Raw genomic sequence first — 43,872 nt, forward strand, 5'->3', positions numbered from 1 at the left:
ATCGCCGGGCTCGGCGGTGGTCACGACCAGGTTCCAGCGCACCGGGCCGCTGGCCAGGCGCTGCTGCAGTTCCTGGCTGAGGAAATCGACGCTGGCCTGCTTGCGGGTTTCCGCATCCATCTCGACCACCGGCGCCTGCGGCTGCCAGCGCCAGCGCACCGCGCGTTTCTGGCCCTGCGCGTTGGTGAACCAGAAGCTGTTGACGCTGTTGAAGGTGGTGTCAGCCCAGCTGCTGGTCCACGGCGCGGTCTTGGCCCACTGCTGGAACGCTTGTGCACTGGGGTATTTCGCCAGCACCGCGGCCATTTTCTGCGGGTCGGGCTTGCCGGTGGCCGGGTCCGGGATGGAGGCGCGCGTCTGCGCGTAGAACGCCTCGGCGTTGGGCACGGCGAAGAACGGGAAGCTGTTCATCGCCATCCGCCATTCCTGGCCGTCATCGCTGACCATCTGCACCGCGAGGCTGCGCACGCGTGCGGTGTTGTCGGCGCCGTACGGGTCGCCGCCGCCGATCGACAGGCGGCCCATCACCGGCACGCGGCGCTGCGAGAACACGCGGGCGCTGGACAGGGTGGGGGCCTGCGCACTGGGTTCGAACCAACCGCTTACACACACGCCCTTGCTGTGCGCACGGCGGAAGCCCGGATGGGCCGGGCCGGTGGCCTCGATGGTGTCGGTGAAGCGCTGCGCGGTCAGGCGGCCGCCAATCCAGCCGGCCAACCAGGCGAAGGCCAGCGCCACCGCACCCAGAATGAGTGCGATCAGTGCGATCCAGAGCAGGGGGGAATGCTTGCGCGGCGCGCCCGGTGTCTGGCCGGCGCGGGTGTAGCGGAAGAGCGACATGGTCGGAGTCCTGCCTTCACGGAGCGTGTGGGTGGTCGACCCACACATCCTCGCAGAACCCTTCCAGGCCCGGTATTCAATTTTTCGTCAAGTTTGCCGGGGACGGCGTGCCGACCAAGGTCGGCACTCACCCGATCAGCTGTAGCGCTGCTTCAGCATCGCCCACGCCGAACGCAGCGCCAGTGCTTCACCGCCAGCCGGCCGGCCCGGGCGTTCGCCGTCGTTCCAGGCATACACGTCCAGATGCGCCCAGCGCTGGCCGTCTTCCAGGAAGCGTTCCAGGTACAGCGCGGCGGTGACCGAGCCGGCCATGCGCGAACCGGCGTTGGCCAGGTCGGCGATGCCGCTGCTCAGGTAACGCAGGTAGGGGCGCCACAGCGGCATGCGCCAGACCGGGTCGCGGGTCGCGTCGCCGGCCTGCAGCCACTGCTGCGCCACGCTGTCGTCGTTGCTGAAGAGCGCCGGCAGGTCCGGGCCCAGCGCGATGCGCGCGGCGCCGGTGAGGGTGGCGAAGTCCAGCACCAGGTCCGGTTTCTGTTCGCTGGCGAAGGTCAGCGCATCGCACAGGATCACGCGGCCTTCGGCGTCGGTGTTGTCGATCTCCACGCTCAGGCCCTTGCGGGTGGCGATCACTTCGCCCGGGCGGAAGGCATCGGGGCCGATCGCGTTTTCCACCGCCGGCACCAGCAGGGTCAGGCGCACCGGCAGGCCGCGCGCCATCACCAGGCCTGCCAGGGCCAGTGCATGCGCGGCACCGCCCATGTCCTTCTTCATGTTGCGCATGCCGTCGGCCGGTTTGATGTCCAGGCCGCCGGTATCGAAGCACACGCCCTTGCCGACCAGCACCAGTGCCGGATCGGTGTCCTTGCCCCAGCGCAGCACGACCAGGCGCGGAGCGCGGTGCGAGGCGCGGCCGACGGCATGGATGGCCGGGAAGTTCTGCTTCAGCAGTTCATCGCCGGTGATCGCCTCGACCTGCGCACCGTGCGCATCGGCCAGCGCGCGCGCGGCGTCTTCCAGCTGCTGCGGACCCATGTCTTCGGTCGGGGTGTTGACCCAGTCGCGCACGCGCAGGCTGGCGGCGATCAGGTCGGCCACTTCGCCGGTCGGCTCAGCCACCAGGCGTGCCGGTGCACGGTGGCGCTTGCGGTAGCGATCGAAGCGGTAGCTGCCCAGGCCCCAGCCCAGCTGCAGCAGCGCCAGTTCGGCGGCCGGCAGTTCGCTGGACAGCTGCCACACGCTGCCTTCCGGCAGGGCATGCGGGGCATGCGAGTAGCTGTAGGCATCGCCACGATCACCCACGCCGATCACCGCACCGGCCAGGCCATCGGCGCCGGGCAGCAACGCCGTGGTGAAGGCACCGGCGGTGAAGCCCTGCGACGCCAGCCATGCCTGGGTGGCGGCCGGCTGGCCGTCCTTCCAGGACGCGAACTGCTCGCGGTCCAGCACGTACAGCGGCAGTGCTGCGGCGGTGTCGGCAGTGAAACCAGTGATCTCGCTCATGCGTCAGGTACTCCGGGGTGCGGCAGCGTCGAGGTTGGCATCCAACCAGTCGGCCAGGCCGGTGAGGGTGTCGAACTGCAGGTCCGGCTGCAGCTGCGGATGGGTCCAGGTGGCTGCTTCGCGGTTGATCCAGCAGCCGCGCAGGCCGGCGGCGATCGCCCCGGCCACGTCCATTTCGGCGTGGTCGCCGACGTGCAGTACCTGTGCCGGCGCAACACCCAGGCGGGTGCAGGCGGCGTGGAAGATGCTCGCCTCCGGCTTGGCCGCGCCGTGTTCGCGCGCGCCCAGCTGGAAGGCGAAATGATGGGCCAGGCCGATCCGCTCCAGATCGGCATTGCCGTTGCTCAGCGCCGCCACCGGCACTCGCGCGGCAATCCGCGCCAGTGCGTCGATCGCATCGGGGTAGCACTCGACCTGGTTGCGCGCGGCGAAGAACACGTCATACGCCGGCTCCAGCAGATCCAGGCTGGCACCACTGGTGTGCAGCGCTTCGTGCAGGGTCAGCCGGCGCAGTGCGCTCAGGTCGTGATGGAGGTGCGGATGGGCGTGGTACAGGCGCTCGCGCAGTTCGCGCATCGCCGCCACCGGATACATCTCGGCCGTGACGGGGCTGTGTTCACGCATCCACGCGTGCAGGACCAGGTCGATGCGGGCGCCGATCGGAGCGAACGGCCACAGCGTGTCGTCAAGGTCGAGGGTAATGGCTTGGACGGGGAAATTCACCCCGCCATTCTACCCCTGCCCGCGCGGGCTTTCATTCCAGCAGACGCGCCCAGCCCTGCATCCCGTCCAGCCGCGCCAGCACCAGCTTGATGCAGACCAGCAGCGGCACCGCCAGCAGCAGCCCGATCATGCCCCAGGCCCAGCCGAACACCATCAGCGCAAGGATCAGCACCAGTGGCGACAGTTTCATGCGACGGCCCAGCACGATCGGGGTCACCATCTGCCCTTCCAGGGTGTGCAGGCCCAGGTAGGCGGCGGCCGGCAGCAGGGCCTGCAGCGGGTCGCGGAATTCCACGAAGCCCATCAGCAGCATCAGCGCCACGCCGATCAACGGACCCACATACGGAGCGAAATTCAGCAGTGCGGCCACCGTGCCCCACAGCAACGCTTCCTGCAGGCCGATGCCGAGCAGCATCAGTACGCCGGCGAACACCAGCCCGACCAGGGTGTTGATCACGCTGATGGTCAGCACATAGCGCGACACCTCGCGCTCGATCGAACGCAGGATGTCACTGGTGAAGCGCTGCTGCTGACGGTTCGGGAACAAGGCGATCGCCGCGCGTTGCAGGCTCTGCCCGTAGATCATGAAGAACAGGGTCAGCAGCACCACCGCCAGCACCGAGGCGGCCAGCCGCGGCGCACGGGTCAACATGCGGTACGGGTCATCGAGCTGGGCGCGGATCACCTGCACCTTGCGGTTGCTGTCACCGCCGGCGACGCGGGCGAAGTTCTCCGCGGCCTGGTTGGCCTGCTGCACCGGCTTGGTCAGGTCCTGCACCTGGCGGGCGATCTTGCGCAGCTGCTGCGGTGCTTCCTGTGCCCATTCCATTGCCGGGCCGATCAACTGCACCGCCAGCGAACCGGTCACGCCCAGGCCCGCGCCGAGGATCAGCAGAGCGCCCAGCGCACGCGGAATCCACAGCTTCTGCAGCAGGCGCAGGATCGGATTGCCGACCAGTGCGAAGAACATCGCCAGCAGCACCGGCAGGATGATGTCCTGTGCCGCCCACAGTGTGTAGCCCACCGCCAGGGTCGCCAGCACCACCAGCGACATCGGTCCGCGCGGACGCGACGGTGGCGGCAACGGGGCGTCGGGCTGTTCGGGGCCGGCCGGTGACGGGGACAGGAGGGACTCGCTCATCGACGCACCAACCGGGAAGGGGAGCGCATTATCCGCCGGCCGCGATCGGCGCGGCGGATTCCATGGATCAACGTTCGGACAGCTCGGTAGCCGCTTCGGCCGGACGCGGTCCGCGCAGGTCCGGTTCCGGTTCTGGCTCCGGCACGGAACGTGGAGCCGGTGCCGGCCGTGGCTCGGCAGCGGAGGCCGCCGCCTGTGCCTGTTCGCTGGCTTCGTCGGCTTCCTCAGCCGCGTCGTCGGCAGTGGCTGCGGCCTGCGCCGCCATCGCCGTGGCGAACGCCGCCTGTGCACTGGCGAACAGGTTCGAGACCGAACCCACCATCTGCAGCCAGCGGGCACCGTTGACCTTGCCCGGCACTTCCAGCTTGCCGGCGATGAAGCCACCGGCCAGGCCGACCACCACGATGCGCAGCGGCGACCAGCCCTTTCGCCAGACGTCGCTGAGCGTGGACCAGTGGTCCTGGGTTTCGCCCAGGCGCACGGTCACCACCTGTTCGCAGCGTTTCACACGCCGTTGCAGCGCGCCGAACTTCATGGCTTGCCCTCGGGCAGCTGCACTTCGGCATCGGGATCGTCTTCGCTGGGTTCGTCGAACAGGCCCAGGCGTGACAGCTGGCGCCGGGTAGCGTGCATGCCAGTGTGGTGGAAGAAGTAGGACACCCGCCAGATCGCATAACCGGTGACGGCCAGGCTCAGCAGCGAGGTGATCAGCAGCGCCTGCAGCCAGCTCAGGCCCCAGCTCTGCAGCAGGGCGATGAGGGTGGCGGCCATCAGCAGCCAGGCCGAGGCACCGAACACGATCGCCACGCCGGCCCAGGCCAGCGCGCGACCGAATGCACTACGCGCCAGCGCGAAGTCGGCCGAGGCCAACCGGCGCAGCGAGCGCAGCGTGTGCTTGGCAGAATCGGCAGCGGCACGACCGGCCGCGCCGACCTGGCGGATGCTCTCATCCAGCGGCGGGGTAGCCGCCGGATCAGGCGCTTGCGCGTTGTCTTCGCTCACGCCGCGGCTTACTTGTCGCTGCTGCCGCGGGCCAGCTTGGCGATGATCCAGCCGGCAGCGAAGGCGACACCGAACGAGGCCAGCGGACGTTCACGGATCAGCTCAGCGGCGCTGTCGATCAGGTCCTTGCCCTTGTCCATCAGTGCGTCGACCTGTTCCTTGGCGGCTGCACCACCAAACTCGGCGGCGGCCAGGCCGGACAGCGCGCTGTCGGACAGTTCAGCCTTGACGTTGGCCTTGCCGATGCGCAGTTCGTCGCCGGCTGCGCCGGTTGCACCCTTGATCGCACCGCCGGCGGCCGACGCGGCCTGCTTCAGGTGGGAACCGGCTTCACCCAGGTGTTCCTTCAGGTTCTCGGTATTGGTGGGGCTCATCGAATCACTCCTGTTGCGATGGGGGAACGGGAGTCGGCGGTGCCGACCTGGACTGACAGCAATAGCATTGCCGGGGTATAGGGGGTGTTACGGCAGGGCGATCAGCGCATCACGAGCTGGCCCTGCTGCTGGCCATTGTTGCGCAGCACGCGTATCACCAGGGTCGGCGGGCGCTGCTGGAAGTTGGCGCGCCAGCTGGCCAGGTCGGCGAATTCGCCCACGGTGGCATCGGTGATGATGTCGCCCTGCTGCAGGCCGTTGGTGGCCGCGCGGCTGCCGCGCTTGACCTCGCTGACCAGCACGCCACCGACACCGGACTGGCGCAGCGACTCGGGCAGGTCGACGAAGGTGGCCCCGGTCAGGCGCGGGTCCAGGCTCTCGCCGGTGACCGCGCGCGCCTGTTCCTTCAAGGTTGCCTTGATCTGCAGCGGCTTGCCCTCGCGGCGCACGTCCAGCGTCAGCGTGCTGCCGACCGCCGCCAGGCCTTCCACGTTGTGCAGGGCTTCTGCGCTGTCCACGCGCTGGCCGTTGGCCGAAACCACCACGTCGCCCGGCTTCAGTCCGGCGGTCGCAGCGGCCGAACCGGCCAGCACGCGGGTGATCAGTGCGCCACGGGTTTCACCCAGGCCCAGGCCCTGCGCGATCTGCGCGGTCAGGTTCTGGCTCTCCACGCCCAGCGTGCCGCGCACCACTACGCCGTGCTTGACCAGCTGGTCGACCACGCTGCGCGCCAGGTTGGAGGGGATCGCCAGGCCCAGGCCGATGTTGCCGGCCATGCTGCCCTGCGGGTTGAAGCTGGCGGTATTGATGCCGACCAGCTGGCCCTGCAGGTCGACCAGCGCGCCACCGGAGTTGCCCGGGTTGATCGACGCATCGGTCTGGATGAAGTTCTGGTAGCCCAGCCCGCGGATGCCGCTGCGGCCCACCGCCGAGACGATGCCGGAGGTGACCGTCTGGCTGAAACCGAACGGGTTGCCGATGGCCACCACGAAGTCACCGACCCGAAGCTGGTCGCTGTTGCCGAGCTTGATGTCGGTCAGGTTCTGCGCCGGGATGCGGATCAGCGCGATGTCGGTATCGCGGTCCGAACCGAGGAACTCGGCCTTGACCGTGCGCCCGTCGGCCAGTGTCACCTGCACGTCATCGGCGTTGTCGATGACGTGGTGGTTGGTCAGCACCAGGCCCTCCTTGGCGTCGATGATCACGCCCGAGCCCAGCGATTCGTTGATGCGTTCCTGCGGGATGTCCGGGAACAGGCGGCGGAAGAACGGATCGTTGAAGAAGGGGTTGCGCACGCGCACCACCTGCTTGGTGTTGACGCTGACCACGGCCGGCATCGCCTTCTCCAGCATCGGTGCCAGCGACGGCACCGCCTGTCCGGCCACCGAGGCCGGCAATGCCGCCGTGGTCGGCAGTACCGCAGGCAGCGGCGCGGCGTCGGCGCGGTTGTCCAGGTGGGCATTGATGCCGGTGGCAACGAAGCCACCGAAGGCGGCGGCGATTGCGAGCGTGAGCAGGGTGGGAAGCGGTCGCATGGGAGTCGGTTCGCTGGCGTGGGTGGGGGCGGTTCGGCCCTACGGTAAAACAAGCTGAATGAGTGTGTCGCGATCTGGATAAATGCGCCATGAAAACCGGGCGCCCGGAACGCGGGTCGGCGTCGCCATCTGTGGGGCGGTGGCGACAACGTCGGGCGTGCTTCGCAATGTGCCGACGTCTGCCGAAGCGCGTGTGGATACAGGCTGATACTTGCGCAGTTCTGCGCATCCTGGTGCCGCGATGCGCCATATCGCATGCCTTTCGCAGCACTCTGGCAGGTGCGCGCAGGCAGCACCTGCCGCTACCCGCACCGTGCGGCGCAGCACTGAAAAAAAGGGGTTTCCTGTCAACCCACTGTGCTCGAGAGGGTGCTGGGCTACACCATTACCGTCGCAGCAGATGCGATTGCGGGCGCATGCCCCGTTCCACGATCGTCAATGTCGGTATAGCATCGCCCCGTTTTGATACTTAAGGCCCGCAGGAGGGCAACATGAGCAACGGTAATGGTGTGTCGGTCGTGACCGACGCCGTCGAGAACGTCAAAGAAACCGCCACCAACGTTGGCGAGACCATCGCCCACGCTGCCGAAGACGCAGTGAAGTCGGTCAAGAAGACCGTCAAGCGCGCCACCAAGGCTGCCGGCACCCGCGTTGCCAAGGCCAAGAAGGCCGTGGCGAAGGTCGAGAAGACCGTTGCCAAGAAGGCCGAGAAGGCTGCCAAGTCGGTCGGCAAGACTGTTGCCAACGCCAAGAAGAAGCTGGAAGCCGCCAAGAAGAACGCCAAGGCCGAAGCCGCTGCCCTGAAGAAGGAAGTGGCCAAGAAGAAGGCGGCTGCAGGCAAGGCCGTGACCAAGAAGGCCGCCGCTGCCAAGAAGACCACCAAGGCTGCCACCAAGGCTGCTGGCAAGAAGGTCGCTACCGTGAAGAAGACTGCCACCAAGAAGGCCGCCGTCGCGAAGAAGACCGTTGCCAAGAAGACCGCGGCCGCCAAGAAGGTTGTCGGCAAGAAGGTCGCCACCGCCAAGAAGGCCGTGGCCAAGAAGACCGTCGCCGCCAAGAAGGTCGCTGGCAAGAAGGCCGTGGCTGCGAAGAAGGTTGTCGGCAAGAAGGTTGCCGCTACCAAGAAGGTCGCCACCAGGAAGACCGCGGCCGCCAAGAAGGTTGTCGGCAAGAAGGCTGCTGTCGCCAAGAAGGCCGTCGGCAAGAAGACCGCTGCTGCCAAGAAGGTTGTCGGCAAGAAGACCGCCGTTGCCAAGAAGGCGGTGGGCAAGAAGGTTGCCGCCACCCGCAAGACGGTCGCCAAGAAGGCTGCGCCGCTGAAGAAGGTCGCCGCCAAGAAGGCTCCGGCCAAGAAGGCCGTGCGCAAGGTCGCCAAGCGCAAGTAATCGCGCCGTGACCGAAGGCCCTGCCACCCAACGGGTGGTGGGGCCTTTCGCGTTTCTGGGGCACGGTCTGGGGCAAGATGCAGGTTCTTCCTGCAGGAGCCCCGGGCATGCGTGGTATCGACTTCAGTTCCTGGCAGGGCGTGCTGTCCACGTTGGCCGGCCTGGTCCTGATCACCCTGCTGGGCGTGGGCATCCGCCTGCTGGTGATGCAGACCCTGCAACAGCGCCGCGAGCGCGAGAACCGGCAGATCAACGAACGGCTGCGCACGCTGATGGCGGCCTACAAGACCTTGGGCGGGTCGTTCACTGGCGAACTGGGTGTGGATCCCAGCCATCGCCGCGACCTGCGCCAGCGCGAAGATGCCGAAGGCATCGCCGAACCCCGCTCGGATCGCGCGCGCCGCATCCGCGATGCGGTTGAAGCGGCACTGTCGGACATCCTGTTGCTGGGCACCGACGAGCAGGTGCGGCTGGCCGCGCGTGCGGCCAACGAACTGGCACAGGGGCGGCCGGTGCACCTCCACGAACTGGTGGTCTCGCTGCGCGACTTCGTGCGCGAAGCGCTGGATCTGGCGCCGATTCCGACCGACCTGCAGATTCCACCGCAGGGCCCGACCCGGCCCGCTGCCAGTGGCGGTGGCAAGGGCCGCAACGATGGCGATGCCAAGGGCGGTCGTGCGGGTGGTGGCGGTGGCGGCGGTGGCGGAATGGGGGCCGGAATGGGCGGCATGGGCCTCGGCGCCGGCGCCGCACTGGGCGCCGGCCATGCCTCCGCCAGCGATGAGACGGACGCGCGCTGAGCACGTCCGCCCGGTTCAGCGCGTCAGCTCGTAGATCGGCACGAACCCACCGTAGATCATCCGCGCGCCGTCGAACGGCATCGGATTCGTCGCCGGATCAAACCGCGGGTCTTCCATCATCTTCTTCATGCCGGCGTCGCGGGTCGGCTTGTCTGGCCATTCGATCCAGGAAAACACGACCGTCTCATCCGGCGTGGCTTTCACCGCGCCGAAGAAGTCGGTGGTCTTGCCGTGCGGTACGTCGTCACCCCAGCACTCGACCACGCGCAGCGCGCCGTATTCGATGAAAACGGGATCCCCTGTGCGTGCATGGGCGAGGAACTTCTCCTTGTTGGCGGTGGGCACCGCCAGGACGAAACCATCGATGTAGCTCATTGCCTGCCTCCGGATGGACCGTGCCGCATGCACGGCCTTCAAGTACCCGACGAACCAGGGCGCCGTGGATCGACATCCTGTGTGCGCCCGTTCAGCCCGGGCCACCGGGCAGCGGCGCCAGCACCGTCTCCGGTGGCTGCTGGCCGGCCAGGTGGTGCACGAAGTAGTCCCACATGCGGTGCGTGTAGGTGGCGTCGTTGCGGAACAGTTCGTGGTCCTGCCGGGCCAGGTACAGCAGGTCGTAGCTGCGCTGGGCCTTGTTCAGGGCGGCGGCCAGCTGCAGGGTCAGCGCCGGCGGCGCGTTCTCGTCCAGTTCGCCATAGACCAGCATCAGATGCCCACGCAGGTTGCCGGCCAACGCTGCATTGTCGAGTCCGGCAAACGGCGCCGGCACGCCATCGGCCAGGGGTGTTGGTGGCAGCACGCCACCGAACAGCCGGTCCATGCCGTGCAATGCACCGCCGTACATGCCCTGGAAATTGTGGCTGCCGGCCGAGGCCACGCCCACCTTGTAGAACGCCGGATAGCGCAGCAGGGCGCGCGCTGCACTGTAACCACCGAACGAATGCCCGTAGATGCCGACCCGCTGCAGGTCGATGCCCCGGTAGCGTTCGCCCAGCTGGCGCAGCGCAGCCACATGGTCATCCAGCTGCACATCTGCCCCGTGCAGGAAGCTGCTGTCATGGAACGCCTTGTCGCGGCCACCGGTGCCGCGCGCGTCGATGCTGACCACCACGAAGCCCAGTTCGGCCAGGCTGGCGCGTGACACCGGATTCAAGGCGGACACCGCCTCGGCGTAGGTCACCGGCGCATTGCTGACGAAGGAGCCACCGTACATCGCGTCGATCACCGGAAAGCGGCCGTCATCGCGATAGTCGCGGGGCAGGTAGACGGTGGCGAAGATCGGCGTTCGCCCATCGGCGGCCAGCAGCCGCTCGCGCCGTGGGGGGCGCCAGCCGGCAGCAACGATCGCGCTGTTATCGGCTGTTTCCAGCACCATCACTTCACGGCCGTCATCGCTGGCCCGCAGCACGGTGCGTGGTGGCTGGTCGAGACGGGAAACGGTATCCACCAGATAGCCACCGCCAGGCGACAGCGCCTGGGGGGCGCGCCCGCCGAACAACGCGCCGGTGCCGGCATCGGCCAGATGGTCGTTGCCATCGGCGGCCAGGCGCTGGACCGGTCCACCCTGCAGCGATACACGGTACAGGCCGCGTACGTAGGGGTCGCCACCGTCGACGCCGCCGGCGCTGAAGTACGCCCAGCCACCCGCAGCGTCCACGCCCAGCAGGTCGCGCACCGCCCATTGGCCGCGGGTGAGCTGGCGCAGCACCTTGCCGTCGGACAGGCGGACCCGGTACAGATGGCCCCAGCCATCGCGCTGCGAGAACCACACCGCCGTGTCCTGGCCGGGCAGGATGGCCACCGCTGGCCGGTTGTAGGAATACACGTTGAGCTGCAGCCGGGTGTTGCTGGCTTCTTCAAGAACGGTGCGCACTGCACCGCTGTTGGCATCGATCTCCAGCAGGCGCAGCCTGCGCGGTGCGCCGAAGTGCGCGATCACGGCATACAACCGGTCGCCGTCCCAGCCGAGTACGCCGGCTTCGCTGAGGGTGTTCCAGCCTTCCGGCAAGGCGATGTCATGCTGCTGGCCGTTGCGGGTGTCGACCACATACAGGCTGTCGCGCACCTGCCGGGTGTCACCCAGCAGCCCCAGCTTCACCGTATGCACGCGCGGCCGCGCGCTGTTGGCCGGGCTGCTTTCCAGATAGGGGTAGTCCTGCAGCGCGCGTTCGTCGTAGCGGATGCCGGCCACGTAGCGGCCATCCGGTGACCAGCCGACCGCGAACGGCCGCGTCGGCATCCGGCCCTGGCGGCGTGGAATGCCGCGCAGGGTGAAGTCCGGCAGCACGCCATAGCCATGATTGGATTCACCGCCGCTGGTCAGCGCTCGTGCTGCCGTTCCGGGCGAGTGCAGCCACAGGTTGTGATCGCGTACCTGCAGCCAGGCATCACCGCCGGGCGATGGCAGTGCATCGGCCGCTGGCGCTGCATCCTGCGAAGGCACGCACTGCAGGCGTGGCCATTGACAGCTGATCGCCGCCTCGCCGTTGAACTGCAGGCGCAGGCCTCCATCCAGTACCTGCACGTTGTTCAAGCGCAGGCGTGGTCCGCTGGCTCCGAGAGGTGCAACCGCAGCGTCCAGCGCATCGGGTTCGAACAGGATCTGGCGTGTGGCCTGGACTGGATCGACCAGTACCGCTTGGCGCCGGCCCTGCGTGGTTTCGCGTTCGTACCAGAAGCGCCCATCGGCCAGCCAGTGGGGCAGCACCGAAGCATTGCGCAGCGCACCGCGAAGGTGACTGTCATGCACGCGTTCGGCGCGCTGGTAGTCAGCGGCCTGCAGTGCGTGCGCAGCGTGGGTCGGAAACAGGGCAGCGCATGCCAGGAGCGCGGCGCGAACAGGTACCAGCGGCGGATCGGAAACGTACAAGGCAACCTCCTGTTGCAATCGACGACGAATCACAAATGCACGCGCGCCGCGCGCGTATGCCAGAGACAGCCTGAATCAAGGCAAAAAATTCAGCAATGCGAAGACCGCTGTTTTCAGGGAGCGTTGTGGCGAATAACGGAGAATTTACATTCCCGATGCGATGGCGCCCTGGCGCTGCTGCACACCATAAGAAAGTAAAGGTGTACCCCCATGAAGAATTCGCTGATTGCTCTGGCCCTGGCCGCTGCCCTGCCGTTCACCGCCTCGGCTGCTGAGAACCTGTCGTACAACTACGCCGAAGCCGACTACGCCAAGACCGACATCGACGCGTTCAAGGCCGACGGCTGGGGCGTGAAGGGTTCGTACGGCTTCCTGCCGAACTTCCACGCTTTCGGTGAGTACAGCCGCCAGGAAATCGACCACACCAACATCAAGCTGGACCAGTGGAAGATCGGCGCCGGCTACAACGTTGAAATCGCCCCGACCACCGACTTCGTTGCCCGCGTTGCTTACCAGAAGCGCGACCAGAAGCACGGCCTGGACTTCAATGGCTACAGCGCTGAAGCCGGTATCCGCACCGCCTTCGGTGCCCACGCCGAAGTCTACGGCATGGTCGGCTACGAAGATTTCTCGAAGAAGCACGGCATCAATCCGGAAGGCCAGTGGTACGGCCGCCTGGGTGGTCAGGTCAAGCTGAACCAGAACTGGGGCCTGAATGGCGAGCTGAAGATGAACCGCGACGGCGACAAGGAATACACCGTCGGCCCGCGCTTCAGCTGGTAATTGCTTCCTCGGCGCGCCTGCGCGCCGAAGATGCCTCGACAGGCCCGGCCCATGCCGGGCCTGTTGCGTTTCCGGCTGGGCAAACGCTACCTGACCGTGTCGCGGCGGAAGGGCGGCATTGCAACGAATTGGATTCCGCAGGCGTCGGCTGCGCCCTAGGGTGAGTGGCCTGTTCTGCAGGAATGCAACGATGCCCACGTTTCCGTCGCCCCGCGATTCTCCCTGCCGCCTCTTGCTGCTGGATCCACACCCGCTGTTGCGGCATGGCGTGCAGGAAGTCCTGGCCCGGCAGGCGGGCCTGCAGGTCGATGGAAGCTACGGCCGCAGCGGTGATCTGCTGCAGCGCCTGCAGCAGCAGGCGGCCGCGATCGATCTGCTGCTGGTCGACGCCTTGCCGATCGGTGACAGCGGCGAAGGCCTGGAACTGCTGCGGCACCTATCACGCCACTGGCCGGCAGTGCCGATCCTGGTGCTGACCGCACACTGCAACGCGGGTGTCATGTCCTTGGCCTTGCAGGCCGGTGCGCGCGGATTCCTGTCCAAGGCCTGCGCGCCGCAGATGCTGCTGCGGGCAGTGAGCGTGGTTGCCCGTGGCGGGCGCTTCGTGCCGCCGGATCTGCGTGCACAGTTGAACCAGTCCCGTCGGCAGCGCCAGCAGTCCATGCGTTCACCACGGTTGAGTACCCGCGAGCGCACCGTCCTGCAGTGGGTGCTGCGTGGTTGCAGCACCGGCGAGATGGCACGCCGCAGTGGGCGTGCAGCCAGCACCATCAGCACGCAGAAGCGAGCGGCGTACCGCAAGCTGGGCATCCGCAACGATGGCGAGCTGTTCCGCTTCCGCCATCTGATCGACGCTGATTGAGGTGGCGTTACTCGCCCTGGTACTGCTTTTCTTCCACCAGGGCCGAACCGGCCACGCGGTTGATCTCGTTCTTCACCTGCACGCGCTCGCCATTGGTGCCATAGACACCACGCGCCAACTGGATGAAGGCATCGTCGAACACCTGGGCCGCTTCCTTGTCGCGCAGCTGGTCCTGGATGTCCCACATGCGCTCGTTGATCGCCTTCAGCTGCTGCTTCAGCACGGCCAGCGCCGGCTGAGCCTGCAGCTGCAGCTGCAGCAACGGCAGCAGGCCGTCCAGCTCGGTGCGCACGTTGCTCAGCTTGGCGGCATCGTCGATGCGCTCGGCCTTGATCTCGAGAATGGTGATCTTGTCGATCAGCTCGCCGATCGATACCGGAGTCAGGATGGCGTCCACGCGGTTGGTTCCTGGAAACAGGGCGCCATGATACCGCGCTGCTGGCATGTGGCCCCGGTCCGCGGGATTTACGCCGAATTTGCGCCACGGGCCCGGCAGCACCCTCGATCCGTTACGGCCACCGCCTCGACACTGCGGTCCCGGCGGCGTGACCGCCTTCGACGAGGAACACAGTGCAGTGAACAGCAAGGGGATGATGGCGGCAGTGGTGGCCGCCCTGGCAGGGCTGCTCGGCATCGGCACCGCCCAGGCGCAGGTGCAGGTGAGTGGCAGTGCCGCATTGACCAGCGATTACGTGTGGCGCGGCAGCTCGCAGAGCGACGGCGACCCGGCGGTGCAGGCCGGCGCGAAGGTCTCGATCCCATCGGGCTGGTACGCCAGCGTGTGGGGGTCCAACGTATCGTTCAAGCCGGACAACGGCGCGCGCAGCGAGTTCGACCTGGTGGCCGGTTGGAGTGGTGCACTGGCACCGGACTGGGCACTGGATGCCAACCTGACCCGCTACGTGTACCCGGGCACCGGCCGCGCGCTGGACTGGACCGAGCTCAACACCACCGTGACCTGGAAGCAGCGCGCCTGGCTGCAGCTGGCGCATTCCAACGACGCGCTGGCGGGCGGCCGTCGCGGCACCTACGCCCAGCTGGGTGTGCGGGTGCCGTTGCACGAACGGTTCCGCCTCGAAGCGGCGGTAGGCCAGTACTGGCTGGCCACCGCACAGGGGCCTGATTACCTGCATGGCCAGCTCAGTGCCATCGCCTCGCTGACCCCGGCATGGGAACTGCGCGCCACCGTGCATGACACCGACAACGCAGCGAAGCGGCTGTTTCCGGGCAATGCCGGCGGACGCTGGGAGCTGGCGCTGCAGGGCAGCTTCTAGTCAGTCACCGAAGCCTGGCGCGCGCGCAGCGCGCCGGGCAGCCACAGCAGCAGGGCGAGCATGGCCACCGCAGCACCGGCCACGCAGACGCCGGTCCAGCCGAAGCGCTGGTAGACCTGCGCCGACAGCAGCGAACCCAGCGAACCGCCGATGAAGTAGCCGGTCATGTAGCCGGCATTGAGGCGGTTGCGCGCTGCCGGTTGCAGTGCATAGATCAGGTTCTGGTTACTCACGTGCAGCAGCTGCGCGGCCAGGTCCAGCACCACCACGCCGACCAGCAGCGCCAGCAGCGAGTGTGCCGACAGCCCCAACGGCAGCCACGAGAGCAGCAACAGCATCAGTGCGATGGCAGTGGCACGTCCGGTCTGGCCACGATCGGACATGCGCCCGGCCAGGCCGGCCGCCAGCGTACCGGCGGCGCCGACCAGCCCGAACAGGCCGATGGTGGCATCGCTGTAGGCGTAGGGCGGTTGTGCCAGCAGGAACGCCAGCGGCGTCCAGAAGATCGCGAACATGGCGAAGCTGCAGGCGCCCAGCAGGGTGCGCTGGCGCAGCACCGGCTCCTGCACGAACAGCACGCCGATCGAGCGCAGCAATGCGAAATAGCCGAGGCCGGCGCTGTGGTGGAATCGCGGCAGGCCGCGCTGCAGCGCCAGTGCGGTCAGCACCAGGGTGCCGGCGGCGATCGCATACACCAGGCGCCAGTCGCCCAGGCTGGAAAGCAGGCCGGCCACGGTGCGTGCCAGCAGGATGCCCAGCAGCAGGCCACTCATCAATGTGCCGACCACGCGGCCACGATGTTCCGGCGCGGCCAGCGTGGCCGCAAACGGCACCAGTACCTGCGCCACCACCGAGAACAGGCCGGTGATCGCGGTGCCGACCAGCAACCAGGTCAGCGACGGTGCACAGGCACTGATCACCAGCCCGCCTGCCGACAGCAGGCTCATCACCACGATCAGGCGGCGGCGTTCGAACAGGTCTCCCAGCGGCACCAGCAGGATCAGTCCGGCGGCATAGCTCAGCTGTGCGGCAGTGACCACCATGCCGACCTGGCCGAACGGCACACCGAAGGCATCGGCAATGGTGTGCAGCAATGGCTGCGCATAGTAGTTGCTGGCCACGGCCACGCCGGTAGCCACCGACATCAGCAGCACCTGCCAGCGGTGCAGAGGGGGGAGGGACGGACTCACGCGGTATTCCACAAAGCGGGATGCACAGTGTCCGCCTGCTGCGGCCATGATGGAAATGAATCATCATCATCCATGCCATCTGTAAACGAGATAGTTGGATGAATCTCAAGCAGCTCGAGTTTGCCGTCGCCCTGGCCGAAGAGGGCAATTTCACCCGCGCCGCAGAACGCTGCCACGTGGTGCAGTCCGCGTTGAGCCACCAGATTGCCTACCTGGAGCAGGAACTGGGTACGCCCCTGTTCGAGCGCCTGCCGCGGCAGGTGCGGGCCACCGCCGCCGGCGAGGCGCTGCTGGTGCATGCACGCCAGGTGCTGGCCAGCCTGCGCCACCTGCGTGCCGACGTGGCCGCCGTCACTGGCGAGGTGCGTGGCCTGTTGGCGATCGGGCAGATCTCCTCGCTGACCGACATCGATGTGGTGGCGATGCTGGCGGCCTTCCAGCAGGCGCACCCGCAGGTGGAGTTCCAGCTGCGGGTCGACAAGAGCGAGGACCTGATCGCGCAGGTGCAGTCGCGAGAGCTGGACGTGGCACTGGTCGGATTGGCGCCGTCGGCGGGGCTGGACGGGGTCTGCCACCAGATGCTGCAGGAAGAAGACCTGGTGGCGGTGCTGGCGCCATCGCACCGCTTGGCCCGGCGCAAGCGGCTGCCATTGACCGAACTGCAGGACGAGGCGCTGGTCGACTTTCCGCGCGGCACCGGTGCGCGGCGGCAGACCGACGATGCCTTCGCTGCCGCTGGCCTGCCGCACACGGTGCGCTTCGAGGTCAATCTGATGGAACTGATCGAGCGCTTCGTCCGCCATGGGCTGGCGGTTGGCATCGTGCCAGCGTTGATCGCCGACGGGTTCCAGGGGGTGGTACAGATTCCGCTGCAGCCGACCCCGACCCGCCGCGTGCACCTGGTCTGGCAGCGACTGCCGACACCGGCGGCGCGGGCGTTCGTCGAGGCCGTGCTCAGCCGCGCAGGCGCAGGCTCAGGCCCTTGAGGAAATTGCGCAGCATCTGGTCCAGGCAGCGCCGGTAGTTGGTGTGCCCGGGCTGGCGGAACAATGCGCCCACTTCCGACTTGGAGACGTTGAAACCGGCGCTGGCGAAGATCTCCATCAGATCGACGTCGCGCAGCTGGAAGGCCACGCGCAGCTTCTTCAGCACCAGGTTGTTGTCGATGCGGGTTTCCACCGCACGCTGCGGCTGGCTTTCGTCGCGACCGCGCAGGTGCACGATCAGGCCGTCGAGGAAGTGCGCCAGCGCGCTGTCGCTCATCGCCTCGAAACCGGCTTCGTCCTCGCGGCGCAGCCAGGCCTTCACCTGTTCCGGATCCACGGCGAAGGCCGGGTCGGCCATCTGGCACAGGGTCACCACGTGGTGGTCGCCCAGGTCCAGGGAGTAGCGCACGCTGCGCAGGACATCGTTGTTGATCATGGCCCCAATTGTACCGGTCACCCCGACAGGTGGGGCCGGATCTGGCCGATCAGGCAACGCAACCCCCGGCCGACGGTGCCAGAATGGGGGTCTGGTTTTTCCCCCTGGAGTTGCCTGATGACCCGCACTGTCCTGATTACCGGCGCCACGTCCGGCTTCGGCGCCGCCGCCGTCCACCGCTTCGCCCAGGCGGGCTGGAAGGTGATCGCCACCGGCCGCCGCGGCGAACGCCTGCAGCCGCTGGTCGAGCGCTACGGCAAGGACGTGGTGCATGCCGCCGCCTTCGACATCCGCGATCCGGTGGCGATGGAAGCGGCGCTGCTGGCACTGCCGCCGGCCTTTGGCGAGATCGATCTGCTGGTCAACAACGCCGGCCTGGCGCAGGGCACTGCGCCGGCACAGAGCGCCAAGTTGTCGGACTGGACCACGATGATCGACACCAACATCACCGCGCTGGTGACCCTGACCCACCGCCTGCTGCCGCAGCTGGTGGAGCGCAAGGGCGCAATCATCAACATTTCGTCGGTGGCCGGCGTCTACCCGTACCCGGGCGGCAATGCCTACGGTGGCACCAAGGCTTTCGTCAGCCAGTTCTCGCTCGGCCTGCGTTCGGACCTGCACGGCACCGGCGTGCGCGTGACCACGATCGAGCCGGGCATGGCCGAAACCGAGTTCACCGTGGTGCGTACCCATGGCGACCAGGCGGCGTCGGACAAGCTCTATACCGGCGCCAACCCGATGACCGCCGAAGACATCGCCGAACAGATCTTCTGGGTGGCCAGCCTGCCGCCGCACCTGAACATCAATCGCCTGGAACTGATGCCGGTCAGCCAGTCCTTCGCCGGTTTCCAGGTCGCCCGCGAAGGCTGACGTTCATTTGTAGAGTCGAGCCATGCTCGACTGCTCTTCGCCCTTTGTAGAGTCGAGCTTGCTCGACTGCTTTGAACGGCAGTCGAGCAAGCTCGACTCTACACAGACAAAAAAAAGCCGGGCTGTGCCCGGCTTTTTCATTCACTTCGGCAGACTCACTGTGCCTTGATCGCCATCGCCTGCAGGCCGGTGCCATCCAGCTTCTGCTTGGCTTCAGACAGTTCACCTGCACTGCCATACGGTCCCATGCGCACGCGGTACACGGTCTTGCCGTTGATCTGCGCCGATTCGACGCGTGCCGCCAGGCCCATCATCGCCAGCTTGGCCTTGGTCGCTTCGGCATCGCCGGAGGCACCGAACGCACCCGCCTGCAGGATGTAGCGGGCATTGTCGGCGGCAGCCGGTGCCGCAGCGGCGGGGGTAGTGGCCGCGGTCGGCGCGGTTTCCGCACGCGCTGCCGGAGTGGCGGCGGCGGTGCTGGTCGACGCCGTCGGCGTGCTGGCCGGAGGCGTTGCCGCAGCCGGTCGTTCGCTCAGCGGTGCCGGCAGCGGACGGCTGGTGGCGGTCACCGGCGCGGTGCTGGCCACGCTGGCGGTTGCCGTCGGTGCCGGCGCGGTAGCCGCTGGCGGCGGAACCGGCTTGCCTTCCAGTGCCGCCTGCGCGCGCTGCGCTTCGGCCTTGGCCCGGCGCTGGTCCTCGGCACGCGCGCTGGCAGCCAGTTCGGCGTCGGACATTTCAACTTCCTTGCCCGGCAGCAGGGTGTAGAAGTCGTACTGGGTGGCGGCCGGCTTTTCCGGTTCGGCCGGCTTCGGCGTGGCCGGCTGCGCGGCCGGCTGGGTGCCGACATCGCTGTCGGCATCAGCGACCGGGGCAGGCTGCGCGTTCGGGTTCGGCTGCGGACCGGCGCGAAGGAAGCCATCGCCTTCGCCCTTGAACAGGTTCGGCGCCGCCAGGAACACCACGGCCGCAATCGCCACGCCAGCGACCAGCCACACCCATCCGGGTGTGCCCTGGCTGCTGCTGTTGCGTCGTGCCTGGTTTTTGCCGCGTCGTGCTGCCATGTGTACTGCGTCTCCTGATGCTTACATTTTTTCCGGGGCGCTGACGCCCAGGAGTTCGAGGCCGTTGGCCAGCACCTGGCGCGCGGCGCAGGCCAGGGTCAGCTTGGCGTTGCGATCCGCAGCGTCTTCCACCAGCACCGGCGTCCCGTGATACCACGTGTGGAACGCGTGCGCCAATTCACGCAGGTACTGCGCCACCAGATGCGGTTCCAGCGCCACGCCGGCCGCCTCCACCACTTCCGGGTACCGCGAGATCTCGTTCATCAGCAGCAGCGAGGCGTCGTCGGCCAGGCGGCCGAGGTTGGCCAGGCCATTGCCCTGTTCGTACACCAGGCCCTTCTCCTGTGCCTGGCGCAGCAGGCTGCAGACGCGGGCGTGCGCGTACTGCACGTAGAACACCGGGTTGTCGTTGCTCTGCTGGCGGGCCAGGTCGATGTCGAAGGTCAGCTGCGAATCGGGCTTGCGCGCGATCAGGAACCAGCGGGTGGCATCGCGGCCGGCCTCCTCGATCAGGTCGCGCAGGGTGAAGTAGCTGCCGGCACGCTTGGACAGCTTCACTTCCTCGCCGCCACGCATGACGGTGACCATCTGGTGCAGCACGTACTCCGGCCAGCCCTGCGGGATGCCCACTTCCATCGCCTGCAGACCGGCGCGCACGCGTGCCAGCGAACCATGGTGATCGGCGCCGAGCTCGGTGATCGCGCGCTCGTAGCCGCGCTGCCACTTGGACAGGTGGTAGGCCACGTCCGGCACGAAGTAGGTGAAGGTGCCGTCGGACTTGCGCATCACGCGGTCCTTGTCGTCACCGAAGTCGGTGCTGCGCAGCCACAGCGCGCCACCTTCTTCATAGGTATGACCCGACGCCTGCAGCTTGGCGACCGCTTCGGCCACCTTGCCATCGGCGTACAGCGAGCTTTCCAGGAAATAGATGTCGAAGTCGACGCCGAACGCGGCCAGGTCCAGATTCTGCTCGTTGCGCAGGTAGGCCACAGCGAAGCGGCGGATCGCCTGCATGTCGTCCGGGTCCTTGGCACCGACCACGGTGCTGCCTTCCAGATCGACGCTGGCGCCGGCCATGTAGGCGCGGGCGACGTCGGCGATGTATTCACCGCGGTAGCCACCTTCCGGCCAGCCATCCTGGTCCGGCGCGATGCCCTTGATCCGCGCCTGGGTGGACAGCGCCAGGTTCTCGATCTGCACGCCGGCGTCGTTGTAGTAGAACTCACGCTTGGCGTTCCAGCCGTTGGCGTCGAGCACGCGCGCCACGCAGTCGCCGATCGCCGCCGCGCGGCCATGGCCGACATGCAGCGGGCCGGTCGGGTTGGCCGACACGTACTCCACGCCCACCGTGCGGCCATTGCCGGACAGGTTGCGGCCGTAGTCGTGGGCTTCCTTGATGACCGACGCGGCTTCACGCTGGTACGCGGCCGGCGCCAGGTGGAAATTGATGAAGCCGGGGCCGGCGATCTCGACCTTGCTGACGTCCTCGCTGCGCGGCAGTGCCTCGACCAGCGCCTGTGCCAGTGCGCGCGGATTGCTGCGCGCGGCCTTGGCCAGCAGCATCGCGGCATTGGTGGCGAAGTCGCCGTGGTCACGGGTCTTCGGGCGCTCGACCACGAAGTCCGGCGGCAGGGAGTCGGCGGGCAGGGTGCCATTGGCGCGCAAGGCTTCGATGCCTTGGCTGATCAGGGCGCGGAGGAGATTTTTCACGAGGCCTGCTGTGAGAATGAGCGGCGGAATCGCCCATTTTAGCGCAGATACCAGCGGCCACGCTGACCGAAACCTGCCTGTGGGGGCGACCGATGGCGCCTGGAGGGCGGGCGCTCAGCCGAACAGGCGGGGCTGGGGCGGCGACAGCAGGCCTCGTTCAGCAAACGAAACGGGGCGGCCCTCACCGACCACGAAGTGGTCCAGCAGGCGCACGTCCACCATCGCCAGTGCCTGCTGCAGTTCGTCGGTGATGCGGGTATCGGCGCTGGAGGGTTCCGGGTCGCCGGAAGGGTGGTTGTGGCTGAGGATCACCGCCGCCGCGTTGTGCAGCAGGGCGCGCCGCACCACTTCGCGTGGGTAGACCGGTGCGGCGTTGATGGTGCCGTGGAACAGTTCCTCGCAGGCGATCAGGCGGTGCCGGTTGTCCAGGAACAGGGCCATGAAGATCTCCCGGGCCTGCCCCCGCAGGCGGTGCTGCAGATAGCGGCCGACCGCGGCCGGGTTGTTGCCGACCGCTTCGCCGTGTTCCAGCTCGGCAGCCAGGTAGCGGTGGGCCAGTTCCAGCCCGGCAGCCAGCGTACAGCTGCGCGCCGGGCCGAGCCCGGGCAGGCGGGCCAGGTCACGCGCGGGGCGGTCCAGCAGCACCCGCAACGGGCCGTGCGCCTGCAGCAGGTCGCGCGCGGTCTGCACGGCATCGCGGCCACCGAACCCGGAGCCGAGAAACAGGGCCAGCAGTTCGGCGTCGGAAAGTGCCGTGGGCCCGCGCGCGATCAGCTTCTCGCGGGGGCGTTCCTGTTCGGGCCAGTCATGGATGGGCATGCCTGCATCATCGCCAGCCCGGGTGGCGGCTCCCATCGGTGCACACCGCAGCACCGGGTCGGGCGATGCCTCACCCGCGCCGGGTCTGCAGATAGTCGAACAGTTCCTGGTTGTTCTGCAGGCCCAGCTTGCGCTTGGCTTCGGCCTTCTGCCGGCTGATGGTCTTCGGGCTGCGCCCGCAGCGTTCGGCGACGGCATTCACGCTGAGCCCGGCCGCCAGCAGATCCAGCACTTCCTGTTCCCGCGCCGACAGCGGCGCCGGTTCGCGCGGGAACAGCAGGTCGCGCGCCTGCAGGTGGTGGCGCAGTTGTTGGGAAACGAACACCTGGCCGGCCAGTGCGGCGTTCAGTGCCTGCGGCAGTTCGGCGAAATCGGCGCATTTGTCGACCAGCCCACTGATGCCCTCGCGCAGCAGTCCGTCCAGCAGCCCGGGATGGCGGGCGCCGGTCAGCACCACCACCGGCAGCCTGGGGTGACGCACGCGCAGCGCGTCGATCAGCTCTGGACCGTCCGGGCCGTCACCCGGCATCGACAGGTCGGTCAGCACCGCATCGCAGTCGTGGTGGTCCACCAGCTCCAGCAGCTGGGCGCCGTCACGTGCACTGCCGACGATGTCCATCAGGTGGGTCTGCAGCACGATACGGATGCCATGCAGGACCACAGGATGGTCGTCGGCAATGATGATGCGTGGATGCACGAGGCTCCTCGAAGGTCGAACAGGCCACGGCAGACGGCAGCCAATGCCTGATTCTGCAAAAGCGCAGACCCGCAGAGGTATAGGAAAGGTCCGAAACCGATGCCCGGCAAACCCCGGGTCAAGCGCAACGTGCTCCATCTGCTGATAGCTGTCCGCTATGTGCACCCTGCACCGGGACATTACCGACCATCGGGTAAGCTAGCGCCCTCGTTTGCACAGGAATTCCAGGTGGCTGACTCCCCCAACGCTTCCCCCGCGCCGGCCCGCGCGCTGGAAGGTCAGAAACTGCTGTTGTGCGTCGGAGGCGGGATCGCGGCCTACAAGGCCCTGGAACTGGTGCGGCGCCTGCGCGACGCCGGTGCCCAGGTGCAGGTGGCGATGACCGCCGGTGCCCAGCAGTTCGTCACTCCGCTCAGTTTCCAGGCCCTGTCCGGGCAGCCCACCCGCACCACGCTGTGGGACAGCGCCGCCGAACAGGCCATGGGCCACATCGAGCTGGCGCGCTGGGCCGACCGCATCGTGGTTGCCCCGGGAACCGCCGATCTGCTGGCCCGGCTGGCCCAGGGCCATGCCGATGACCTGGTCAGCACGCTGTGCCTGGCCAGTACCGCGCCGTTGACGATCTGCCCGGCGATGAACCATCGCATGTGGCTGCACCCGGCCACCCAGGCCAACATCGCCCTGCTGCGCCAGCGCGGCGCGCAGGTGATCGGCCCGGTCGATGGCCCGCTGGCCGAAGGCGAGTCCGGTCCGGGGCGTCTGGCCGAACCGGACGACATCGTGGCCGCGCTGGCCGCCAATGGCAGCAGCGCGGCGTCCGTTGCCGCGCCGGAAACCCGCGCGCTGCAGGGCCTGCGCCTGCTGATCAGCGCCGGCCCGACCTATGAAGACATCGATCCGGTGCGCTATGTCGGCAACCGCAGCAGCGGCAAGATGGGCTTTGCCCTGGCCGCGACCGCCGCCGCGATGGGTGCTCAGGTGGTGCTGGTCAGCGGCCCGGTACAGCTGCCGACGCCGCCCGGCGTGCAGCGTGTGGACGTGCGCTCGGCTGCGCAGATGCGCGATGCCGTGCTGAAGTCGCTGCCGGCCGACATCTATATCGGTGCCGCTGCAGTGTCCGACTACACGCCGCGCCAGGTCGCGCCGCAGAAGCTGAAGAAGACCGCCGACAGCCAGTCGCTGGTGATCGAGCTGGTGCGCACGCCGGACATCCTTGCCGAGGTGGCTGCGCAGACGCAGTCGCTGAAGCTGGTGGTCGGCTTTGCCGCCGAAACCCACGACGTGGAGAAATACGCGCGTGGCAAGCTGGTCGACAAGCGCCTGGACCTGGTGATCGCCAACCAGGTCGGCATCAGCGGCGGCGGTTTCGAGAGCGACAACAATGCCGCCACGGCCTTCTGGCAGGACGGTGAACAGGTATTCCCGGCCACCTCCAAGCGCGAGCTGGCCGAACAACTGCTGGCGCTGATCGCGCGGAGACTCCAGGCATGACCCAGGCATCCACTTCCCAACCGCTGCAGGTCAAGCTGCTCGATCCGCGCTTCGGCGACAGCTGGCCGCTGCCGGCCTACGCCACCGAGGCCAGCGCCGGCATGGACCTGCGCGCGGCGCTGGATACCGCGCTGACCCTGCAGCCGGGCGACACCGCGCTGGTTCCCAGCGGCCTGGCCATCCACATCGCCGATCCGAACCTGTGCGCGGTGATCCTGCCGCGCTCGGGGCTGGGCCATCGCCACGGCATCGTGCTCGGCAATGGCACCGGCCTGATCGACGCCGATTACCAGGGCCCGCTGCTGATCAGCGTCTGGAACCGTGGCCGCGAGGCCTTCACCATCGAGCCGGGCGATCGCATCGCGCAACTGGTGATCGTGCCGATTGCCCGCGTCAGCCTGCAGGTGGTGGATACTTTCACCGACAGCGTGCGGGGAACGGGTGGATTCGGCCACACCGGGGTGCGTTGACAGGGGACATCGATGAGCGGCATCGGGGAAGGACAGCGGGGACGGTCGTTGGGACGCAGTGCGCCACTACTGGGGGTGCTGCTGATCCTGCTGGCCGGCTGGTTCGGATGGAGCGCAGTCCAGCAATGGCGCCAGGAGGCCAACGGCCAGGCGCTGGAAGCTGCACGTGACCAGGCCGTGCAGGGCCTGCAGGAGGCCGCTGCCGGCCAGCTGAAGCAGCTGCAGCAGCAGCTGAAGAACGAGCGCGTGCAGCAGGCGCTGCAGGCCGGTGATGCCGCTGCGGCGGCACTCGCGGTCCGCGAGAGCTGGACCGGCGTCGAGCACGCCGAGGTACTGGCCGCCGATCTGGCCAACGCCTACGCCGACCCGGCCGCCTTTGGCTATGCGCGATTGGCGCTGCTGGAAGCGGCATTGGCCGAAGGCAAGCCCAGCCTGCGCGTGGTCCGCGATGGCGGTGGCAATCGCCTGGGCCTGGCAGCGCCGGTTCAACTGGGCAGTCTCGGCCCGGCGGTGCTCTACGTGCGCCAGCCATTGCTGCGGCTGACCTCACCGCTGGACCAGGTGAGTGCGCCATCGGCCGGTTTCCTTGGCCTGCGCCAGGGCGCGCATGACCTCGTCGCCCAGGGCGATGCCGGCCTGGCCGAAAGCGCCGAAGCATTGGCGCGGCCGATTCCGGGGACGCCGTTGCGGCTGGTGGCCGCGGTACCCAATGTCGAACCTGGTCCGCTGGGCCTGGGTTCGCTGGCCAGCGCCATCGTTGCGCTGCTGCTGGCGTTCATCGCCGTGCTGCTGGTGGTGGGGCGCGGCCGCCTGCCGAAGTCGCTGCCGCTGCCGCGCCGGGCGACCGTGGCGGAAGCCGATCATGGCCCGACCCTGAGCGAGAGCCTGCAGATGGCGCCGCCGCCGGTGGCCGAGGCCAGCACAACTGAAAGTGCACCGCCGCCCCCGCCACCGGTTCCGGCCGAGGAACTGGCGGCCGGTATCTTCCGCGCCTACGACATCCGCGGCGTGGTTGGCAGTGAACTGACGCCGAAAACGGCGGCGCTGATCGGCCAGGCCATCGGCACCGTGGCCCTGGAGCAGGGCCTGCGCGAGGTGGTGATCGGCCGCGACGGCCGCCTGTCCGGCCCGGAACTGGCCGCAGGGTTGGCCGAGGGCCTGAGGCGCGCCGGTTGCGCGGTGATCGACATCGGCCTGGCACCGACCCCGGTCGTGTACTACGCCGCCTTCCATCTGCGTACCGGCACCTGCGTGGCGGTCACCGGCAGCCATAACCCGCCCGAGTACAACGGTTTCAAGGTGGTCATCGGCGGCGAGACGTTGTCCGGTGATGCCATCACCGATCTGTACCAGCGCATCGTCGAAGGCCGCCTGGTACAGGCCGCCGAGCCGGGCGATTACCAGCAGCGCGATGTCAGCGCCGACTACATCCAGCGCATTGCCGACGACGTGCAGCTGGACCGCCCGTTGAAGGTCGTGGCCGATGCCGGCAACGGCGTGGCCGGCGCGCTCGCGCCGCAGCTGCTGGAAGCGATCGGTGCGGAAGTCATCCCGCTGTACTGCGATGTCGACGGTACCTTCCCCAACCATCATCCCGACCCCAGCGAGCCGGCCAACCTGGAAGACCTGGTGCAGACGGTGAAGCGCTTCGGTGCCGATCTCGGCGTCGCCTTCGATGGCGACGGTGACCGCCTGGGCGTGGTCACCGGCGAAGGAAAGATCATCTATGCCGACCGCCTGCTGATGCTGTTCGCCGCCGACGTGCTGATGCGCAATCCGGGCGCGATGGTGATCTACGACGTGAAGTGCACCGGCAAGCTGTCCGACCACGTGCTGCGCAATGGTGGCAGCCCGCTGATGGGGAAGACCGGGCATTCGCTGATGAAGGCGAAGATGCGCGAGACCGATGCTGAGCTGGCTGGCGAGATGAGCGGCCACTTCTTCTTCAAGGAGCGCTGGTTCGGTTTCGACGATGGCCTGTATGCGGCTGCGCGCCTGCTGGAGATCCTGGCCCAGCGCGAGGAGACTCCGGACGAGGTACTGGCAGAGCTGCCGGAGATGGTGGCCACGCCGGAACTGAAGGTGCCGGTGGCCGACGGTACGCCGCACGCGCTGGTGGCGATGCTGGTGGCGGCGGCGCAGTCGCCGGACAACCCGTATGTGGGCGGTCGGTTGTCGACCATCGATGGCCTGCGCGTGGACTTCCCCGATGGCTGGGGCCTGGTGCGCGCCTCCAACACCACGCCGGTGCTGGTGCTGCGCTTCGAGGGCAATGACGAGGCGGCGCTGGAACGCATCCAGGCGCTGTTCCGCAGCCAGCTGCAGCCGGTGCTGGGCGAAACCCCGCTGGGGTTCTGAGGTGGGGCCGGGCTGCGCCCGGCGCCCGCCGAAGCAACGGCAGCAGCAACATCAACATCAACATCAAAAGCGAGCTATCCGCGGGATGGCGGGGCGGTGTCGGAGTGCGGGGACGCCGCAAGTACGTCCCTGTAGGCTTGGCAGCCTGACACCCCGCACTCCGACACCGCCCCACCCCTGACAATTTCCGCGATCTGTCGGAACGGCATGGACCGCTGTTGGTAGGTGTCGACCTTGGTCGACACAGTAGATCCACGCCATGCGTGGATGCTCTTCCGGATTCGCTTTGGTGGGTGCCGACCGTTGGTCGGCACACCCTCACCCCTTGAACCGCAGCCCGACGCCCGGTTCGGTGAACAGGTAGCGCGAATCCAGCGCTGAATCGCCCAGCTTGTGCCGCAGCTTGCCGACCAGGATGCGCAGGTAATGGGTGTCGTGCTGGTGGGTCGGGCCCCAGATCTCCTGCAGGATCTGTGGCTGGGTCACCACCCGCCCGGCGTTGCGCAGCAGCAGCGACAGCAGCGCGTACTCCTTGCGGGTCAACGCTACCGGCTCGCCATCCAGCGCCACTTCACGGCGGACCAGGTCCACATGCAGGTGGCCATCGTCGAATACCGGTGGCGTGCCATCACTGGGTACGCTGCGCGTGCGCAGCAGCGCCCGCACCCGCGCCATCAGCTCCTGCGTGCCGAACGGCTTGGTCACGTAGTCATTCGCGCCGGTATCCAGCGCACGCACCTTCTCCGCCTCGCCGGCACGCACGGTCAGCATGATCACCGGCACCTGGCTCCACTGCCGCAGTTGTTCCAGCACCTCGTGGCCTTCCATGTCCGGCAGGCCGATATCCAGGATCACCAGATCCATGTCCTCGCTGGCGGCCAGCTGCAGGCCTTCCTGGCCGGTGGCGGCCTGCCGCACCTGGTAGCCCTGCGCGCGCAGGCTGATGTCCAGGAACCGGCGGATCTGGGTTTCATCATCGATCACCAGCACGCGCGCGGCCGGCACGCTGGCATCAATCGGGGTCGGGCTCATCGTGGGAGGCTGGCTTGAGCAGGGGCAGGGTGATGCGGATCAGGGTACCGCGACCGTCGCGTCCGGGCAGCGCCTGCACGCTGCCGCCATGCGCGCCGATCATGCCCTGGCAGATGGTCAGGCCCAGGCCGGTGCCATGGCGGCCACGGTCGCCACGTTCAACGCTGTAGAACATGTCGAAGATGCGCGCACGCTCGTCGTCGGGAATGCCGGGGCCGGCATCGATCACGTCGATGCGCAGCTGGCCGTCCAGTTCACGCGCCTGCACCTGCACGGCAGCATCCGGCGGTGAGAACTTGGCCGCGTTTTCCATCACGTTGAACACCGCCTGTTCGACCAGCGCCGGGTGTACCCAGATCGGCGCCAGCGTGGCCGGAATGTCCAGCTCCAGCCGCACCTTCGGCTGGTAGCGCTGCAGGCGCCGTGCGGCCGAGCCGATCAGTTCGTCCACGCCGATCCAGTCGCGGTTGATCTTCAATCCCTCGTGGCCGAGGCGGGTCATGTCCAGCAGGTTCTGGATGTAGCGGTCCAGCCGTTCGCCCTCGACCAGGATGGTGTCGAGCAGGGCACGGCGATCGGCCGTATCCATTGCCGCACCATAGCTGGCCAGGCTGTCGGCCGAGCCGATCATCGCCGCCAGTGGCGAGCGCAGGTCGTGCGACACCGAAGAGAGCAGCGCCGAGCGCAACCGCTCGGTCTCGTTGCTGACGTGCGCCTGCTCCAGTTCCGCCACCAGCCGCGTGCGCAGCGCGGCCTGCGCGATGTCATCGACCATTGCTTCGGCCAGCTGCCGTTGTTCGGGCAGCAGGCGCGCCTGTGCGCCGGGCAGGTACAGGCCGGCCACGCCGATCGCGCGGTCCTCGCCATCCAATAGCGGCAGGAACCACCACTGCGCACCGGCCAGGGTATCGGTGAAGCGCCCACTGGGCTGGCCATGGCGCAGCGCCCAGTCGGCGGCGGCCAGGTCGGTGTCGCCGGGCTGGCTGCGGCCACCGGTTGCGGTATCGGCGCCGATCCGTAGCCAGGCTGGAACGTCCATGGCCTGTTCCAGTGCATGCCGACCCGCCTGCGCCACCTCGCCGTTGCCGGCCGCGCTGGCCAGCTGCCGTCCCAGCTGCTGGCGCGCACGCGCATGTCGATTCGCCGCACGCAGCGCGATCACCTGCATGCGCAGGCGCGAGGCCAGGCGTCCGGCCACCAGCGCGGCGGCCAGGAACAGGAACACGGTGATCACGCCCTGGCGCGCGCCGATGGCGAAGGTGAAGCGGGGTGCGATGAACAGGAAGTTGTAGGCGAGGAAACACAGGATCGCCGCCATCACCGCCACGCTGGCGCGCGTGCGCGCGGCCACCACTACCACCGCCACGATGAACACCATCGACAGGTCGGCCATGCCCACCCAGCGTTCGGCCAGCCATGCCACCGCACAGGCCAACGCGGTGGCGATCAGTGCCTGCGCCGGTTCGTAGCTGATGCCGCGCACCGGCGGCAGCAGGCCCTCGCGGCGCGAGCGCGCACGTGCCTGCGGCGTGCTGATGATGGTGATCTCGTAATGCGCGCCGCGCTGGATCAGCTGCTGGGTCAGGGTGCGGTTGAACATCCGCGCCAGCGGTCGCTCGCGGGTGCGGCCCAGTACCAGGGTCGACACGCCGTTATGTGCGGCATGGTCAAGCAGGGCATCGGCGATGCTCGATCCGTGCAGCAGTTCGGCGTCGCCGCCCAGCCGACGTGCCAGTGCGAAGGCCGCATCGATTTCGCGTCGGGTCGCGTCATCCTGGCGCCGGCCCTGCACGGTCACCACCGTCCACGGCGCATCGCGGCGTTCGGCGATGCGACGCGCCACCCGCACCAGGTATTCGCTCTGACCGCCGCCATCAATGGCCACCAGCACGCCGCGACGCAGCGGCAGGTTGCTCTCGCCGCGTGCAGCGCGTGCTTCGCGCAGGCTGCTGTCGACGCGGTCGGCCGCTTCCTGCATCGCCAGTTCACGCAGCGCGGTCAGGTTGGCCGGCGAGAAGAATGCCTGCAGGGCCTGTGCGGCCTGTTCGGGCACATAGACCTTGCCCTGCTGCAGGCGCGCGATCAGTTCGCGCGGCGGCAGGTCGACCAGCACGATGTCGTGCAGGCGGTCGAGCACGCCGTCCGGCACGGTCTCGCTGACGCGCACGCCGGTGATCCGCATCACCACGTCGTTGAGGCTTTCCAGATGCTGGATGTTGACCGTGGTCCAGACGTCGATGCCGGCGTCCAGCAGCTCCATCACATCCTGCCAGCGCCGCTCATGGCGGCTGCCGGGCGCATTGCGATGGGCCAGTTCGTCCACCAGCACCAGCGCCGGATGCCGTGCCAGCACGGCATCCAGGTCCATCTCCTGCAGGGTGTGGCCGTGGTAGGCCACTGCCTTCAGCGGCAGCTGTGGCAGGCCCTCCAGCAGCGCCTGGGTATCGGCGCGGCCGTGGGTTTCCACCAGGCCCACCACCAGGTCGACACCGCGGCGCAGCTGTTCCTGTGCGCGGGTCAGCATGGTGTAGGTCTTGCCCACGCCCGGCGCCGCACCGAGGAACACGGTCAGCTTGCCGCCGGCTTCGCGTTGCAGGCCTTCGACCAGGGCATCGGCCTGGCGGGTACGCGCATCAGTCATGGGGGCCATTGTGCGCGCAGCCGGTGCAGGCCGGCATCACGGTGCCTTGGCCGCGTGGTCCAGCGCGAAGTTCAGCGTCACCACGTTCACCCGCGGCTGGCCGAACAGGCCCCACTGGCGACCTTCGGTATGCGCCTGCACCAGTGCCTGCACGCGTTCCACCGGCAGGCCACGGGCGCGCGCCACGCGTGCCACCTGCAGCTGCGCCGCGGCCGGCGACAGCTGCGGATCCAGGCCACCTGCGGACTGCGTGACCAGGTCTGCCGGTACCTGCGCCGGGGTGACGCCTTCGCGCGCGGCCACCGCAGCGGTGCTGGCGGCAACACGCTCGGCCAGGGCCGGATTGCTGCGCGCCATGTTGGAACCGGCCGCGGCCATCGGGTCGTAGTTGGCTGCCGACGGACGTGCCTGGAAGTAGCCGTCACCGGTGAACGGCTGCGACAACCATGCCGAGCCGCGTACCTGGCCGTTGCCATCGCGCAGCAGGCTGCCCTCGGCCTGGGTCGGGTAGGCCAGGCCGGCAAAACCGGTGGCGATACCGGCGTAGACTGCACCGGCCAGCAGCAGGGTGGCGAGGCCCAGGCCGATCGCCGGGCGCCAGCTGGCACCATCCTGCAGGCTGGCCACGCGGGCCTCGGCCTTCTGTTCGCGCGGAAGGGAAGATGAAGTGGAAGCAGTACGGTTCATGCGCCGAATACCAGGACAAGAAGAAGGTCGATCGCCTTGATCGCTGCGAACGGCAGCAGCACGCCGCCGAGGCCGTACACCAGCATGTTCCGGCGCAGCAGTGCGGTTGCAGTGGCCGGGCGGAAGCGCACGCCACGCAGGGCGAGCGGGATCAGGGCGGGAATCACCAGGGCGTTGAAGATCAGCGCTGCCAGCACCGCATTGCGCGGGCTCGACAGCTGCATCACGTTCAAGGCGGCCATGGTCGGAACGGAGGCGGCGAACAGCGCCGGCAGGATCGCGAAGTACTTGGAGACGTCGTTGGCCAGCGAGAAGGTGGTCAGCGCGCCGCGGGTGATCAGCTGCTGCTTGCCTACTTCCACCACCGCCAGCAGCTTGGCCGGGTCCGAATCGAGGTCGACCATGTTGCCGGCCTCCTTCGCCGCCTGCGTACCGGAGTTCATCGCCAGACCGATGTCTGCCTGGGCCAGCGCCGGCGCGTCATTGGTGCCATCGCCGACCATCGCCACCAGGCGGCCGCCGGCCTGCTCCTGGCGGATGCGTGCCAGCTTGTCCTCCGGGCGAGCCTCGGCGATGTAGTCGTCGACGCCGGCTTCGGCGGCGATTGCGGCGGCGGTCAGCGGGTTGTCGCCGGTGATCATCACCGTGCGGATACCCATCGCCCGCAGCTGCGCGAACTTCTCGCGCATGCCGTGCTTGACCACGTCCGACAGCTCGATCACGCCCAGCACGTGGCGGCCCTCGGCCACCACCAGCGGGGTGGCACCGTTGCGTGCGACCTGCTCGACGCGCCCGGCCAGTTCCGCCGGCACGTTGCCGCCCAGCGCCTGCACGTGGGCACGGATCGCATCGGCGGCACCCTTGCGGATCTGCCGCCCATGTTCCAGGTCCACGCCGGACATGCGGGTCTGCGCACTGAACGCCAGGTACTCGGCGTGGTGCGGTTCGGCGGTAGCGCAGCCCTGTTCGCGCGCCAGGCGCACGATCGACTTGCCTTCCGGGGTCGGGTCGGCCAGCGAGGACAGCAGTGCGGCCTCGCGCAGCTGGCTGGCATCGATGCCGGCCAGCGGATGGAAGTGGCTGGCCTGACGGTCGCCGTAGGTGATGGTGCCGGTCTTGTCCAGCAGCAGCACGTCGACGTCGCCGGCCACCTCCACTGCCTTGCCCGACTTGGCCAGCACGTTGGCGGCCAGCGCACGGTTCATGCCGGCGATGCCGATGGCCGGCAGCAGGCCGCCGATGGTGGTCGGGATCAGGCACACCAGCAGCGCGATCAACAGCAGCGGATCGACCTGCACGCCTACGGCCGCGCCGATCGCCGGCAGCGTCGCCACCACCACCAGGAAGGTCAGTGTCATCGCCGCCAGCAGCAGGGTCAGCGCGATCTCGTTGGGGGTCTTCTGGCGGTTGGCACCTTCCACCAGCGCGATCATCCGGTCCAGGAAGCTGTGGCCCGGCTCGGCGGTCACCCGCACGATGATCTGGTCGGACAGCACCTTGGTGCCGCCGATCACGCCGGAACGGTCGGTACCGGCCTCGCGCAACACCGGTGCCGATTCGCCGGTCACCGCCGCTTCGTTGATGGTGGCCAGGCCCTGCACGATCTCGCCATCGGCCGGCACCAGCTCACCGGCACTGACGATCACGTGGTCGCCCGGGCGCAGCTCGGCGGCCGGCACCTGGGTTTCGGCGGCGCCTGGCTGCGGCGCCGCCAGCCGGCGTGCCACCAGGTCCTGGCGGGCACGCCGCAGCGACGCGGCCTGGCCACGGCCACGCGCTTCCGCTACGGCTTCGGCGAAGTTGCCGAACAGCACGGTCACCAGCAGGATCGCGGTCACCGCCAGGCCGAAGCCCAGCGGCGCGTTGCCGGTCAGGGTGACGATCGCGGCGACGATCGTGCCGGCCATCACCACCGCCATCACGGGGCTGCGCACCAGATGCATCGGCGACAGCTTGAGAACCGCTTCGACCAGCGCACGGCGCAGGCCGGCGCCATCCAGCAGGGCAGGGCGCGCTGCATGGGTACTACGGGTTGAACTTGCTTGGGTACTCATCAGGGTGTCCTTAGTGCAGTCCCAGGCTCAGGTGGTCGGCGATCGGGCCGAGTACCAGCGCCGGCATGAACTGCAGCACGGTCAGGATGACGATCACCGAGACCAGGGTCAGGGCGAAGGTCGGGGTTTCGATCTGCAGGCTGCCGGCAGACTCCGGGGCCTGGCGCTTGGCAGCCAGCTGTGTGGCCACCACCAGCGGAATGATCAGCAGCGGGAAGCGGCCCAGCAGCAGTACCAGCGAGCAGCTCAGGTTCCACCACAGCGTGGCGTCGCCCAGCCCTTCGAAGCCCGAGCCGTTGTTGGCGTAGGCCGAGACGTACTCGTAGAAGACCTGGCTGATGCCATGGAAGCCGGAGTTGGAGGTGCCCGCCAGGCCGGGTACGGCCAAGGTGATCGCAGTGAACACCAGCAGGGTGATCGGCTGCAGCAGCACCAGCAGGGCCAGCAGGCGCACCTGTGGCGTCTCCAGCTTGCGGCCGAACAGCTCCGGCGTGCGGCCAGTCATCAACCCGGCTAGGAACACACCCAGCAGCAGATAGACGATGAACTGCTGCAGGCCACAGCCGATGCCGCCCCAGATCGCGCTGACCAGCATGTTGACCATCGCGATGCCACCGCTCAGCGGCGCCAGCGAATCGTGCATGCCGTCGACCGAGCCATTGGAGACCTGGGTAGTCACTGCCGCCCACAGCGCGGTGCCATCGGCGCCGAAGCGCACTTCCTTGCCTTCCATCAGCAGCGGCGTGGCGGCGCTGGCGCTATGTCCTTCGCTCCACATCATCGCGCCGGTGGAAAGCAGCGACATGCCCAGCATGCAGCTGAACACCAGGGCGCCGAAGCGACGTCGGCCGGTGAACGCACCGATCATGAAGATCACTGCCATCGGCACCAACAGGATGCCGACGATTTCCAGCGCGTTCGACAGCGGGGTCGGGTTCTCCAGCGGGAAGCTGCTGTTCGGGCCGTACCAGCCGCCACCGTTGGCGCCCAGCTGCTTGGCCGCGACCATCGCCGCGACCGGGCCCAGCGGCAGCTTCTGTTCGGCCATGCCGGCGCTGGCGTCGATCGGCGTGGCCTGCGGCCCACCGGTCATCGTCGACGGCACGCCCTGGCTGGTCAGCAGCAGGGTCCACACCAGGCACAGCGGCAACAGGAAGCGCACGCACAGGCGCACCACGTCCACGTAGTAGTTGCCCACCGCCACCTGGCGGTCATCGCCGGTACCCGTCGCCGCCGCCTGCGGCGCACGCGAGAACAACGCGCGCAGCGTCGCCACTGCCAGCGCCAGGCCCATCATCGGCGTCACCACCTGCAGGCCGGTGATGCCGGTCATCTGCGAGAGATAGGACAGCTGCGCCTGACCCGAATAGTGCTGCTGGTTGGTGTTGGTCAGGAACGAGATCATCGTGTGCAGCGCGGTGTCCCAGCGCATGTTCGGGATCTGGTCCGGATTCAGCGGCAACCAGGCCTGGGTCATGAACACCGCCTGGGTCAACACAGCAACCACCACGTTGCTCAGCACGAAGGCCAGCACGTAGCCGCGCCAGGACATCGAGCGTGACGGATCGACCCCGAACAGCCTGTACAGCGGCTTCTCGATCCAGTGGAACAGCACGTCGACCTTCATCGGCGTGCCACGCATCACGCGGGCCAGGTACAGGCCCAGCGGCCACGCCAGCAGCAGGCTGGCGGCAATAATCACAAGCATCTCAGTCATGGCCGGCTCCGCTCAGAACGACTCGGGCCGCAGCACGACATAAAGGAGATAGGCGGCGGCGACCAGCACCAGCACGCCACACAACAACGACAGCCAGGGGGACATTGCAATAGCGTCCTGGTGGAACCCCTCCACCTCAGGCCGTCATCGTCGTCCTGCCCCCCATAAACGCACTACGCGCCGGACCGGGCCGACGCGTAAAGAGTGCATAAATTCCGTGGGCCAATCCGTAACCAGGCCCTGGGTAGCGCCGGGCCATGCCCGGCGACGGGAGCGTGGTCAGCCCGCCGGAGCCTGGCTCGCCGGCACCAGCCCCTTCAGCTCGCGATAGCGCTGCAGGGTGCTGTCGATCTCGGCCTTCAACGCCTGCTGCTGCTGCAGGAACCCGGCTTGCAGCCGTTGCTGCGACTGCAGCTGCACGTGCCGCTGGCGGATCGCCTCGGCCTGCTTGTCGGCCACCTTGCCACCGGCCAGTTCGCGGTCACCTGCGGCCGCCAGCAGCGCCACCAGCGACTCACGCAGGCTGGTGACGTTGTACTCGGCGGTCTTCAGGTTGTTGTCCAGCACTTCCTGGCGCTCGGCGAACACCCGGCGCAGGTCGTCCTCGCTGCCATAGGTGGTCAGCATCGCCTGCTCGGTGCGCTGGCGGGTCTGCGCGGCCATCAGGTCCAGCTGCTGCTGCGCCGCCTCCGTGCTGGCGGCGGCGCGCTCTTCGTCGGTCAACGCGCGCTGGACCTGCGCATTGCGCAGGCCGCTCTTCGCGTTGAACTCCTCGCGGGCATGGTTGACCGCGTCGGCCGGCAGCGAATCGCTGCAGATCCGCTCCTTGCCCTCGTTCCAGCAGTACAGCTTCTTTTCCGTCTTGACGCTGTCGCGCGACTGCGCCGGTACGGTGAACGGCACGGCCAGCAGCAGGGCGGCAAAGAGGACAGCAGGAACTCGGGACATGACCTTTCCCCTGGGTCGGTCAGCGGATCGAACGGACGCCGTACTGGGCCCGGTAGGCTTCCAGCGGCTGCCGGTAACCCACAAGTTCCGGGTTGCCGGAGGCGAAATCAAGCAGATCGGCCAGCGATGCCACGGCGATCACCGGAATGCCGGCTTCCTCGGCCACCGACTGCGCCGCCGAACGGCGATCGGTTTCCGAAGCGATCTCCTGGCGGTCCAGCGCCACCACGATGCCGGCCGGGGTGCCACCGGCGGCGCGGATGATGCCCAGCGCTTCACGGATCGCGGTGCCAGCGGTGATCACGTCGTCGACGATCAGCACGCGCTTGCCATTCATGTCGGCGCCGATCAGCTGGCCGCCTTCGCCATGGTCCTTGGCTTCCTTGCGGTTGAACGACAGCGGCAGGTCACGACCACGCTGGGCCAGTTCGCAGGCCATCGCGGTGGCCAGCGGAATGCCCTTGTAGGCCGGGCCGAACACCACGTCGTACTTGATCCCGGTGGCATCGATGGCATCGGCGTAGCAGGCGCCGAGCTGCGACAGCAGCGAACCGGAGTCGAAACGACCGGCGTTGAAGAAATAGGGGCTCAGCCGGCCGGACTTGAGGGTGAACTGGCCGAAGCGCAGGGCGTCGGCGGTCAGGGCCAGCTGCAGGAAACGGTGGCGGTGGTCGCTCATCAAAACTCGATTCATCTTCATTTGGAGCACAAATCCTAATCCAGCTGGGCGTTTCGCGCTCGTCCAGCGCCATGTGAAAGCCGTCCAGGCCCAGCCTGGCGGACTGCGCAGCCCGGCGGGCAACCGGTATGCTTGCCCGGTTTCCCGCCGCAGGTCCCCCGCATGCGCATCATCAGTTTCAACGCCAATGGCATCCGTTCCGCCGCGACCAAGGGCTTCCTCGACTGGTTCCGGGCCCAGGACGCCGACGTCCTGTGCATCCAGGAAACCAAGGCCCAGGAAGACCAGCTGACCGATCCGATGTTCCGCCCGGACGGCCACCACTGCTTCTACCGCGACGCCATCACCAAGAAGGGCTACAGCGGTGTAGCGATCTACAGCAAGCGCGAGCCGGACCAGGTGATCACCTCGCTGGGCTGGGCCCCGTTCGACGACGAAGGCCGCTACATCGAGGCGCGCTACGGCAACCTCAGCGTGGTCTCCTTCTATATCCCGTCGGGCAGCTCGGGCGACCTGCGCCAGGGCTTCAAGTTCGAAGTGATGGAATGGCTGCGGCCGATCCTCGAGGAATGGGCGCGCAGCGGCCGCGACTACGTGCTGTGCGGCGACTGGAACATCGTGCGTTCGGCGCTGGACATCAAGAACTGGAAGTCCAACCAGAAGAACTCCGGCTGCCTGCCGGAAGAGCGCGACTGGCTCAATGCCCTGTGCGCCGACCATGGCCAGGCCACCGATGTCGCCGCCGGACGTGGCTGGGCCGATGCCTACCGCCTGCTCAACCCCACCGGCGAGGACTACACCTGGTGGAGCAACCGTGGCGCGGCCCGTGCCAACAATGTCGGTTGGCGCATCGACTACCAGTTCATCACCCCGGGCCTGCGTGACCGCCTGCGCAGCTGCTCGATCTACCGCGACGAGCGCTTCTCCGACCACGCGCCGTTCATCGTGGACTACGACCTGTGACCGAGGCGGCCACGCCGGTCAGCTACAAGGGCTGGGCAGGAATCAAGCGTGCCTTCGGTACCCCGTCGGCGCTGACCATGGCCATGCTTGGCTTCGGTAGCGGCCTGCCGTTCCTGCTGATCGCTTCGCAGACCCTGTCCACGCGCCTGCGCGACGTCGGCCTGGACCTGGGCAGCATCGGCCTGATCAGCCTGGCCAGCTTCTTCTACCTGCTCAAGTTCCTGTGGGCACCGTTGCTGGACCGCTATGCGTTCCCGTTGCTGGGCGGGCTTGGACGCCGCCGCTCATGGTTGCTGGTATCGCAGGTCGTTGTGCTGGTGGCCCTGGTTGCGTTGGCCTTCGTGCGGCCCGAGCAAGGGGTCTGGCCGTTGGTGATGTGGGTACTGGTGGCCTCCTTCGCCGGTGCCACCCAGGATTCCGCGGTCGATGCCTATCGCATCGAGATCGCGCCGCAGTCTGCGCAGGCCGCGCTGGCCGCAACCTATACGCTGGGTTACCGGATCGGCCTGATTCTGGCCGGCGCTGGTGCGCTGTACCTGGCTCAGTTCGAAGGTTGGATCGTCGCCTACCTGGCGATGGCCGCGCTGATGCTGCTGCCGATCGTCACCACCCTGCTGTGTGCCGAACCAGAGCGCCCGGCCACCGCGGTGCAGCGCCGCATCGACATTGCCGAAGCCTTCGTCCAACCCATTTCCAGCTTCTTTACCCGCAATGGTGTGGCACTGGCGCTGGCGCTGCTCGCATTTGTCGGGTTCTTCAAGTTCCCCGATCAGGTCATTGGTGTGATGGCCGGTCCGTTCTATCTTGATTCGGGGTTTGACAAGGCCGACATCGCCACCGTCTCCAAGCTGTTCGGCGTGTGGATGGGAATCGGCGGTGCGTTCCTGGGCGGTATCGCAGTGGCCGCGTTCGGCTTCCGCCGCATGCTGCTGGTGGCCGCACTGGGCGTGGCGCTGTCCAACCTGGCCTTCCTGCTGATGGCGCACAACCCAGGCAAGCTGTGGGCATTCTATGCCGCGCTCAGTGCCGACAACCTGTTCCAGGGCTTTGCCGGCACCGTGCTGGTGGCCTTCATGTCGTCGCTGACCGACCGCAACTTCACCGCAACCCAGTACGCGCTGCTGGTCTCGCTGGCCAACCTGCCCGGCAAGTTCGTCGGCGGTGTCTCCGGCTACATCGTCGAAGCCACGTCCTACAGCACGTTCTTCATTCTCAGCTCGGTCACCGTGGTGCCGACCCTGCTGCTGCTGGCCTGGCTGTGGCCGCGCATCGCCGACCGTGGGCCACCGCCGGTCGCCTGATTGCCTGCCCGCCCGGTCTGCGGGATCATCGCCCCCGACGCGCCGAGGGGGCGGTGCCTTGCGAACGGGGAAGTGAGCATGGCCGACGTTGTGCTGCGGGACCTGGACCCGCTGCTGCTGGAACGTATCCGACGTGTCGCGGTTGCCCGCGGCTGGACCCACGAACAGACCTGCGCCGCCTTGCTGGAGCAGGGCCTGTTCGGCAGTGAACTGGAGGTCCGCTCCGGCTTCGGCGATCCCGAAGTGAACGCGCTCTCCGACGCCATCGCCGCCCTGCAGGCCCTGCCCGCAGGGCAGGGCTTCGATTAGTGCCCATGTAGCGTCGAGCCACGCTCGACCGCCGTTCCCGGTAGATCCACGCCATGCGTGGATGACCACCTCACGCCAGGTGGATCGCCCCCAGGATCCGCGGCCCCGTTGCCCCGGTCACGCCCGGCAGGTTGCCGGCCAGCCCGTCCATCGTCCGCTGCGCCAGCCAGGCGAAGCCCATCGCTTCCACGTACTCCGGGTCCAGCCCATGCACTGCGCTGGACTCCACCTGCACCCCCGGCAGCCGTGCAGCCAGCCGCTTCATGAGCTGCCGGTTGCGCACCCCGCCGCCGCAGACCAGTAGGCGCCGGGTCTGCGGCTGCTGCGCCAGCAGCGCATCGGCCACCGTCGCCACGGTCAGCTCCAGCAGGGTGGCCTGCACATCGGCGGCAGCGTACTGGCCTTCGCCCATGTGGGCCTCGGCCCAGGCCAGGTGGAACTGTTCGCGGCCGGTGCTCTTCGGCGGCGGCAGCGCGAACCACGGCTCCGAACGCCAACCCGCCAGCAGGCTCTCGTCCACCGCGCCACTGGCGGCATACGCGCCGTCGGCATCAAAGGTGCGGCCGGTGTGGCGCTGGCACCAGGCATCCATCAGCGCGTTGGCCGGGCCGGTATCGAAGCCACGCACCGCGCCTTCGCGCGGGATCAGGGTCAGGTTGGCGATCCCGCCCAGGTTGAGCACGGCGCGGTCTTCATCAGCCGTGCCCAGCATGCCGAGGTGGAAGGCCGGCATCAGCGGCGCACCATGGCCTCCGGCTGCCACGTCGCGGCGGCGGAAATCACACACCGTGGTGATCCCGGTCAGCTCGGCGATGCGGTTGCCGTCGCCCAGCTGTACGGTGAAGGCCGGATTGGCCAGCGGGCGATGGCGCACGGTCTGGCCGTGCGAGCCGATCGCGCGGACCTGGCTGCGGTCCACACCGGCCTCGGCCAGCAGTTGATTGGCGGCTTCAGCGAAGCTGATCGCGATCCGCGCGTCCAGTTCGCCCAGCTCCTCCAGCGAGTCCAGCGGGCCCCCTTCGCCCAGTGCCACCAGCCGCGCCCGCAGCACCGGCTCCCAGCGGGCGGTCAGGCCATGCACGAAGCGGCAGCCAGCGCCGCTGGGGAACTGCACCAGCGCGGCATCGATGCCATCGGCGCTGGTGCCCGACATCAGGCCAAGGTACAGGGGGGCGTCAGCGTCGACAGTTGTGTTCATGGCAGGCATAAAAAAAGGACGCGGCAAGCTTGGGCTGCCGCGTCCTTCTTCGTCAACGCAGGGGCTCAGCCGCGCTTGCGGCCGGTTGCCTGTTTGTCCTTGGCGCTGGCAACCTCGGGGGCGGCCTCGTCGCGGCTGGTCGGTGCCGGGCTGGCGTCGGCGTAGATCAGCTTCTCCATGCCCTGGATGCGCGCCATCGCCGGTGCGGTCTGCGCGCGGAAGGCGACCAGCTCGGCGCCCTTCAGCGGCTCCGGCGGCGGCATGGTCACGGTCAGCGGGTTGCGGTGCTCGCCGTTGACGCGGAATTCGTAGTGCAGGTGCGGGCCGGTCGCCAGGCCGGTCGAGCCGACATAGCCGATCACCGTGCCCTGGGCCACACGCTGGCCGGTCTTGATGTTCGCAAAGCGCGACATGTGGCCGTACAGGGTGGTGTGGCCGCGGCCGTGGTCGAGGATCACCACGTTGCCGTAGCCGCGCTGCACCCCGGCGAACTGCACGCGGGCGTCGCCGGCGGCCATGATCGGGGTGCCGGTGCGCGCGGCGTAGTCCACGCCCTTGTGCATGCGCATCTTGCCCAGCACCGGGTGCTTGCGCGCGCCAAAGGTCGAGCTCAGCCGTGCGAACGGGATCGGCATGCGGATGAAGCTCTTCTTCAGCGAACGGCCGTTGATGTCGTAGTACTCGGACTTGCCGTTGCGGTCGAAGCGGAAGCCGGAATAGGTCTTGCCACCGGTGGTGAAGGTCGCCGCCAGGATCTTGCTGGTGTCCACCTTCTCGCCTTCGCGCCAGGTTTCATCCATCACCACGCTGAAGCGGTCGCCCGGCTGCAGGTCCTTCGAGAAGTCGATGTCGTACTTGAAGATGTCGTCGGTCATCGTCGCGATCGCCGACGGCGACAGCCCGGCGCGGCGGGCCGCGGCATACAGCGAGCTGGTGATCTCGCCGCTGGTGACCACCGTGCGCGTGGAGGTCTCGCGTTTGGTCACCTTCTCCTTGATGTCATCGCCGGCCAGGCTCAGTTCCACCCGGTTGTCGGCATCGCGGTCGAAGCGGATGCTGCGCAGGTCACCGGACAGCGGCATGTCGAAGGCGATCTCGGCACCCGGGCGCAGCTTGGTCAGCGCCTCACGTGCACCTGGGTGGTCCAGTACCCGGTGCAGGGTGGTGGCCGGAATGCCGGCCTTGTCGAACAGGTCGCTCAGGGTCTGGCCGCGCTGCACCCGCAGCACCTGCCAGCTGTCTCCGGGCACCTGCTGCTGGCGGGCCATGGTCAGCGGCGGCAACGGCAGCGCCAGGCTGGTGTGGCTGTCGGCGAAGGGCGCATCGATGGTGTGCGAGAAGCCGGGAACGATCGTCGCCACCAGGGCGCCGATGGTCGCGAACAGGCTGGCATGCATCCAATGGCGGCGCGTCCAGCGCTCATTGAAGGCGGCGGGAAGATGTTGCCTGAGCTTCCGATGCAGGGCGTTGTCGTGCAGGACGTGGAGGCGTTCCTGGAAGCGCTGCTTGCGTGCGCGCCCTTGTTCGGAATTGTGCATCGGCGGTTTTTTCCTGGCAGCCCGGGAGCGCGGGCCTGATCGCCGGTTACCATAGACACCTGAGAAAACCGCGTCAAACCCTTGTGCCCATTGGCTTTTGTGAAGCCAATCGGGTTAACTTTGCTTTAACACCCCACACAAGAATCGGCGTTGCCGGGAGTAGTCACGTGTCCTCGATTGAAGAAGCCCTTGCCCTGATCGGCCGTGGTGCCGACGAGATCCTCAAGCTCGAGGATCTGCGTGCGCGCCTGCAGGAAGGCCGCCCGCTGCGGATCAAGGCCGGCTTCGACCCCACCGCGCCCGACCTGCACCTGGGCCATACGGTGCTGCTGAACAAGATGCGCCAGTTCCAGGACCTCGGCCACCAGGTCATTTTCCTGATCGGCGACTTCACCGGCATGATCGGCGACCCGTCCGGCAAGAGCCTGACCCGCAAGCCGCTCAGCAAGGACGACGTGCTGGCCAATGCCCGTACCTATGAAGAGCAGGTATTCAAGGTGCTGGACCGCAACCGTACCGAAGTCCGCTTCAACTCGGAGTGGTTCGGCAAGATGGGCGCCGCCGACATGATCCGCCTGGCCGGCCAGCACACCGTGGCGCGCATGCTCGAGCGCGACGACTTCGCCAAGCGCTATGCCGCCCAGCAGTCCATCGCCATCCACGAGTTCCTGTACCCGCTGGTGCAGGGCTACGACTCGGTGGCCCTGGAAGCGGACGTCGAGCTCGGCGGCACCGACCAGAAGTTCAATCTGCTGATGGGCCGCGGCCTGCAGGAGCACCACGGCCAGAGGCCGCAGGTGGTGCTGACCATGCCGTTGCTGGAAGGCCTGGACGGCGTCAACAAGATGTCCAAGTCGCTGGGCAACTACATTGGTATCAGCGAGCCGGCCATCGACATCGTCACCAAGACCATGAAGGTGGACGACACCCTGATGTGGCGCTGGATCGAGCTGCTGTCCTTCGACATCAGCCAGGCCGAAGCCGTACAGCTGCGCGAGCAGGTGGCCAATGGCGGCCTGAACCCGCGCGTGGTCAAGCTGCGCCTGGCGCGTGAACTGGCGACCCGCTTCCATGACGCCGCAGCGGCCGAACAGGCGGTTGCCGGTTGGGAAGCGGCGGTGACCGGGCAGGGCGACATCACCCAGCTGCCGCTGCAGGACGTGGCGATCCCGGCCGAAGGCCTGCGCATCGCCGCGCTGCTGACCGCGGCCGGCCTGACCCCGAGCAACTCCGAAGCCAACCGCAAGCTCAAGGAGCGCGCGGTGAAGGTGGACGGTGAAGTGGTCGAAGACGGCCAGCAGGTGCTGCAGCCGGGCTTCGAAGGCCTGCTGCAGGTCGGCAAGCGCACCTTCGCCCGCGTGCGCCTGGTCGCTGCCTGACACCAGGGAAGGGCCGGCGCAGCCGGCCCTTCCTTTTGTAGAGTCGAAGGCAACGGCAGGAGCCGTTGCCAACGTCGCTTGCGACGGCCCGGAGGGGGCCGGGCAGGACGCCCGGCATAGCCACGCTCGACTGCTCTTGCTCTTCGCGGGGTCCTCCCGCAGCGCGATGGATGAACGGATGCAACATCCGTTGAAAAAAATCGCCACACCCCCTTCACAAATGATGCGAATGGGGACATACTTCTCC

41 protein-coding genes (1 of these 41 running past the window's edge) are annotated in these 43,872 nt (G+C 67.8%); 14 read left to right on the forward strand and 27 right to left on the reverse strand.

Going from position 1 to position 43,872, the window contains the following annotated elements:
* The 8 genes from ACZK2R_RS01255 to ACZK2R_RS01290 all read right to left on the reverse strand — a co-directional run.
* On the reverse strand, nt 1–840 hold the 5' portion of the coding sequence (locus ACZK2R_RS01255) for a catalase family peroxidase (protein WP_180838488.1). 264 nt of this gene lie to the left of the window's left edge; only the first 840 of its 1,104 coding nucleotides appear in the window; it begins with the start codon at nt 838–840; the stop codon falls past the left edge of the window.
* 135 nt (nt 841–975) lie between these two features.
* The gene (locus ACZK2R_RS01260) at nt 976–2,343 is read right to left on the reverse strand and encodes a leucyl aminopeptidase family protein (RefSeq protein WP_125894884.1); all 1,368 of its coding nucleotides are present in this window, start codon (nt 2,341–2,343) and stop codon (nt 976–978) included.
* Nucleotides 2,344–2,346: 3 nt separating this feature from the next.
* On the reverse strand, nt 2,347–3,066 hold the full coding sequence (locus ACZK2R_RS01265) for an HAD family hydrolase (RefSeq protein WP_180838489.1): 720 nt from the start codon (nt 3,064–3,066) through the stop codon (nt 2,347–2,349).
* Between the two features lie 31 nt (nt 3,067–3,097).
* Complete coding sequence (locus ACZK2R_RS01270; RefSeq protein ID WP_032128161.1) at nt 3,098–4,207, reverse strand: AI-2E family transporter; 1,110 nt, start codon at nt 4,205–4,207, stop codon at nt 3,098–3,100.
* A gap of 67 nt (nt 4,208–4,274) precedes the next feature.
* Entirely contained in the window at nt 4,275–4,742 is a 468-nt protein-coding gene (locus ACZK2R_RS01275; protein WP_071229379.1) for a protein sip-5, read from the reverse strand.
* Nucleotides 4,739–5,209, reverse strand: a complete 471-nt coding sequence (locus ACZK2R_RS01280) for a phage holin family protein (protein WP_049398102.1) — start codon at nt 5,207–5,209, stop codon at nt 4,739–4,741. The genes ACZK2R_RS01275 and ACZK2R_RS01280 overlap by 4 nt, the downstream gene beginning before the upstream one ends.
* An 8-nt stretch (nt 5,210–5,217) precedes the next feature.
* A complete protein-coding gene (locus ACZK2R_RS01285) occupies nt 5,218–5,583 on the reverse strand; it encodes a hypothetical protein (protein ID WP_032128158.1) in 366 nt (121 codons plus the stop codon).
* A 101-nt stretch (nt 5,584–5,684) separates the two neighbouring features.
* Nucleotides 5,685–7,118, reverse strand: coding sequence for a Do family serine endopeptidase (locus ACZK2R_RS01290; RefSeq protein WP_049421476.1), 1,434 nt, complete (start codon nt 7,116–7,118; stop codon nt 5,685–5,687).
* Nucleotides 7,119–7,609: 491 nt separating this feature from the next.
* On the opposite strand from ACZK2R_RS01290, the gene ACZK2R_RS01295 reads away from it, so the two are divergent.
* Together ACZK2R_RS01295 and ACZK2R_RS01300 are read left to right on the forward strand one after the other, a co-directional pair.
* Nucleotides 7,610–8,503: a histone gene (locus ACZK2R_RS01295; RefSeq protein ID WP_180838490.1), complete on the forward strand. Its 894-nt coding sequence runs from the start codon at nt 7,610–7,612 to the stop codon at nt 8,501–8,503.
* A 107-nt stretch (nt 8,504–8,610) separates the two neighbouring features.
* A complete protein-coding gene (locus ACZK2R_RS01300; RefSeq protein WP_125894880.1) occupies nt 8,611–9,303 on the forward strand; it encodes a hypothetical protein in 693 nt (230 codons plus the stop codon).
* 15 nt (nt 9,304–9,318) lie between these two features.
* Here ACZK2R_RS01300 and ACZK2R_RS01305 read toward each other — a convergent pair whose 3' ends face one another.
* Complete coding sequence (locus ACZK2R_RS01305) at nt 9,319–9,678, reverse strand: DUF1428 domain-containing protein (protein ID WP_005407745.1); 360 nt, start codon at nt 9,676–9,678, stop codon at nt 9,319–9,321.
* 91 nt (nt 9,679–9,769) lie between these two features.
* On the reverse strand, nt 9,770–12,172 hold the full coding sequence (locus ACZK2R_RS01310; RefSeq protein WP_180838491.1) for a S9 family peptidase: 2,403 nt from the start codon (nt 12,170–12,172) through the stop codon (nt 9,770–9,772).
* A gap of 210 nt (nt 12,173–12,382) precedes the next feature.
* Between ACZK2R_RS01310 and ACZK2R_RS01315 the strand changes: the two genes are divergently transcribed.
* Both ACZK2R_RS01315 and ACZK2R_RS01320 read left to right on the forward strand, forming a co-directional pair.
* Nucleotides 12,383–12,955: an OmpO family porin gene (locus tag ACZK2R_RS01315; protein WP_032130335.1), complete on the forward strand. Its 573-nt coding sequence runs from the start codon at nt 12,383–12,385 to the stop codon at nt 12,953–12,955.
* A gap of 190 nt (nt 12,956–13,145) precedes the next feature.
* The gene (locus tag ACZK2R_RS01320; protein WP_180838492.1) at nt 13,146–13,817 is read left to right on the forward strand and encodes a response regulator transcription factor; all 672 of its coding nucleotides are present in this window, start codon (nt 13,146–13,148) and stop codon (nt 13,815–13,817) included.
* A gap of 7 nt (nt 13,818–13,824) precedes the next feature.
* Here ACZK2R_RS01320 and ACZK2R_RS01325 read toward each other — a convergent pair whose 3' ends face one another.
* On the reverse strand, nt 13,825–14,214 hold the full coding sequence (locus ACZK2R_RS01325) for a DUF6165 family protein (RefSeq protein WP_032130333.1): 390 nt from the start codon (nt 14,212–14,214) through the stop codon (nt 13,825–13,827).
* A 178-nt stretch (nt 14,215–14,392) separates the two neighbouring features.
* On the opposite strand from ACZK2R_RS01325, the gene ACZK2R_RS01330 reads away from it, so the two are divergent.
* Complete coding sequence (locus tag ACZK2R_RS01330; RefSeq protein ID WP_100470168.1) at nt 14,393–15,091, forward strand: TorF family putative porin; 699 nt, start codon at nt 14,393–14,395, stop codon at nt 15,089–15,091.
* On the opposite strand, the gene ACZK2R_RS01335 is transcribed toward ACZK2R_RS01330, so the two are convergent.
* The gene (locus ACZK2R_RS01335) at nt 15,088–16,236 is read right to left on the reverse strand and encodes an MFS transporter (RefSeq protein WP_336684602.1); all 1,149 of its coding nucleotides are present in this window, start codon (nt 16,234–16,236) and stop codon (nt 15,088–15,090) included. The two genes, ACZK2R_RS01330 and ACZK2R_RS01335, sit on opposite strands and share 4 nt — an antisense overlap.
* Nucleotides 16,237–16,379: 143 nt before the next feature.
* On the opposite strand from ACZK2R_RS01335, the gene ACZK2R_RS01340 reads away from it, so the two are divergent.
* Nucleotides 16,380–17,267, forward strand: coding sequence for a LysR family transcriptional regulator (locus ACZK2R_RS01340; RefSeq protein ID WP_149909351.1), 888 nt, complete (start codon nt 16,380–16,382; stop codon nt 17,265–17,267).
* On the opposite strand, the gene ACZK2R_RS01345 is transcribed toward ACZK2R_RS01340, so the two are convergent.
* Complete coding sequence (locus ACZK2R_RS01345) at nt 17,236–17,703, reverse strand: YehS family protein (protein ID WP_005411992.1); 468 nt, start codon at nt 17,701–17,703, stop codon at nt 17,236–17,238. The two genes, ACZK2R_RS01340 and ACZK2R_RS01345, sit on opposite strands and share 32 nt — an antisense overlap.
* A 117-nt stretch (nt 17,704–17,820) precedes the next feature.
* Between ACZK2R_RS01345 and ACZK2R_RS01350 the strand changes: the two genes are divergently transcribed.
* Complete coding sequence (locus tag ACZK2R_RS01350) at nt 17,821–18,573, forward strand: SDR family NAD(P)-dependent oxidoreductase (protein WP_019337645.1); 753 nt, start codon at nt 17,821–17,823, stop codon at nt 18,571–18,573.
* A 155-nt stretch (nt 18,574–18,728) separates the two neighbouring features.
* On the opposite strand, the gene ACZK2R_RS01355 is transcribed toward ACZK2R_RS01350, so the two are convergent.
* The 4 genes from ACZK2R_RS01355 to ACZK2R_RS01370 form a co-directional block, all read right to left on the reverse strand.
* On the reverse strand, nt 18,729–19,634 hold the full coding sequence (locus ACZK2R_RS01355) for an SPOR domain-containing protein (RefSeq protein WP_049399052.1): 906 nt from the start codon (nt 19,632–19,634) through the stop codon (nt 18,729–18,731).
* Nucleotides 19,635–19,655: 21 nt separating this feature from the next.
* Nucleotides 19,656–21,344, reverse strand: a complete 1,689-nt coding sequence (gene argS / locus ACZK2R_RS01360; RefSeq protein WP_012478915.1) for an arginine--tRNA ligase — start codon at nt 21,342–21,344, stop codon at nt 19,656–19,658.
* Nucleotides 21,345–21,458: 114 nt separating this feature from the next.
* The gene (gene radC / locus ACZK2R_RS01365; protein ID WP_032130338.1) at nt 21,459–22,163 is read right to left on the reverse strand and encodes a RadC family protein; all 705 of its coding nucleotides are present in this window, start codon (nt 22,161–22,163) and stop codon (nt 21,459–21,461) included.
* Nucleotides 22,164–22,233: 70 nt separating this feature from the next.
* Entirely contained in the window at nt 22,234–22,860 is a 627-nt protein-coding gene (locus tag ACZK2R_RS01370) for a response regulator (RefSeq protein WP_180838583.1), read from the reverse strand.
* Nucleotides 22,861–23,088: 228 nt separating this feature from the next.
* On the opposite strand from ACZK2R_RS01370, the gene coaBC reads away from it, so the two are divergent.
* From coaBC to ACZK2R_RS01385, 3 genes are read left to right on the forward strand one after another with little or no spacing between them, the layout of a single operon-like run.
* A complete protein-coding gene (coaBC, locus tag ACZK2R_RS01375; protein WP_180838584.1) occupies nt 23,089–24,351 on the forward strand; it encodes a bifunctional phosphopantothenoylcysteine decarboxylase/phosphopantothenate--cysteine ligase CoaBC in 1,263 nt (420 codons plus the stop codon).
* Nucleotides 24,348–24,821, forward strand: a complete 474-nt coding sequence (gene dut / locus ACZK2R_RS01380; RefSeq protein ID WP_180838585.1) for a dUTP diphosphatase — start codon at nt 24,348–24,350, stop codon at nt 24,819–24,821. The genes coaBC and dut overlap by 4 nt, the downstream gene beginning before the upstream one ends.
* A gap of 12 nt (nt 24,822–24,833) precedes the next feature.
* Nucleotides 24,834–27,179: a phosphomannomutase/phosphoglucomutase gene (locus tag ACZK2R_RS01385; protein WP_180838586.1), complete on the forward strand. Its 2,346-nt coding sequence runs from the start codon at nt 24,834–24,836 to the stop codon at nt 27,177–27,179.
* A gap of 318 nt (nt 27,180–27,497) precedes the next feature.
* On the opposite strand, the gene ACZK2R_RS01390 is transcribed toward ACZK2R_RS01385, so the two are convergent.
* The 8 genes from ACZK2R_RS01390 to pyrE form a co-directional block, all read right to left on the reverse strand.
* Nucleotides 27,498–28,211: a response regulator transcription factor gene (locus ACZK2R_RS01390; protein WP_004153862.1), complete on the reverse strand. Its 714-nt coding sequence runs from the start codon at nt 28,209–28,211 to the stop codon at nt 27,498–27,500.
* Nucleotides 28,192–30,852: a sensor histidine kinase gene (locus ACZK2R_RS01395; RefSeq protein ID WP_180838587.1), complete on the reverse strand. Its 2,661-nt coding sequence runs from the start codon at nt 30,850–30,852 to the stop codon at nt 28,192–28,194. The genes ACZK2R_RS01390 and ACZK2R_RS01395 overlap by 20 nt, the downstream gene beginning before the upstream one ends.
* 36 nt (nt 30,853–30,888) lie before the next feature.
* Nucleotides 30,889–31,539 carry a potassium-transporting ATPase subunit KdpC gene (gene kdpC / locus ACZK2R_RS01400; protein WP_049421487.1) on the reverse strand — a complete coding sequence of 217 codons (651 nt, stop codon included), beginning with the start codon at nt 31,537–31,539 and terminating at the stop codon, nt 30,889–30,891.
* Nucleotides 31,536–33,593: a potassium-transporting ATPase subunit KdpB gene (gene kdpB / locus ACZK2R_RS01405; RefSeq protein ID WP_180838588.1), complete on the reverse strand. Its 2,058-nt coding sequence runs from the start codon at nt 33,591–33,593 to the stop codon at nt 31,536–31,538. Before kdpB ends, kdpC begins: the two co-directional genes overlap by 4 nt.
* A 10-nt stretch (nt 33,594–33,603) precedes the next feature.
* Nucleotides 33,604–35,310, reverse strand: a complete 1,707-nt coding sequence (gene kdpA, locus ACZK2R_RS01410) for a potassium-transporting ATPase subunit KdpA (RefSeq protein WP_180838589.1) — start codon at nt 35,308–35,310, stop codon at nt 33,604–33,606.
* 12 nt (nt 35,311–35,322) lie between these two features.
* A complete protein-coding gene (locus ACZK2R_RS01415) occupies nt 35,323–35,415 on the reverse strand; it encodes a potassium-transporting ATPase subunit F (protein ID WP_005407770.1) in 93 nt (30 codons plus the stop codon).
* 174 nt (nt 35,416–35,589) lie between these two features.
* Nucleotides 35,590–36,258 carry a hypothetical protein gene (locus tag ACZK2R_RS01420; protein WP_180838590.1) on the reverse strand — a complete coding sequence of 223 codons (669 nt, stop codon included), beginning with the start codon at nt 36,256–36,258 and terminating at the stop codon, nt 35,590–35,592.
* Nucleotides 36,259–36,277: 19 nt separating this feature from the next.
* The gene (pyrE, locus tag ACZK2R_RS01425; RefSeq protein WP_010486876.1) at nt 36,278–36,937 is read right to left on the reverse strand and encodes an orotate phosphoribosyltransferase; all 660 of its coding nucleotides are present in this window, start codon (nt 36,935–36,937) and stop codon (nt 36,278–36,280) included.
* Nucleotides 36,938–37,099: 162 nt separating this feature from the next.
* Between pyrE and ACZK2R_RS01430 the strand changes: the two genes are divergently transcribed.
* The 3 genes from ACZK2R_RS01430 to ACZK2R_RS01440 all read left to right on the forward strand — a co-directional run bounded on the left by ACZK2R_RS01430 (nt 37,100) and on the right by ACZK2R_RS01440 (nt 39,510).
* Nucleotides 37,100–37,900: an exodeoxyribonuclease III gene (locus ACZK2R_RS01430; protein ID WP_014035707.1), complete on the forward strand. Its 801-nt coding sequence runs from the start codon at nt 37,100–37,102 to the stop codon at nt 37,898–37,900.
* On the forward strand, nt 37,897–39,201 hold the full coding sequence (locus tag ACZK2R_RS01435; protein WP_049421491.1) for an AmpG family muropeptide MFS transporter: 1,305 nt from the start codon (nt 37,897–37,899) through the stop codon (nt 39,199–39,201). Before ACZK2R_RS01430 ends, ACZK2R_RS01435 begins: the two co-directional genes overlap by 4 nt.
* 78 nt (nt 39,202–39,279) lie before the next feature.
* Nucleotides 39,280–39,510 carry a hypothetical protein gene (locus ACZK2R_RS01440; RefSeq protein ID WP_180838591.1) on the forward strand — a complete coding sequence of 77 codons (231 nt, stop codon included), beginning with the start codon at nt 39,280–39,282 and terminating at the stop codon, nt 39,508–39,510.
* 70 nt (nt 39,511–39,580) lie between these two features.
* Here ACZK2R_RS01440 and ACZK2R_RS01445 read toward each other — a convergent pair whose 3' ends face one another.
* Both ACZK2R_RS01445 and ACZK2R_RS01450 read right to left on the reverse strand, forming a co-directional pair.
* Nucleotides 39,581–40,708, reverse strand: coding sequence for an anhydro-N-acetylmuramic acid kinase (locus ACZK2R_RS01445; protein ID WP_180838592.1), 1,128 nt, complete (start codon nt 40,706–40,708; stop codon nt 39,581–39,583).
* A gap of 65 nt (nt 40,709–40,773) precedes the next feature.
* A complete protein-coding gene (locus ACZK2R_RS01450; RefSeq protein WP_032128447.1) occupies nt 40,774–42,246 on the reverse strand; it encodes a M23 family metallopeptidase in 1,473 nt (490 codons plus the stop codon).
* A gap of 167 nt (nt 42,247–42,413) precedes the next feature.
* On the opposite strand from ACZK2R_RS01450, the gene tyrS reads away from it, so the two are divergent.
* Nucleotides 42,414–43,625, forward strand: coding sequence for a tyrosine--tRNA ligase (gene tyrS / locus ACZK2R_RS01455; protein ID WP_180838593.1), 1,212 nt, complete (start codon nt 42,414–42,416; stop codon nt 43,623–43,625).
* Nucleotides 43,626–43,872 lie beyond the last annotated feature (247 nt).

This window comes from Stenotrophomonas sp. 96582_Sma (assembly GCF_056480905.1).

Coding starts and splice junctions, on each gene's coding strand:
- ACZK2R_RS01260 (WP_125894884.1), bottom strand. CDS start 2,343: ATGAGCGAGATCACTGGTTTCACTGCCGACACCGCCGCAGCACTGCCG.
- ACZK2R_RS01270 (WP_032128161.1), bottom strand. CDS start 4,207: ATGAGCGAGTCCCTCCTGTCCCCGTCACCGGCCGGCCCCGAACAGCCC.
- ACZK2R_RS01275 (WP_071229379.1), bottom strand. CDS start 4,742: ATGAAGTTCGGCGCGCTGCAACGGCGTGTGAAACGCTGCGAACAGGTG.
- ACZK2R_RS01285 (WP_032128158.1), bottom strand. CDS start 5,583: ATGAGCCCCACCAATACCGAGAACCTGAAGGAACACCTGGGTGAAGCC.
- ACZK2R_RS01290 (WP_049421476.1), bottom strand. CDS start 7,118: ATGCGACCGCTTCCCACCCTGCTCACGCTCGCAATCGCCGCCGCCTTC.
- ACZK2R_RS01295 (WP_180838490.1), top strand. CDS start 7,610: ATGAGCAACGGTAATGGTGTGTCGGTCGTGACCGACGCCGTCGAGAAC.
- ACZK2R_RS01300 (WP_125894880.1), top strand. CDS start 8,611: ATGCGTGGTATCGACTTCAGTTCCTGGCAGGGCGTGCTGTCCACGTTG.
- ACZK2R_RS01305 (WP_005407745.1), bottom strand. CDS start 9,678: ATGAGCTACATCGATGGTTTCGTCCTGGCGGTGCCCACCGCCAACAAG.
- ACZK2R_RS01315 (WP_032130335.1), top strand. CDS start 12,383: ATGAAGAATTCGCTGATTGCTCTGGCCCTGGCCGCTGCCCTGCCGTTC.
- ACZK2R_RS01320 (WP_180838492.1), top strand. CDS start 13,146: ATGCCCACGTTTCCGTCGCCCCGCGATTCTCCCTGCCGCCTCTTGCTG.
- ACZK2R_RS01335 (WP_336684602.1), bottom strand. CDS start 16,236: ATGTCGGTGGCTACCGGCGTGGCCGTGGCCAGCAACTACTATGCGCAG.
- ACZK2R_RS01340 (WP_149909351.1), top strand. CDS start 16,380: ATGAATCTCAAGCAGCTCGAGTTTGCCGTCGCCCTGGCCGAAGAGGGC.
- ACZK2R_RS01345 (WP_005411992.1), bottom strand. CDS start 17,703: ATGATCAACAACGATGTCCTGCGCAGCGTGCGCTACTCCCTGGACCTG.
- ACZK2R_RS01350 (WP_019337645.1), top strand. CDS start 17,821: ATGACCCGCACTGTCCTGATTACCGGCGCCACGTCCGGCTTCGGCGCC.
- ACZK2R_RS01355 (WP_049399052.1), bottom strand. CDS start 19,634: ATGGCAGCACGACGCGGCAAAAACCAGGCACGACGCAACAGCAGCAGC.
- radC (WP_032130338.1), bottom strand. CDS start 22,163: ATGCCCATCCATGACTGGCCCGAACAGGAACGCCCCCGCGAGAAGCTG.
- dut (WP_180838585.1), top strand. CDS start 24,348: ATGACCCAGGCATCCACTTCCCAACCGCTGCAGGTCAAGCTGCTCGAT.
- ACZK2R_RS01385 (WP_180838586.1), top strand. CDS start 24,834: ATGAGCGGCATCGGGGAAGGACAGCGGGGACGGTCGTTGGGACGCAGT.
- ACZK2R_RS01390 (WP_004153862.1), bottom strand. CDS start 28,211: ATGAGCCCGACCCCGATTGATGCCAGCGTGCCGGCCGCGCGCGTGCTG.
- ACZK2R_RS01395 (WP_180838587.1), bottom strand. CDS start 30,852: ATGACTGATGCGCGTACCCGCCAGGCCGATGCCCTGGTCGAAGGCCTG.
- kdpC (WP_049421487.1), bottom strand. CDS start 31,539: ATGAACCGTACTGCTTCCACTTCATCTTCCCTTCCGCGCGAACAGAAG.
- kdpB (WP_180838588.1), bottom strand. CDS start 33,593: ATGAGTACCCAAGCAAGTTCAACCCGTAGTACCCATGCAGCGCGCCCT.
- kdpA (WP_180838589.1), bottom strand. CDS start 35,310: ATGACTGAGATGCTTGTGATTATTGCCGCCAGCCTGCTGCTGGCGTGG.
- ACZK2R_RS01415 (WP_005407770.1), bottom strand. CDS start 35,415: ATGTCCCCCTGGCTGTCGTTGTTGTGTGGCGTGCTGGTGCTGGTCGCC.
- ACZK2R_RS01420 (WP_180838590.1), bottom strand. CDS start 36,258: ATGTCCCGAGTTCCTGCTGTCCTCTTTGCCGCCCTGCTGCTGGCCGTG.
- pyrE (WP_010486876.1), bottom strand. CDS start 36,937: ATGAGCGACCACCGCCACCGTTTCCTGCAGCTGGCCCTGACCGCCGAC.
- ACZK2R_RS01430 (WP_014035707.1), top strand. CDS start 37,100: ATGCGCATCATCAGTTTCAACGCCAATGGCATCCGTTCCGCCGCGACC.
- ACZK2R_RS01440 (WP_180838591.1), top strand. CDS start 39,280: ATGGCCGACGTTGTGCTGCGGGACCTGGACCCGCTGCTGCTGGAACGT.
- ACZK2R_RS01445 (WP_180838592.1), bottom strand. CDS start 40,708: ATGAACACAACTGTCGACGCTGACGCCCCCCTGTACCTTGGCCTGATG.
- ACZK2R_RS01450 (WP_032128447.1), bottom strand. CDS start 42,246: ATGCACAATTCCGAACAAGGGCGCGCACGCAAGCAGCGCTTCCAGGAA.